Annotated in this window: 57 protein-coding genes and 1 tRNA gene (2 of these 58 running past the window's edge); 24 read left to right on the forward strand and 34 right to left on the reverse strand. The window is 45.8% G+C overall.

Translation table 11 applies throughout. The annotated features are described in order from the left end of the window. Positions 1-705 carry the 3' portion of a dicarboxylate/amino acid:cation symporter gene (locus R2X38_RS02655; RefSeq protein WP_317520505.1) on the forward strand. 483 nt of this gene lie to the left of the window's left edge, so the window shows 705 of its 1188 coding nt (coding positions 484-1188); its start codon lies off the left edge, out of view; it ends in the stop codon at positions 703-705. Positions 706-786: 81 nt separating this feature from the next. Here R2X38_RS02655 and R2X38_RS02660 read toward each other — a convergent pair whose 3' ends face one another. Together R2X38_RS02660 and R2X38_RS02665 are read right to left on the reverse strand one after the other, a co-directional pair. After that, positions 787-966 (reverse strand): hypothetical protein, encoded by a 180-nt coding sequence (locus R2X38_RS02660; protein ID WP_317520506.1) that lies wholly within the window; start codon positions 964-966, stop codon positions 787-789. A 156-nt stretch (positions 967-1122) separates the two neighbouring features. After that, positions 1123-3471 (reverse strand): glycosyl hydrolase family 18 protein, encoded by a 2349-nt coding sequence (locus tag R2X38_RS02665; protein WP_317520507.1) that lies wholly within the window; start codon positions 3469-3471, stop codon positions 1123-1125. A 403-nt stretch (positions 3472-3874) separates the two neighbouring features. Here R2X38_RS02665 and R2X38_RS02670 point away from each other — a divergent pair, with 403 nt between their 5' ends. Continuing rightward, positions 3875-4780 carry a chemotaxis protein gene (locus R2X38_RS02670; RefSeq protein WP_317520508.1) on the forward strand — a complete coding sequence of 302 codons (906 nt, stop codon included), beginning with the start codon at positions 3875-3877 and terminating at the stop codon, positions 4778-4780. A gap of 309 nt (positions 4781-5089) precedes the next feature. Continuing rightward, positions 5090-5398, forward strand: coding sequence for a hypothetical protein (locus R2X38_RS02675; RefSeq protein WP_317520509.1), 309 nt, complete (start codon positions 5090-5092; stop codon positions 5396-5398). 72 nt (positions 5399-5470) lie between these two features. Here the strand turns inward: R2X38_RS02675 and R2X38_RS02680 are convergent, their stop codons facing one another. Further along, a complete protein-coding gene (locus R2X38_RS02680) occupies positions 5471-7906 on the reverse strand; it encodes a response regulator (protein WP_411184485.1) in 2436 nt (811 codons plus the stop codon). 79 nt (positions 7907-7985) lie between these two features. Between R2X38_RS02680 and R2X38_RS02685 the strand changes: the two genes are divergently transcribed. After that, positions 7986-8747 carry a substrate-binding periplasmic protein gene (locus R2X38_RS02685; protein ID WP_411184487.1) on the forward strand — a complete coding sequence of 254 codons (762 nt, stop codon included), beginning with the start codon at positions 7986-7988 and terminating at the stop codon, positions 8745-8747. 74 nt (positions 8748-8821) lie between these two features. Here R2X38_RS02685 and ribA read toward each other — a convergent pair whose 3' ends face one another. From ribA to hdfR, 5 genes are all read right to left on the reverse strand, one after another. Continuing rightward, complete coding sequence (gene ribA, locus R2X38_RS02690; RefSeq protein WP_317520511.1) at positions 8822-9874, reverse strand: GTP cyclohydrolase II; 1053 nt, start codon at positions 9872-9874, stop codon at positions 8822-8824. Positions 9875-10286: 412 nt separating this feature from the next. Further along, positions 10287-10469, reverse strand: coding sequence for an ATPase (locus tag R2X38_RS02695; protein WP_317520512.1), 183 nt, complete (start codon positions 10467-10469; stop codon positions 10287-10289). Positions 10470-10553: 84 nt separating this feature from the next. After that, complete coding sequence (locus R2X38_RS02700; protein WP_317520513.1) at positions 10554-10877, reverse strand: DUF6916 family protein; 324 nt, start codon at positions 10875-10877, stop codon at positions 10554-10556. 135 nt (positions 10878-11012) lie between these two features. Then, positions 11013-11171 carry a hypothetical protein gene (locus R2X38_RS02705; protein WP_317520514.1) on the reverse strand — a complete coding sequence of 53 codons (159 nt, stop codon included), beginning with the start codon at positions 11169-11171 and terminating at the stop codon, positions 11013-11015. Between the two features lie 341 nt (positions 11172-11512). After that, positions 11513-12373: an HTH-type transcriptional regulator HdfR gene (hdfR, locus tag R2X38_RS02710; protein WP_317520515.1), complete on the reverse strand. Its 861-nt coding sequence runs from the start codon at positions 12371-12373 to the stop codon at positions 11513-11515. Between the two features lie 163 nt (positions 12374-12536). Between hdfR and maoP the strand changes: the two genes are divergently transcribed. From maoP to R2X38_RS02725, 3 genes are all read left to right on the forward strand, one after another. Then, positions 12537-12878 (forward strand): DUF413 domain-containing protein, encoded by a 342-nt coding sequence (maoP, locus tag R2X38_RS02715; RefSeq protein ID WP_317520516.1) that lies wholly within the window; start codon positions 12537-12539, stop codon positions 12876-12878. Between the two features lie 119 nt (positions 12879-12997). Continuing rightward, positions 12998-14026 carry a glutathione synthase gene (gene gshB / locus R2X38_RS02720; RefSeq protein WP_317520518.1) on the forward strand — a complete coding sequence of 343 codons (1029 nt, stop codon included), beginning with the start codon at positions 12998-13000 and terminating at the stop codon, positions 14024-14026. Further along, positions 14010-15992, forward strand: a complete 1983-nt coding sequence (locus R2X38_RS02725; protein WP_317520519.1) for a flavohemoglobin expression-modulating QEGLA motif protein — start codon at positions 14010-14012, stop codon at positions 15990-15992. The genes gshB and R2X38_RS02725 overlap by 17 nt, the downstream gene beginning before the upstream one ends. A 97-nt stretch (positions 15993-16089) precedes the next feature. Here R2X38_RS02725 and R2X38_RS02730 read toward each other — a convergent pair whose 3' ends face one another. Further along, a complete protein-coding gene (locus R2X38_RS02730) occupies positions 16090-16488 on the reverse strand; it encodes a VOC family protein (protein ID WP_317520520.1) in 399 nt (132 codons plus the stop codon). A gap of 153 nt (positions 16489-16641) precedes the next feature. Here R2X38_RS02730 and R2X38_RS02735 point away from each other — a divergent pair, with 153 nt between their 5' ends. Continuing rightward, the gene (locus tag R2X38_RS02735) at positions 16642-17781 is read left to right on the forward strand and encodes a YdcF family protein (RefSeq protein ID WP_317520521.1); all 1140 of its coding nucleotides are present in this window, start codon (positions 16642-16644) and stop codon (positions 17779-17781) included. A gap of 45 nt (positions 17782-17826) precedes the next feature. Here the strand turns inward: R2X38_RS02735 and R2X38_RS02740 are convergent, their stop codons facing one another. Further along, positions 17827-18285, reverse strand: coding sequence for a cytochrome C (locus R2X38_RS02740; RefSeq protein WP_317520522.1), 459 nt, complete (start codon positions 18283-18285; stop codon positions 17827-17829). 277 nt (positions 18286-18562) lie between these two features. Between R2X38_RS02740 and R2X38_RS02745 the strand changes: the two genes are divergently transcribed. Further along, entirely contained in the window at positions 18563-18967 is a 405-nt protein-coding gene (locus R2X38_RS02745; protein WP_317520523.1) for a hypothetical protein, read from the forward strand. Positions 18968-19055: 88 nt separating this feature from the next. On the opposite strand, the gene R2X38_RS02750 is transcribed toward R2X38_RS02745, so the two are convergent. From R2X38_RS02750 to R2X38_RS02760, 3 genes are all read right to left on the reverse strand, one after another. Beyond that, positions 19056-19895 carry a 2OG-Fe(II) oxygenase family protein gene (locus R2X38_RS02750; RefSeq protein WP_317520524.1) on the reverse strand — a complete coding sequence of 280 codons (840 nt, stop codon included), beginning with the start codon at positions 19893-19895 and terminating at the stop codon, positions 19056-19058. A gap of 276 nt (positions 19896-20171) precedes the next feature. Then, the gene (locus R2X38_RS02755; protein WP_317520526.1) at positions 20172-20630 is read right to left on the reverse strand and encodes an NfeD family protein; all 459 of its coding nucleotides are present in this window, start codon (positions 20628-20630) and stop codon (positions 20172-20174) included. Continuing rightward, complete coding sequence (locus R2X38_RS02760) at positions 20627-21571, reverse strand: SPFH domain-containing protein (protein ID WP_317520527.1); 945 nt, start codon at positions 21569-21571, stop codon at positions 20627-20629. The genes R2X38_RS02755 and R2X38_RS02760 overlap by 4 nt, the downstream gene beginning before the upstream one ends. 370 nt (positions 21572-21941) lie before the next feature. Here R2X38_RS02760 and R2X38_RS02765 point away from each other — a divergent pair, with 370 nt between their 5' ends. The 4 genes from R2X38_RS02765 (at position 21942) to R2X38_RS02780 (ending at position 26586) form a co-directional block, all read left to right on the forward strand. After that, entirely contained in the window at positions 21942-23528 is a 1587-nt protein-coding gene (locus R2X38_RS02765; protein WP_317520528.1) for a PAS domain-containing methyl-accepting chemotaxis protein, read from the forward strand. Positions 23529-23667: 139 nt separating this feature from the next. Next, the gene (locus tag R2X38_RS02770) at positions 23668-25593 is read left to right on the forward strand and encodes an ATP-dependent DNA helicase RecQ (protein ID WP_317520529.1); all 1926 of its coding nucleotides are present in this window, start codon (positions 23668-23670) and stop codon (positions 25591-25593) included. Positions 25594-25772: 179 nt separating this feature from the next. Beyond that, on the forward strand, positions 25773-26072 hold the full coding sequence (locus R2X38_RS02775) for a YfcZ/YiiS family protein (protein WP_039456122.1): 300 nt from the start codon (positions 25773-25775) through the stop codon (positions 26070-26072). Positions 26073-26421: 349 nt separating this feature from the next. Then, on the forward strand, positions 26422-26586 hold the full coding sequence (locus R2X38_RS02780) for a hypothetical protein (protein ID WP_170114867.1): 165 nt from the start codon (positions 26422-26424) through the stop codon (positions 26584-26586). Positions 26587-26711: 125 nt separating this feature from the next. Here the strand turns inward: R2X38_RS02780 and R2X38_RS02785 are convergent, their stop codons facing one another. The 3 genes from R2X38_RS02785 to R2X38_RS02795 all read right to left on the reverse strand — a co-directional run bounded on the left by R2X38_RS02785 (position 26712) and on the right by R2X38_RS02795 (position 28261). Then, complete coding sequence (locus R2X38_RS02785) at positions 26712-27029, reverse strand: DUF1496 domain-containing protein (protein WP_317520530.1); 318 nt, start codon at positions 27027-27029, stop codon at positions 26712-26714. 74 nt (positions 27030-27103) lie between these two features. Continuing rightward, positions 27104-27454 carry a RidA family protein gene (locus tag R2X38_RS02790; protein WP_107296143.1) on the reverse strand — a complete coding sequence of 117 codons (351 nt, stop codon included), beginning with the start codon at positions 27452-27454 and terminating at the stop codon, positions 27104-27106. 129 nt (positions 27455-27583) lie between these two features. Further along, entirely contained in the window at positions 27584-28261 is a 678-nt protein-coding gene (locus R2X38_RS02795; RefSeq protein WP_317520531.1) for a DNA alkylation repair protein, read from the reverse strand. A 218-nt stretch (positions 28262-28479) separates the two neighbouring features. Between R2X38_RS02795 and R2X38_RS02800 the strand changes: the two genes are divergently transcribed. The 5 genes from R2X38_RS02800 to R2X38_RS02820 all read left to right on the forward strand — a co-directional run bounded on the left by R2X38_RS02800 (position 28480) and on the right by R2X38_RS02820 (position 33701). Next, on the forward strand, positions 28480-29847 hold the full coding sequence (locus R2X38_RS02800) for a glutamine synthetase (RefSeq protein ID WP_317520532.1): 1368 nt from the start codon (positions 28480-28482) through the stop codon (positions 29845-29847). A 15-nt stretch (positions 29848-29862) separates the two neighbouring features. Beyond that, positions 29863-31332, forward strand: a complete 1470-nt coding sequence (locus R2X38_RS02805) for an aldehyde dehydrogenase family protein (protein ID WP_317520533.1) — start codon at positions 29863-29865, stop codon at positions 31330-31332. A 3-nt stretch (positions 31333-31335) separates the two neighbouring features. Further along, positions 31336-32499 carry an iron-containing alcohol dehydrogenase gene (locus R2X38_RS02810; RefSeq protein ID WP_317520534.1) on the forward strand — a complete coding sequence of 388 codons (1164 nt, stop codon included), beginning with the start codon at positions 31336-31338 and terminating at the stop codon, positions 32497-32499. A 49-nt stretch (positions 32500-32548) separates the two neighbouring features. Next, complete coding sequence (locus R2X38_RS02815; protein WP_317520536.1) at positions 32549-33304, forward strand: glutamine amidotransferase-related protein; 756 nt, start codon at positions 32549-32551, stop codon at positions 33302-33304. Between the two features lie 82 nt (positions 33305-33386). Continuing rightward, a complete protein-coding gene (locus R2X38_RS02820) occupies positions 33387-33701 on the forward strand; it encodes a DOPA 4,5-dioxygenase family protein (RefSeq protein ID WP_317520537.1) in 315 nt (104 codons plus the stop codon). 18 nt (positions 33702-33719) lie between these two features. On the opposite strand, the gene R2X38_RS02825 is transcribed toward R2X38_RS02820, so the two are convergent. The 4 genes from R2X38_RS02825 to arfB form a co-directional block, all read right to left on the reverse strand. Further along, the gene (locus R2X38_RS02825) at positions 33720-34517 is read right to left on the reverse strand and encodes a PAS domain-containing protein (protein ID WP_317520539.1); all 798 of its coding nucleotides are present in this window, start codon (positions 34515-34517) and stop codon (positions 33720-33722) included. Positions 34518-34837: 320 nt separating this feature from the next. After that, a complete protein-coding gene (locus tag R2X38_RS02830) occupies positions 34838-35731 on the reverse strand; it encodes an aspartoacylase (protein ID WP_317520540.1) in 894 nt (297 codons plus the stop codon). A gap of 103 nt (positions 35732-35834) precedes the next feature. Continuing rightward, a complete protein-coding gene (locus R2X38_RS02835; RefSeq protein WP_317520541.1) occupies positions 35835-36284 on the reverse strand; it encodes a hypothetical protein in 450 nt (149 codons plus the stop codon). An 87-nt stretch (positions 36285-36371) separates the two neighbouring features. Continuing rightward, positions 36372-36785: an alternative ribosome rescue aminoacyl-tRNA hydrolase ArfB gene (gene arfB, locus R2X38_RS02840; protein ID WP_317520542.1), complete on the reverse strand. Its 414-nt coding sequence runs from the start codon at positions 36783-36785 to the stop codon at positions 36372-36374. A gap of 223 nt (positions 36786-37008) precedes the next feature. On the opposite strand from arfB, the gene R2X38_RS02845 reads away from it, so the two are divergent. Continuing rightward, positions 37009-37344 carry a DUF3392 domain-containing protein gene (locus tag R2X38_RS02845; RefSeq protein WP_317520543.1) on the forward strand — a complete coding sequence of 112 codons (336 nt, stop codon included), beginning with the start codon at positions 37009-37011 and terminating at the stop codon, positions 37342-37344. 327 nt (positions 37345-37671) lie between these two features. Here R2X38_RS02845 and R2X38_RS02850 read toward each other — a convergent pair whose 3' ends face one another. Together R2X38_RS02850 and R2X38_RS02855 are read right to left on the reverse strand one after the other, a co-directional pair. After that, entirely contained in the window at positions 37672-39387 is a 1716-nt protein-coding gene (locus R2X38_RS02850; RefSeq protein ID WP_317520544.1) for an NAD-dependent malic enzyme, read from the reverse strand. Positions 39388-40197: 810 nt separating this feature from the next. Next, positions 40198-41586, reverse strand: a complete 1389-nt coding sequence (locus R2X38_RS02855) for a 6-phospho-beta-glucosidase (protein WP_317520545.1) — start codon at positions 41584-41586, stop codon at positions 40198-40200. A 223-nt stretch (positions 41587-41809) separates the two neighbouring features. Between R2X38_RS02855 and R2X38_RS02860 the strand changes: the two genes are divergently transcribed. Both R2X38_RS02860 and R2X38_RS02865 read left to right on the forward strand, forming a co-directional pair. After that, on the forward strand, positions 41810-42250 hold the full coding sequence (locus R2X38_RS02860) for an SgrR family transcriptional regulator (RefSeq protein WP_317520546.1): 441 nt from the start codon (positions 41810-41812) through the stop codon (positions 42248-42250). Next, positions 42211-43560, forward strand: coding sequence for an ABC transporter substrate-binding protein (locus R2X38_RS02865; RefSeq protein WP_317520902.1), 1350 nt, complete (start codon positions 42211-42213; stop codon positions 43558-43560). Before R2X38_RS02860 ends, R2X38_RS02865 begins: the two co-directional genes overlap by 40 nt. A gap of 50 nt (positions 43561-43610) precedes the next feature. On the opposite strand, the gene R2X38_RS02870 is transcribed toward R2X38_RS02865, so the two are convergent. The 5 genes from R2X38_RS02870 to R2X38_RS02890 all read right to left on the reverse strand — a co-directional run bounded on the left by R2X38_RS02870 (position 43611) and on the right by R2X38_RS02890 (position 47965). Next, a complete protein-coding gene (locus R2X38_RS02870; RefSeq protein ID WP_317520547.1) occupies positions 43611-43901 on the reverse strand; it encodes a carboxymuconolactone decarboxylase family protein in 291 nt (96 codons plus the stop codon). A 99-nt stretch (positions 43902-44000) separates the two neighbouring features. Then, positions 44001-44258 carry a YdcH family protein gene (locus R2X38_RS02875; RefSeq protein ID WP_317520548.1) on the reverse strand — a complete coding sequence of 86 codons (258 nt, stop codon included), beginning with the start codon at positions 44256-44258 and terminating at the stop codon, positions 44001-44003. Between the two features lie 229 nt (positions 44259-44487). Continuing rightward, positions 44488-46302: a selenocysteine-specific translation elongation factor gene (gene selB / locus R2X38_RS02880; protein WP_317520549.1), complete on the reverse strand. Its 1815-nt coding sequence runs from the start codon at positions 46300-46302 to the stop codon at positions 44488-44490. Beyond that, complete coding sequence (gene selA / locus R2X38_RS02885) at positions 46299-47666, reverse strand: L-seryl-tRNA(Sec) selenium transferase (protein ID WP_317520550.1); 1368 nt, start codon at positions 47664-47666, stop codon at positions 46299-46301. Before selA ends, selB begins: the two co-directional genes overlap by 4 nt. A gap of 207 nt (positions 47667-47873) precedes the next feature. Next, positions 47874-47965: transfer RNA gene (locus tag R2X38_RS02890), tRNA-Sec, on the reverse strand. Positions 47966-48311: 346 nt separating this feature from the next. On the opposite strand from R2X38_RS02890, the gene R2X38_RS02895 reads away from it, so the two are divergent. Then, a complete protein-coding gene (locus R2X38_RS02895; RefSeq protein WP_317520551.1) occupies positions 48312-48755 on the forward strand; it encodes a GrdX family protein in 444 nt (147 codons plus the stop codon). Between the two features lie 188 nt (positions 48756-48943). Next, positions 48944-49249: a hypothetical protein gene (locus R2X38_RS02900; protein ID WP_317520552.1), complete on the forward strand. Its 306-nt coding sequence runs from the start codon at positions 48944-48946 to the stop codon at positions 49247-49249. Here the strand turns inward: R2X38_RS02900 and R2X38_RS02905 are convergent. Next, positions 49246-50403 carry a winged helix-turn-helix domain-containing protein gene (locus R2X38_RS02905; RefSeq protein ID WP_317520553.1) on the reverse strand — a complete coding sequence of 386 codons (1158 nt, stop codon included), beginning with the start codon at positions 50401-50403 and terminating at the stop codon, positions 49246-49248. The genes R2X38_RS02900 and R2X38_RS02905 overlap by 4 nt on opposite strands. A 207-nt stretch (positions 50404-50610) precedes the next feature. Between R2X38_RS02905 and R2X38_RS02910 the strand changes: the two genes are divergently transcribed. Then, positions 50611-51096 carry a VOC family protein gene (locus R2X38_RS02910; RefSeq protein WP_317520554.1) on the forward strand — a complete coding sequence of 162 codons (486 nt, stop codon included), beginning with the start codon at positions 50611-50613 and terminating at the stop codon, positions 51094-51096. Between the two features lie 58 nt (positions 51097-51154). Here the strand turns inward: R2X38_RS02910 and R2X38_RS02915 are convergent, their stop codons facing one another. From R2X38_RS02915 to selD, 6 genes are all read right to left on the reverse strand, one after another. After that, positions 51155-52123 carry a hypothetical protein gene (locus R2X38_RS02915; RefSeq protein ID WP_317520556.1) on the reverse strand — a complete coding sequence of 323 codons (969 nt, stop codon included), beginning with the start codon at positions 52121-52123 and terminating at the stop codon, positions 51155-51157. Next, positions 52120-53394: a cytochrome-c peroxidase gene (locus R2X38_RS02920; RefSeq protein WP_317520557.1), complete on the reverse strand. Its 1275-nt coding sequence runs from the start codon at positions 53392-53394 to the stop codon at positions 52120-52122. Before R2X38_RS02920 ends, R2X38_RS02915 begins: the two co-directional genes overlap by 4 nt. Continuing rightward, positions 53366-53770 (reverse strand): FixH family protein, encoded by a 405-nt coding sequence (locus tag R2X38_RS26770; protein WP_411184502.1) that lies wholly within the window; start codon positions 53768-53770, stop codon positions 53366-53368. The genes R2X38_RS02920 and R2X38_RS26770 overlap by 29 nt, the downstream gene beginning before the upstream one ends. A 489-nt stretch (positions 53771-54259) precedes the next feature. Beyond that, positions 54260-55558, reverse strand: a complete 1299-nt coding sequence (gene grdB / locus R2X38_RS02925; protein ID WP_317520558.1) for a glycine reductase complex selenoprotein B — start codon at positions 55556-55558, stop codon at positions 54260-54262. Between the two features lie 14 nt (positions 55559-55572). Further along, complete coding sequence (locus R2X38_RS02930) at positions 55573-56865, reverse strand: glycine/sarcosine/betaine reductase component B subunit (RefSeq protein ID WP_317520559.1); 1293 nt, start codon at positions 56863-56865, stop codon at positions 55573-55575. 104 nt (positions 56866-56969) lie between these two features. Further along, a protein-coding gene (gene selD / locus R2X38_RS02935; protein WP_317520560.1) for a selenide, water dikinase SelD crosses the window boundary here: on the reverse strand, positions 56970-57671 show its 3' portion. 342 nt of this gene lie beyond the right edge of the window; 702 of the gene's 1044 nt are visible here — the last part of the coding sequence; the start codon falls outside the window, past its right edge; the stop codon is at positions 56970-56972.

Genomic DNA, 57671 nt, shown 5'->3' on the forward strand with positions numbered 1-57671 from the left:
AACAAGGTAATGATCCCGTCGTTGCCATTCTATATTGCAGGTGTGTTCGCTGACATGACGGTCAAAGGGACAGTATTCGCTACCCTACAGACTTTCAGCTTAGTATTGCTTGCTGTTGTCGCCATGCACTGGTTCTGGCTGAGTTTTCAGTTCGTCACTACCGGTGTCGCCCTGCAACGTTCACCGCTGAAAATCCTACGCACCATGTTGCCGGCTTATTTCACCGCTGTTGGCACCATGTCCTCTGCGGCAACAGTACCGGTTACCCTGCAACAAACTAAACGCAACGGGGTATCCAACTCCATCGCCAACTTTGTTGTGCCACTGTGTGCCAATATCCATATGTCGGGTTCAGTGATCAGTATTGCCAGCGTGGCGGTTGCCGTCATTATCATGACCGGTGCCGGACCTGTACCTAGCCTGCTGGAAGCCCTGCCTTTCCTTGCTATGTTGGGTATCACTATGGTTGCTGCACCGGGTGCACCGGGCGGCGCAGTGATGGCATCAGCCGGCCTGCTTGGCTCAATGCTTGGGTTTACCGAGGAGATGATTGCCCTACAAATCGTCCTTCACCTAGCCCAAGATAGCTTTGGTACAGCCTGTAACGTTACCGGAGACGGTGTTATTGCCCTGCTCATTGACAAAGTTTCTGACTCAGCCGAAGAGACTGGAGGCGAACTGATCCCTGCTGAAGAGGTTGCATAAAGCAAGTGGACCTCTTTCCACACCAAAAATGAAAAAAGCCAGCGGCATTGAAGCTGGCTTTTCTTCGCTAGGTCAAATTAATCACTTAGATGGGTATTCGCCGGCTTTGTCTTTCGCCGTATCACCTGTGACTTTCCAGTGTTCGTTTGGATCATATGCTTCATCACAAATGTCCAATGTGAAGCCCATATCTACGACTTCTTTTAATGTCAAATTGTCAGCCAGTTTAGCAATATCGCCAGACTTATTACGTAATTCCATATCCGTCTACCTTCTAACAAACGCCCTTTCACCTCCTTAACTATAGTGGTGATGCGATGACTTGTCCTGCAGGCAAGAAAAAGCCCGAGCGCGTCGGGCCTTTATCGTGGTTAGTGCTGATAGGTCCTAGTGAAATCAACTAGGATGACTGATGACCTAGACGAGCTCCCATGGACCACCCGCATTACCCGGCTGATCACCTTTCGTCCACCACTTGGCGCGATAGGTTTGGCCGTTGAAAGTCACTTCAGCCCCGCCTGAATATGCCTTGCTAGCACTCCACTCACCCACACTGCCATCATCAAAAACTTCCCAGACCGAACTTGATCCCGGTTGTTCACCCTTTGTCCACCATTTGGCAGTGTACTTCACGCCATCGAACATGACAGTGTCACCGGTATTGTACACTTGGTTCGGATCCCAAGTTGTCACTCCGCCAGTGGTATCCGCCAACACGCTGACGGGAATAGTGGCCGTCTGACTGGCAATTCCATCGGTTACGGTAACAACTAAGTCAATCACCGTATCGACAGTTACGCTTGGCGCAACAAAAGTGATATCAGCACCCGTTGCAGTTGTCGTTACCGTGCCATCTGAGGCGGTATAAGTAAGTAGATCGCCGTCAGCATCTTCCGCTGATACACTGATCACTACACTTTGCCCACTATTAACCGATGCATTAATAGGTGCGGTTAAGACAGGTGCTGTATTGCCTTCACCGCCGCTGCCTTTTACATTCACAACAATTGAATCAGATGTTGATGTACGGCCATCTGACACTTTAACCACAACCGTCTCTTGAAGATCTGTCGCCGTATTCGGCGCCTGATAAGTCACTGTTGCACTACCATTGCCGTTATCAACAATAGCCGCATTCGTTACCGTAAAGCTAAGCGGATCGCTTTCTGCATCTGTTGCTGAGACGTTGAAGCTAACCACCGCGCCTGCATCAACATTCTGTGCCGCTGGTACCGTTAAGACCGGGGCGGTGTTTAGGCTGCCACCAGCACTAAAGACGCGGTCAATGGCTTCAGCGAGCGGTGAACTGAGGTTAGTACACTGTTTTAGCTTGGCACCGTAACTAATGAAGGTTCCTTCACACTTAATATCACCGTGGACCTGCCAGACGATGACCCCGCCCAGTTGGTTGTCGACAATATACTGGGCCTTTTTCTCGATAGACGGCACATCATCATAACTGAGGAAATATTTACCCTTCACAGCATATGGAACTTCAGCATTGGCATCCCACATGTGTTCCCAGCCAGCGCTTTGCATGATGTAGTTATAATTAGGTTGGCCTTCGAACTCTTTCCAGTTATCTAAATCAACCGCAGATTCCGTAGGGCCATCAACGCTGAAATTAACGGTACGCTTATCTGTCGGGGCACCGACATAAGCGGTTGCTTCGGTGGTCTGGACACCACGACCGTAGAAAGCGGCACCAAAGTTGATTTTCTCTGAAGGGATCCCTTTAGCAGCCATCCATGCGCGGAGATGGTCTAGATCAAGATCTGGATACTCTTCTTCAGGGTACGGGTAAAGCGGAGCATTATGACCAGCTACATTAGACCAACCACCATTGAGGTCGTAAGTCATCATGTTGAAGTAGTCCATCGAAGCAACTAAGCGTGGCCAATTGTAACCTTCCAGCTTAGCTGTGGATGCCGAGAACGCGGCCGTCAGAAGTTTGTTAGGGCCGATACGCTCGCGGATATCTTCCATTAGTAGCTCGAAGTTGCCGTAATCTTCCGGGTTACCCTGGAAATTCATCCCACCTGTACCTGGGTATTCCCAGTCAATGTCGATACCATCAAAGCCAAGTGCCATCAGCTTATCGACGTCTTCCAGGAATCGGGCTTTTTTCACCGGATCGGCAGCCATTTCGGGGAAGTGCTTGGACATACTCCACCCCCCCAACGAAGCCATTACTTTGACTCCCTTCTGATGGGCAAGATCAATCAGGCCCGGTGCGCCCCCTGCTTTTTTCAATGGGATTGGGAATTGTCCAGATACCCCTGTCGGAGTATGGAGCCATCCGTTGCCTGATTTCACGAAACCTTGCTCTTGAACCTTACGCAGCGCATCCGCTTCCCATGCCTCATTGCCCGGATACTGGTGAATATATTCTAATTCGCCCCACAAAATATGGAAGTCCCAGCTCGAATAGACGTCCGGGTGGAGCAATGGCCCTGGCTCTTGAACCGCGCTAGGTTGGTAGATATTTTTGTTCCGTAGGTCGCCACTATGCAGTGAGCCGTCCTTCGCTACGCCAAAGAAAGAAAAATTTAAGATCGAGTAAATATCCATATTGACGTTCAAGTGTGTGGCTTCGCCTTTTACACTGAACCCAGCATTCGTCCCTTTCCATGCTTCCCACTGAGTAATATAGCCAATGACATTCTTGTCATGGGTAGGTGCAGCATGAACGCTTGCGGCACTGCCGACCATCAGCACGGCAGCCATAGCGCCTGCCAACGTACTCAAGTGTAATCCCTTTTGCATTTTGATCTCCACGTAATGGTTATTGAATGTAAAGAATGAAGGCACATTTTTTACGCCCTCAAAAAAGTCCCATTAAGTGTTAGCGAGTTTTTTGGGGTTCGCATAATTATCGTGGTAGAAGAATGACATTTTTAATGTCATTTCAAATCAATTTGAAAGAGAAATGTAAGATGAACAGAAAACGGCGACAGGCGTTCAAATTTTAACCACAACAGGATCAACTGCTTATTTACCGTACCTTTAATGCTTCTCAAAGTGGAGAAAGATCAATGTACACCAAAATATCTCTGTACTTTTGTTCCATCTTCCTGATAAGCCGCTAAGATATAGGCAAAATAGAAATCCACAGCACCTCAAGTATCGCTTTGACGTGTAACCTAGAATATCAAAAAGGGATTGGCCAATGATTAAAGCAGCAACAAATCAATCTCAGGGAATGCTGTTATTTAAACTGACCCACCAACAATCTTTTGCCATTGGCACATTAAAGGTCAAAGAAATTGTGCCGTACACTCCCCTGACAGCTATTCCGCATTCACATCCTACCGTGCTAGGTGCCGCAAGCCTGCGTGGTGATACGCTGCCAGTTATCGATATGGCAAAAGCCGTTGGGTATCCACCTCTAACCAAAGATGAGCTAAAAAATAGCTATATCATTATCACCGACTGCCGCCGGATGTTGGTTGGCTTCGTTGTCCGCGGTATCGATCGTATCACCGAGTGTAACTGGCATAATATCGATGCACCACCAAGCTCTCTTGGTAAAAATGTCTTTGTCACAGGTGTCACGAACGTCGATAACAAGCTCGTACAGCTATTGGATGTTGAATTGTTGCTATCAAAAGTCTTCCCTGATAGCCCTGATAGCCTTCACCCGATTCTGACTGACGTAGAACGAGAGGTATTGCGTCCGCTGAAAATACTGTTGGTAGATGATTCAGCTGTCGCTCGCCGTCAGCTCTCACAAGCGTTAGACAGTATTTCTATTCCATATTTCATTGCCACCAACGGCCATGATGCACTTGATATGCTCAAGCATGCCGCCGGGGCTGGGGCACCGTTTGATATCCTCGTTAGTGATATCGAGATGCCGGGCTTAGACGGCTACGAGCTTGCCTTTGAAGTCCAGAATACTCAGCAACTGTCACATGCCTATATTATTTTGCACACTTCCCTTTCAAGTGAGATCAGTGTCTCCCAAGCCCACCAGGTCGGTGCCCATGAAGCCCTGACCAAGTTTGAAGCCAATGAACTGATCCATGCCATGCTTCGTGGTGCAGAAAAGAAGAACAGTATAGAGTTGGCATAACAGCACATCTCTGGTCAGGTAAGCTCACGACTAGCATTTCTCAGCCAAGCATCTTGCTTGGCTTTCTGCTCCAGTTATGAAGAAAGTAGAAACAATGTATTCAATAAACTCAGTGGTTAAAATTACACCAAATAAAAAATTACTTTCTCTAAACAGAACTTTTTGAACGGCGTTTTAATATACTTTTAGCCCCCAGCGCCATTGTTGCTATCCAAACGCGCATTTTCAACTCTTTTTACCTTGCGCTGACATTTCATCACAGTCGACATGTCAAAGTACGTATACTGACTGACAACCCACTAGATACTCATGATTTCGCGCGCTATCGCAGCTATTGCATTACTGACAGCATCCACTTTTTCTTTCGCTTCCCCAGAGCTGCTTGTACCCGTTGAAGTGCCTAATATCCAACTTGCTCATGTTGAAACACTTGTGATTGATGGCGATATTAACGACAGCCTACAAATACTACTGAATAACACGCTAAAAAATAAAAGTAGCGACTTTTACGTCATTGATGACATATCAGAAGATACTCTGAACAATACGCTGACCATTGTTATCACCTTGTACAACCAACCAATTACATTGCCAACGGATGATTGGTCATTAAGTTAAGAACACACGGGTAAAAATCAAACAGCGCCATCAAAGGCGCTGTTCTGGATTAACACGACACAGTCACCGCCCTCACGAAACTGGCGATTCTGCCAGTGGTGCGTGCTGCTCTAACTTCTGTTTCAAGATCTGTAAATTGACCGGCTTAGACACAAAGTCATTCATACCGGCGACAAAGCATTTATCTTTCTCTTCTTTAACCACGTTAGCTGTTAGGGCAACGATTGGAGTAAACTTACCTGTTTGTTTTTCAATTTCTCTTATCTGGCGGGTCGCCTCAAATCCATCCATCACCGGCATTTGGCAATCCATAAAGATCACATCAAAACGCTTTTCTTGATAGATAGCCACCGCCAGCTCACCATTTTCGACAATCTCAACCACGGCACCTGCTTTCTCCAACATCATTTTCGCCACTTTTTGGTTAATCACAGTATCTTCAACCACAAGCACTTTTACTGCTGACTCCGTCTTTGTATTGAAAATCTCTCGTTCTTCTTTTTTCTCTGAACCTTCAATTTTATTCTTCAGAGCCGCCTTGATATCAGTTTGTGTTGTTTCTAGTGGTGAGGGAGCTGACTTTTTATCAGATTGCCGCTGCTCCAAAATACCATCTCGCTCAGTTTGTGATTCAGAACCCAATACCGGCTCATCAAAGTCAATAGATTTGGCAACCAACTTCAGTATTGCCCATTTTAAATGAGCATCTTTATAAGGGCGGGCTAGGAAAGACTTTATCCCGATACTTGCGGCCTTCTCTTCATCATTCATTTCAGGAGCAGCTGAAATCATCATCAATTGTGGGCAATTAGCACCGAAGTGTTGCTGGAATTGCTTAGCAAGATCAAAACCATCCAATATTGGCATGTATTTATCAAGGATCACCACATCAAAGGCTTGCTCTTGTGTCACCGCCTTTTCTGCCATCGGAATTGCCATATTGGGATCCAGGCAGCTAACCGCCTTGGCACCAAACGCCTCAAGTTGAACCGTAGTAATACGCATATTCAGCATACTGTCATCAACCAGCAGAATATTCAGCCCTTCAAGCACTGAGCGCTCTTCAGCGGGTGTATTGGTTTTCTCTTTCGGTAACTCGATGACAAACGAAAATCTGCTTCCCTTTCCCGGTTCACTATCAACGATAATTTCGCCGCCCATCAATTTGACCATCTCCCGACAAATTGCCAACCCCAGCCCAGTGCCGCCATATTGTCTAGTAGTACTGCCATCAGCTTGTTGAAACTTTTCGAATATGGCCGCTTGCTTATCTTTAGCAACTCCTATGCCCGTATCAGTAATCAAGAACTTAACTTTGGCGAGTTCTTCCGTATTAGCAATAGCTTCTATTGCCAGAGTAACCTGCCCTTTATCAGTAAACTTAATCGCGTTGCTCACTAAATTATTAAGAATTTGTCGTAATTTAGCACCATCGCCCATTAGCATCGGACTGATCGTTCTCTCTACAGAACATGAGAGTTTAAGGCCCTTTTCTGCCGCCTTTATCATAAACAGAGACTCGACTTCCTTGCTTACTTCAAACAAGTTCAGTGGCACCGATTCTAGTTCGAATTGGCCCGCCTCTATTTTGGAAAAGTCTAGGATGTCGTTGATCAGATCAAGCAGTGACAGCGACGAGGTATGTAGCATATTGATGTATTCTTTTTGATCCGCAGGCATCTCCATCTCACGCATGAGCCCAGACAAGCCGATTATGCCGTTCATTGGTGTACGGATCTCATGGCTCATATTGGCCAGGAACTCACTTTTCTTTAAGTTGGCCTGCTCTGCAGTTTCTCTTGCCTCTTCAAGCTCGAGGTAATGCTGGCGAATATAGCCTGCAGAGCGATTATATTGCGCAGCTAAGGTTGTGATTTCATCATCAAACCACCTTTTAGGGAGCATGACAGGCATAGGAACATTTTGCTCGTCAAACTTAGTTACTGCCACGGACATCTTAGTCAACGGCTTAACAACCAAATGGTAAGTGATAAGCATTATGCAAATAGAGATAAAGAAGATTTGTAGGCTATGGCCAAACAGCAATAGTAAGAAGGTATCATAAAGGCTTTGATAAACAGGCTGCAGATCTGACTGGACCATCAAGGTACCGAGGACAAACTCTTTCTTCATCGCTTGATGGGTCAACTGCCACTGCTTCTCCAATACACCGTCACTCAGCGCTTCCCCCTGCTCTAGGATAACCTGGCTACCATCAAAAATTTTGACATAGGAAATAGAGGGAAGGCTGAGTACTCCTTCAGCCTGAGTCATTAATAGTTCTCTGTCTTCAACCCATAAACTAGACGTTAAACTGGACTGATAGCTATCTTGGATTTGGGTAAAACGGCTTTCGATATCTTTGAGTTCGCTTTTATATTCCAGGTATAAACTCAGCGTTGTTGACAGTAGTGTAAATAGTGAGCTCAGCAAGATAATCGAAAACAGTAATTGCTTGGCTATACCAAACTGACGATGTTTTTTAAACGGCCTTGTCACTTCCTTCATCCTTAAACTCGCATCTTCCAATTACTCTACTAACCTAATAATAGACCTTCAGAACGGATTATTATGACAAGGACAAAAAATGAATAAAAAAACACTATTTTCATTAGGAATGATGTTGAGCCTCCCACTTTATGCCATCAATACTCAGGCTGAAACCGTCAATTATTATGTCATCGCAAAGCAAGCCGAACCTTTCCAAATTCAAGAAGGTAACAGCCACCAAGGCATCGTGACAGATATCGTGAAAGCCGTATTCGAACAGAGTCAATATAATATCCAATATCATACCTATCCATTCAACCGCATGATCACTATGCTTGAAGCTGGCGGTGAAGCAAACTGGATAACATACGGTAGCCCTAATTGGGGAGGCGTACAGGCTGCTAATCTATCAGATAACCCAATCTATAATGTCCATCATATACTTTTGAGCAGTACTGGTGCTCCATTTAATTTCAATACGATGCAAGACCTACAAGACAAAGTCGTCGTGTTATTGCATGGCTTCGATTACCCCCAGCTCGAACCTTACATTGAAAAGGGTGACGTGGAAGAACTGCGTGTAAAAGACTTCAGTGCAGCTTTTAGAGTCATCAAGAAGTTACCTGGTGATACAGCCTTCGTCGAGATGGAGTCTCGAGTCAAATACAACCTGGGCAAACAAGAAAAAGATCAGAGCAAATTTAATATACAATCGTTCAATACAGTTATTCCTGATTACCCAATCTATTTAGCCTTTGATCCGAATATGGATCCTGCACTGCAGGAGTTCATCAATCAACGTTTAGCCACATTAAAGTCAACAGGCAAAATTGATAACATTGTTGACAAGTATCTTTAAACAGTAATTAATCACACAGAATAAGGCCGCTAAATAGTGGCCTTATTCTGTGTGGGTTTTAGTTATTAATATAATCATTTAATAAATGATGAGTCAAACATATGCCCTAGTTTACTAGCTTTTGTTTTCAAGTAACCACTATTATGAGGATTATTTCCTTCTTGCAAAGCAACTCGCTCAACAATATTAATCCCAGCGGTTTTAAGTGCTTTTACTTTTCGTGGATTATTTGTCATCAGCTTGACCGATTCAATATTTAAAAAGCTCAACATCCCTTTACAAAACTCATAATTTCTCATATCAGCAGCAAATCCAAGTGCTTCATTGGCTTCTACCGTATCGGCACCATCATCTTGCAAATGATAGGCACGAATTTTATTGATCAATCCAATTCCACGCCCTTCTTGACGTAGGTAAAACAAAACCCCACTGCCAGCATTAACGATATTTTCCATTGCTCTTGATAATTGAAACCCACAATCACAACGGGCACTGAAAAGAGCATCGCCAGTTAAGCACTCTGAATGAAGGCGAATGAGCGGCGGCTCACCTTGTTTGAGTTCGCCATAAACAAGGGCAAGATGCTCTTTACCAGTCGCCCGTTCAACAAAACCGTACATTTGGAAGGTTCCCCACTGGGTGGGAAGTTTTGCACTGTCAACAAAATGAACGTGTTTAAACGGCTCTTGTTCAGCGAAGTAATCCCTCACTTCCATCAGTATCTTACCCAGTTCATTTTGCCCTCGCCCATCTCCGCCATCGCCCCAATAACTGTCTTTGTGGGAATGCTCAGTCAACAGTTTTTCACCCGTACTCACCAACAGGTGAGTAAAGTGTGGATTTTGGCGAAATTTTTCAAACACGATATAACGCATGACAGAATGACGGACATCCATCCAGTCTGACTTCACCAGATGGGCATATTTACGGCTTAATTGAAAAGCATCATCTGGTGTTGGGGCATTTAATATCTCTTGGACAATTTCTGAGTTGGTAAATTTCTGAGCTTGATAATAATGTTCACTGGTAGGCCAGGTAACATCACTTAAATGAATGGGGCTGTGGGAAAAGTTGGATAGAAAGCCATAGTCTTCGTTGGGTTCATAGAACTGAATTTCTTCAATCATTCATTGCACTCCTAATAAATGAACAATTACAACAGATGATATTGTAATGCCTCCTTTTGCATACAGTTAAGTATAGTTAATGTATGAGAACCAGAACAAAAAAGTTATACTATTTTATCTCTTTCTAAACATTGAATCTTTAACCCACTATTTTTTATAGACTTATAAATCATCTATTTCGAAACTAGAAAGCAAACACACATCAAAATAATGCTAAAGTATTAGATAACAGCCTAGCCAATTAGACCGCTTATGAATATTTTCACTAGTTCAAGAATAGAGTAATGGCAACATTTATAGTTAAATTTATTTCATGCTATCAAATAAAAACGGCACCGAGATAACTCAAAGTGCCGTTTCCTACTTAATCTATTGTCTAGCTACAAAGCGTATTTTGTAGGTGGGAATAAATTTATTCGCGTTCAGGTGCAGTACGCTTACCTGTCATAAACTCTTCTAGAAGTTCAGGTGTCAACTCACCGGCTTCTTCTAGGCGCTTTAGTTCTTCAACAATGCGCTTTTGCTCGTCAATCGAAGGGATCGCTAACTCTGGCTCTTTTTTGATGTCTTCTGGGATAGAAAGATTGTCTAGCATCATTTCACTCTTGTCTTGCAGTATTTGAATTCAAACTGGCATCAGTATACATGATTTGCAACAAGAAATATTGATCAAGATACATCAACTAAACTGGCCAATAACCAGCTCCGTTTCTACCAGTACTTCATAATCATGATCATGCTTGTGGATCACATGCAGCTCGACTTCACCAAGCTTTGGGTGCTTGAAGTGGTAATGGCCATCCGGGAAGTGAGTACTACCATCCCCTTGAAAAGTGATGACAAAATGCTCAATAAACCGGCCTAGGTCATCAAAACCATGGCGGGGCTGCTGGGTCACTTGGCTGACCGTAAATTCCGCTTCATGGCCAGATTGATCAAATACCTTGACCTGCTCACCAACCAGCTTTTGTACATTTTCCATCGACATAGGATTTTTAGACATAGTGCAAACCTCATTACAGAAAGGGCTCTATCTATAAGCGTAAACCACTAGCGCTAAAAACCACAAAGGGTGCCACTGGGCACCCTTTATCGTTACTTCAATCGTTGAATTGAGTTATGGAATCAATTTATAGGATCAATAGCTGTCGTCATACTCCGGGAATGCGTCGCGCTGGCGTGCGGTACGGCGCTTCTTCTTCTTTGAGGATAGATCGAAATATTGAAAATCATCTTCAAAATCGAACTTGTGTTTTGACTTAGACCCTTTAGAGAATTTTTGATCTAACTTAGCCATGATTGTTTCCTGAAACCATTCCAGAGTAAGTAACAAATACAGATTAATTGAACGCTGGCGACGATACATGCCAACAGCAAAATATCACTACCAAACCTGATCGAAGTGTAACTTTGGATTATGACAAAAATACTAAACACCAGCGGACCGGCCACAAATAGTATCAAGGTCATCAATCCCATAATGCTGTTTGTGATATACATCTACATTCTCGTATCGCTATCCCCCTTCTGCCTAGAGGGGATAGCGAGAGAATAGGAGATCAATACAATTTATGTACAACAAGTAATTTTACTGGCATCGATTAAATTTTCTGATGGTTACACTTCACAAATTTGATTTCACACACTTTCAATAATTTGATTAAACGGTACTGCCAGCATGGCCTCAAGCATATCCGCTTTTTCACTGTCTTCCCGCCATACCAAATAAAGTGACTGCTCCATCACGGGGGCATCTTCGACAGGGAAAAGTAAGCTTTCCTGCACACTGGCTGCCACAACTGGCGAAGGCAAGAAACCGACACCTTTATTGTTAATCAAAAACTCCAAAGCCATCTTGCTGGAATGGGTGTGCATGATTGGCGTCTTCTGAAGCTCGACGATCCGGCTGTGTTCCACTGAAAAGCGGGTACCCCAATCAAGATACACCAACGGTAGAGACTTGAGCTGCTCCATAGTGCAGCCTTTATCTTTGGTGACCAACTGCAACTGGTAATCACGAACCTTGGTTACCTGCAGGTTTTCAATCTTTGGCGGTTCGGAGGTTATCGCCACATCCACACTTTTATCTAGCAGTTGCTTCGCCAGGCTTTGGCGTGGAATTGATTCCAAGCGCAAGGCTAGGCCCTCAACGTGCTGGTAAATACGGCTGACCCAATCAGAAATCCCGTCGAATTCCCAAAACATCGGTGAGGCTCCTATCGTCACCTGTTGATTGAGCGATTCTGTCAAGGCTACATCCTGCCTTGCCCTCCCCCAAGTTTGCAGTATCGCCTCTGCATAAGGCTGCAGACGCTCACCGGCGGCGGTGAGGTGGACATTACCCCTCTGGCGTGAAAATAAATCATTCCCCAACTGGGTTTCAAGTTGGCGAATGCGAAAGCTCACCGCAGACTGAGTAAGAAACAGGTTGTCTGCAGCTCGACCAAAATGACGTGTTTTGGTCACTTCAAGAAAGGTTCTGAGTAGTTCAGTATCCACTAGGTCCTCGACATCGAAGAGATTAGTATAAAGGGCGCATATTACATCTGATCCTTATACCATCTTAATCAATTTTTTTTATCGTTACGACGAAAATATTTTGATTTACAACTTCAACAACCTGAAAGAATATCTGCGTAAATTACGTTCGGAAGCATATTCGATGAGAAGTGTAGGCAAATTTTACGACGATCAAAATTTCCCACGAGGCTTCAGCCGTTCAGGTGTTTTCACCGTTAGCGAAGCTCAACTTTTAGAAACCTATGGCCGCACCATGCGCGGTCTCGCTGATGGTTCACTGATCCCAGAAACAGATATTGAACAGAATTTTCTGTCTGAGATCACAGGCTCGAAAGATCTCCAGTCCAGCCATGCAAAATGCTGGGCCAAATATGTGAACAAGACCACCAATAAAGTACGCAGTTATACCCTTTGTGTTTCGCAGCGAAAGCAAAGCAATAACGACTACGAAGATGACGACGTCGATAACGATTTAGACATCTAAACTGAGTAAAGCACATTTACTCATTACATTACTCATTATCGAATAAGCCATCCACCCTTCGTGCGATGGCTTACTTCTTTTTTATCCCTGTCAAAAGAGACAGTAATTAGGCGATTGTTATGAAGATTTGTTTTGTTATGTATCCGTGGGACAAAGTTGAGCCAGAAAACGACTCAACACTGCGTCTGATCCACGAGGCTGCCTCACGCGGTCACACGGTAGCCATTACAACACCGAATAATCTGACTATGCGACACAGTACGGCCATTGCATTCTGCCAAGTGCTGAAAAAGGCGGAAGTCTCAAGCAATATTCCGAGCTTTTACCGCAAGGCGGAGTTTCGCAAGGCCCAGCTGCCGCTGGCTGGCTTTGATGTTATTTTCATGCGCGCCAACCCGCCTCTGGATACCATGGCACTGAACTTCCTAGATTCAGTTCGTGACCATACCTTTATCATGAACGACATCGACGGTTTGCGTGTGGCGAATAACAAGCTGTACACCACATCGCTGCCTGATCCAAACAACGAATTCATTCCGGTGACCCATGTATCGAAGAACCGTGATTACTTGGAACGCGTTCTGGATGAAAACCCAAATGATCGCATGATCATGAAACCGTTGAACGGTTATGGTGGCAAAGGGGTGATTCTGGTTGAGAAAAGCGCCAAGTCGAGCGTGAAGTCCCTATTGGATTTCTACATCGGCGACGACAAGAACTACGTGATTCTTCAGGATTATATCGAAGGGGCTGAGGAAGGCGATGTGCGCATTATGATGCTAAACGGTGAGCCTATCGGTGCAATGCGCCGTGTGCCAGCCCAAGGCGATGTGCGCTCCAACATCCATGCTGGCGGCAAGGAAGTGAAGCATACCCTGACCAAGCGAGAGCTTCGTTTGTGTAAGCACATCGGCCCTAAACTGGTGCGTGATGGCCTTTACTTCGTTGGGTTGGATGTTATCAACGGCAAACTGGTTGAAGTCAACGTGCTAAGCCCTGGCGGCATCACCCGTATCAACCGTTTGAACCGTACCAAGCTTCAAGCACAGGTCATAGATTTTGCTGAGAGTGTTGTGATGGCTCAAGAAGTCAGTATCAACCGTAAAAATGAATTTCGTCAGGTGATTGCCGATGCTACAACTTTCTGAAGCGGAAATTCTGGAAAAGATCCAGCAGCATGTTCCGTTTGAAGCGCAGCTTAACGACGGGTGCTTGACCATTCGCATCAGCGAATATCAGCCTTATATCGCCACAGCTATCCATCATGGTCACCGCCTACGCGGTGACCTGATGCCAAACTGTCTGCTTACAGAAGAAGAACGCTATTTCGAGGAAGACCCGTTCACGGGTGATTTCATATCCTCACTGCCAATTGTGCTACAGGGTGAAGATTCACGTTACGAGTATGACTTGAACCGTGCGCCTGAAAATTGCATCTACGATGAAGCATGGGGCAAGCCGGTTTGGCAGACACCGCTGTCTGAGGAAGAGCGTGCTGTTTCACTGGCAAAACACAGCTGCTACTACCGTATCCTAGCGTGCCTGATTGACACGCTAGAAAGTAAATTCGGCCTTTGTCTGTTGTATGACGTGCATTCATACAACTACCAGCGCATTGATCGCGATGTGCCGGTATTCAACCTTGGCACGCGACAGGTCAACACCCGTCGCTGGCGCAAGGAGATTGACAGCCTTGTCGGCAAACTGCGCAACATCGAATTACCAAACATCGGTGTTACTGCAGAAGTGAATGATGTTTTCCAAGGCATGGGTTATCAAGCCAGCTTTGTGAAAGCCAATTTTGCCAATACACTGATCATGCCGCTGGAAGTGAAAAAGGTATTCATGGACGAGGCTCGCGGTGAAAGCTTCCCGTTGGTTCTCGAGAAGCTTCGTGCCGAGATGAAAAACGTACTGACCGAACACGCCGCTGAGACTATTCTGCGCCGAACGAAAGTCAAGAAGCTAACTGGCAGTCACGTACTGGCATCTAGACTGCCCCGTGAAGTACTCAAGCTCGATCGCCAGCTTTATACTATCGCCAAAGGGGTGAATACACTCAGCTATATCAACCCGCTGAATATCAAACAGGAGAAGCGCCGGTTCTTGCACCGCCCATTTGACTACCGGCCCGACTTTACTTACCGGCAACTAGATCTAGATCCGTTCAAGTTCCGCGAGCAGTTGTATCGCCTGCCGGTGGAAGATATCCGTGATGCGGATATTCAGGCAATGTACCGCAAAGTGATAGATCAATTGGCGGTACGAATCGATTTGCTGACCAGCATCGGCAGTGATGAGTTTCTGTACAACTCTTTGAGGTACTATGGCCAGCCGGATCAAAACGATATTGCCAATGCCAACTTCATCTTGCACGCCTGCGAATACAGCGAACCAGAAGAAGAGACGATCACCGCTCAAGAAGCAATTCAGGCTTTCAAACTAGCGGCTGAAGAATATGGCGTGAAATGTAAAGTTGCGGGCTCTAAGCAGTTAATTGCACGAGCGATGGTCAGTGGAAGGACAATCAAGGTCAACCAGGGAGCGACATTCAGCCGCAAGGATCTGGATGCCCTGATCCACCACGAGCTAGGGGTGCACTTGGTCACCAGTGCCAATGCCGATTTGCAGCCGCTGAAGGTGTTAAAGCTGGGGCTCCCAGGTAACACCCACTCGCAGGAGGGTTTAGCGATATTGTGTGAGCACCTGTCGGGGAGTTTCCCGCTTCACCGCCTGAAAACACTGGCGCTGCGGGTTATAGCTGTCGATATGATGGTGAAGGGGGAAAGCTACAATGAGACCTTCCATGTCCTCAAGCATGACTATGGGATCAGCGACAACCAGGCCTTCACGGTAACGGCTCGGGCATATCGAGGCGGCGGCTTTACCAAGGACTACCTGTATCTTAAAGGGCTTAAGGATGCATTGCATGCCTATGCAAAGGAAGATCTGACGTCGATGTTCATCGGTAAGACGGGGTTTGATTTCAAGCCGCTGCTTGACGAGTTGATCACCCGCGAGATACTCAAGAAACCGGCTTACTTGCCAAAGGCTCTGGCCATGAAGGATACCAGCGACCCTATTATCAACTATTTGCTCAATTGCATTCGATAACAGCAGCGCCACAAGTCCAAAAGCCGCAAGGTTACCTTGCGGCTTTGTTATTGCGAGTCGATTCATACCGTTCGCTATAAAAAACGGTTCTAACGAGTCAGTCTTCACATTCTTTGTTTTCGTAGGCGATCACCGACACAATGGCTCCATCCTGATCGCTAATGGCACATATACGCCCCACGCCCGGGATATCTTTGGGCTCATAGACAATACAGCCGCCCGCGGCTTTCGCCGCCGCTACGGTATCATCCACATCTTCCACCGTGATATAGCTCCCCCAGTGGTTGGGGATATTTTCGTAGCCTTCCGGTTTGCCCATAATACCGCCTACAGGCTCACCACCCGCTTTTAATACATGGTAAGTCCCACCTTCCATAGGCATCGCCTCAACATCCCACCCAATCACCTGCCGGTAGAACTCAATCGCTTTCTCGGGGTCATCGGTCATTAATTCAGACCAACTAAAAGCACCATGTTGCTCAAAAACGCTCGCCATCCTTCTCTCCTTATCGATGTTGCACACCTGCTATTAAAGCTAGTCTAACTCGCCGGTTCTGCTCAGTTGATTCTGCTGAATTTTTGATACAAGGAAAAGAATTTCAATATCACAAGAAGCAAACTCAACATCTTGTTTCTATGATGTTTTTACATGATATCACTTTGCAAAATTGTGAATGAAAGATACGATACTCTTTGCAACCCCGCATTCAGAGACAGGGATAGATTACGCATGGACTATATCAAACTGGCATTGGAGGCCTATAACAGCCCCCATCGCCACAACTTCATTTTGAATGGGCAATCCGTATCTAATCTTGATGCAGTCCTGCATTACTTAACTTACGCTTTGGACTCAGCGGATTCTGACGAAACAGCTGATATCCTCATGACCATGGCGAATATGCATAGCTTCCAGGGGAAAATCGACGAGGCGATTACTGGATATAACCGAGCGCTTCTAAAAGCCAATCAATGGCAGCAGGCAACGCTCCATGCTTACCTAGCAATTTGGCATCACTACCAAGGCAACCTTAAATCAGTGACTAAACACCTCGGTTATCTTGAAGAGCTTTATCATCTTGACCAGATTTCTCACCTTGAACAGGTTACTCACCTCAAAAAACAATATGACAAACATTGCGGCCAAACCATTGGAGGTGTAATTGAAATTATTGAGAACGTCCTAGCTAAACCAATTTGCTACCGTTGCCCAGCTTCATCCACAGACACAAATTCGCCACATGCCATCGTTACTCTGGGCTACAAGCTCAATAGTGATGGTTCTATCGCCCTTCCCCTTAAATTACGACTGGAAAAAACACTTGAACTAGCCACCCAAAACCCAAAAAGCATAGTTGTTGTAACTGGCGGGTTAGAAACAGTAGGGGTCACCGAAGCGGAGCAAATGCAACGCTGGCTTGAAGTAAGTGGAGTCGATAACAGGCGAATTATCAAAGAAGACAAAGCAACCAATACCATAGAAAATGCCCAAAATAGCTTGGCGTTATTGCAAGCGAAAGGGATCAAAGCCGCGACCTTAGTCAGCGCCTCTATCCATGTCCACCGCTCCCAGGTATTGTTTGAGACGGTTCAACATAAAAGCCAGCAGCTTAAACTGAATAGTAATAGCAACTCGCTTAACACTATCAGTTTTGACCACATAGCGGTTCAAGATGGGCTGTCACAAGAAAGCTTTCCTTATGGGCAAACACGTATAAATTGCTATATCGATGCACTGCGCGGATACGGAATGTCGGCTTTTAAGTGTGGTGGGTACAGGCAGGTCTAACAAAAAAAGGCCCATAGTGGGCCTTAAACACATACGGAAGGGGCACTAATGATAGAACCCTTCGTATTGGGTATATTCATATGGCTCTAGTTCGTATTTACTTTCAAGGAAAGTAATAAGGTCAACCAAGTCAGTTACCGTCATTACGTCGTTATAACTTGGCATAATGGATTCTCCTGAACGCACCACTTCACCAGGGTCAAAGCCTTGGGCAATACGGTGGCTAGGATTAATCACTGAAATAACAAGCTCTTGGTATTTTTTAAGTCTAGGAACTTTACCACCCAGCTCAACACTCACTCCAGACTCATCCAGCACTTCAGGACGCTCATAGCCCTCCATGGTATGGCAGCTCAAACACTGGTAATGCCGGAACAACTCTTCCCCATGCGCAGCATTGCCCGGAGGTAATGTAAACGCAGCGGTATTCCCGCGTTCGGGTGGTGAACACCCGGTTAGTGAGGCAACTAATATTGTACCAAGTAGTAATGATAAAGTTTTCATAAATCACCACCTATCTTTTTGCTTAGATTTGTTCAACGATTCTGTGGCTATGATAAGTGTAGAAGCTGTTCTAAAAAGCAACAGGCTAGATAATCAGATAAATCATTCTTGGTTGATAAAAGTCAAAACACAGTCTGCCCTTCGGCCAAGTTAGCCCCAAGGGAGCTTTCGAAGGCAAGTAACTAACTCGAAAGAGTAGATTACTGTTAGATACCTAGTTAGGATTAACTATAAGCGGCACCTTAACGAAAACACCTTGATTGTGAGAGTTACCCAAATGTCTAACGTAGTCCAGTTCTCGGCTTTCAGCGGCACAAAGAAAAGCCAAATTCCCCCAGCGAACAAACCACTGAGCCCTAAAGCGTTAAGAGAGCATGCGGCTAATGAGCAGGACAATCATTGTTACTTCTGTGGTGAGCGTTTTTCGCCCAAAGCACTTGTTTGGCTGGATAAGACCGGATTCAAGCCCAAAACACATGTTATCTGTAGCACCTGTAGTTCGAATGCCAAATCACGCTCAATGGATGAGCTGCGGATAATCCTGGCGTTGAAAGCGTTAGATTTCAGAACGATAAAGATGCAACAGTATCTCGAACTGAGAGATAAAGGTGTACAGATTGATGGGGTGCGAGAGTACAAGTTCTACTTCGAAAAGGCGAGTGATAAACCTGGGCAGGTATAACCAAGCTTACTTATTACTTTAATGCACCAATAACAAAACAGCCCGGCAAACGCCGGGCTGTATACTGATACTTGTACGCTGGCGTTTATTAAATCACGCCCAGTTCGCGCAAACGCTCCATCAGGTAGCTGTTCGCCGTGTGGCGATCAGACAACACTACTTCAGGTTTTGGGTGCAGAAACAGCGGTAGCGAAATACGCGCTTTCGTCTTGTCTGCCCCTTCAGGGTTAATCACTCGGTGGGTTGTCGATGGGAAGTAACCACCTGAGGCTTCTTGCAGCATATCACCAATGTTGATGATCAAATTACCAAAATCACACGGCACATCCAGCCACTCACCTTCTTTGGTCAGCACCTGGAGCCCTGGCTCATTGGCAGCAGGCAGTACCGTTAGCAAGTTGATATCTTCGTGAGCGCCGGCTCGGATAGCCCCAAGTTCTTCGTCACCTTTCAACGGCGGGTAGTGAAGGACACGCAGCAAGGTTTTTTCGCTACCGTCAATCATCGATGACAGTGGCTGAGAATATAGGCCAGAAACGTTTGCCGGAGAATGCTCTTCTACCCAACCTAATAGTTGGCTCGCCAGTTTATTGGCTTCTTCGTAGTAGCGCTGCAACTCTGCTTTCAATATGTCTGGACACTGACCCCATGGGTAATAGTGGAAGTATTCCTTGATGTCTTTCTTGGTGTGGCCTTTGGCCACTTCTGACACTTCTGATGGAAAGAAGCCGTCTTGCGTGTCGACATTAAAACGGAAGATTTCTTTCTCTTCAGTACTGAAAAAGCCATGCCAGTTATCATAAATCGACTGAACAAGCTGCTGCTGGATTGGGTGGTTCTTAAGCACACCAAAACCGGTGTTGCGGAGTGACTCGACAAAGCGCTCGGCGGCATCGGGCGCGTTATAATCAACTGCTTCCAATTTCATGGTTTATCTTCTTCTATCTGACTGACTCGTTATTTTTATACCAAGTAACTTGGCTTTTTTACCGACGTAATCGGTTGCATGGCATTTTATCGTTTGCGCCAAACAACCAACACCGCCATTTTGGAAACAATCTGTTCACAAGAGGAAACAAAAAAAAGCCTCCGCAATAGCAGAGGCAATACCAGCAAATTACAAACACAGAGCCAATATAGTGGAAGTTAATCGCGCAAACTTACCATTTCACGCCACCACTCAACATTGCTCATATCTTCTTCTCTACTGGTTGGCTTTTTCTTGAATAACGACAACGATTCCTTCAACCCGCACAACCTCTACCAAGGTTCCAGCTGGTATATTTGCTTCAGATTTGGCAGACCACGTTGTATCGCCAAGTTGCAAGCGACCTTGACCCAGAGGGAAATCGCTCTCAAGCACGCAGGTCTGCCCGACCAACTGTTCTGAGCGTTGGTTCAAGCTGCGTTGTTCGTCACCTTCTCTATCCTTCTTGTGCTGATAACGCCACCACAACCAAGTAGTGAACAAACAGAACACCGCAAAAGTCAGCCACTGCATTTCCCAGCCAAGTGGCAAAAAGAACAAAATCGCACCAACCAGCAGTGCTGATAAACCTAGCCATAGCAAATAGCCTGCTGTTCCCAGTAACTCCAACAGCAGCAAGACCAGGCCCAGCGCCAACCAGTGCCAGACATTCATTTGCTCTAGTAGCGTAATCATGCGTTCTTACCTGTATCACCCTCTTTACTGCGGCCAGTCTGGCTTAGGATCTCGGTGATCCCGGCAACTGAACCCATCAAGCCAGTTGCTTCCAGCGGCAACATAATAATTTTACCATTTTCAGCTTGGCCGATGGTTTTCAATGCATCGGTATAGCCTTGGGCAATGAAATAATTAACCGCTTGTAGATCCCCTTTGGCAATAGCATCGGACACCATTGCTGTCGCCCTTGCTTCTGCTTCCGCCGCACGCTCCCTCGCTTCCGCCTGAAGAATAGCGGCTTGCTTGTCACCTTCTGCCCGGAGGATCTCTGATTGTTTATGACCTTCAGCACGGAGGATTTCGGCTTGTCTGACACCTTCAGCTTCTAGCACTTCGGCACGTTTGTTACGCTCAGCTTTCATCTGGGCGTTCATGGCAGAAGTCAAATCCGCTGGCGGCTGGACATCTTTGATTTCGATGCGGGTGACTTTCACCCCCCATGGGTTGGTTGCTTGGTCAACAATTGTAAGCAATCTGCCATTAATGGTATCGCGTTGAGATAGCATCTCATCGAGCTCCATCGAACCAAGCACAGTACGGATATTGGTAAGCGTTAGATTACGGATAGCATGCTCCAGATCTGTTACTTCATACGCAGCTTTTGCTGCATCAATGACCTGGACAAAACACACTGCATCAATGGTGACATTGGCGTTATCGCGCGAAATCACCTCTTGTGCCGGAATATCAAGCACACGTTCCATCATATTGATCTTATTACCGATCTGATCAATAAACGGTACAATCAAATTAAGGCCGGGACGCAGCGTTTTGGTGTAACGTCCAAAGCGTTCGACAGTCCACTCACTTCCCTGCGGAACGGTTTTGACACCAGAAGCAATAAACACAATTGCCACTATGATAAATATACCCACAGTGACCAAAGTATCGTACGGCATGTTGCTCTCCTTAATAAACAGCGTTCAGTTGGTAGTCAGGATAACTTATGCAACCATATCAATACAACGCATAGCTCAAATATCTTCCACAAAAAAGTGCTCATATCATAGATATACAAAACTAATTTTTTGCCACCAAAATGGCGACAAGGGATGACATTTACTGCTTTCTCTGGAATACACATCAATACCTTTATAGTCCTGCCACTTACGTCAAAAAATTGGCAAATCATTAATTTGATTACAAATTAACAGCACAATACGCCCGAGTTAACATTTCACATTAAAAAAAGACAAACTATTTCCATTTACTACATTGGTGTGCTCTCATTGCCCCAAAAACAACAATATACATACAAAGGGTTATCTAGTGACGCGCTCAACACCACAAGTCAACGCTACCCATCAGCCAAACCACAATCAGGAAGTGACCTTCGCAGAAGGTGAGCAACTAGTCTCAACCACAGATCTTAAAGGGGTCATCACCTATAGCAATGCTGCTTTCTGCCGGGTTGCTGGGTATTCTGAACAGGAACTGCAGGGACAAAACCATAATATTATCCGCCATCAAGATATGCCGAAGGTGGCCTTTGCCGATCTATGGCAACAAATACAGGCAGGTAAGCCTTGGCGTGGTATTGTCAAAAACCGGACCAAAGCCGGCGGCTACTACTGGGTGGATGCTTACGTCACCCCAATTTACGATGACGGCAAGATAGTTGGTTATCAATCAGTCCGGGTTAGGCCAGAAGCGCAGCTAGTCAGAACGGCTGAATCTGCCTATAAACAGTTAATCAAAGCTGAGCGTGGTAGCAAGGTGCCCTCATTCGCCTTACCTACCTCTTTAAAATATGGATTGCTTGCTGCCGCCTGTGCCCTGCCCACATCAGCAACTTTGATTTCTTACGGCCTTAGCGTAAACGCCTTAATAGGCCTTACGCCTGCGATAGTTTTAGGCACTCTGTTTCGTCAGGAACTGTTCAGTACTCCATCTAAAATCGAAAAGCTGAAATCACAGTATGACAGCTTGAGCCGGGCGATTTTTTCCGGCAATGATGCCTACTCGGTGGTTGATTACCACTTGAAAATGGCTTCTGCAGGTATGCGAACAGTACTCGGAAGAATGACAGACTCTGCCGCTCCACTACATGATCTAGCTGATGATTTGAATGCCACTACCCATAAGGTCAACAGTGCTATCGGTGAGCAGAACAAGAGCATCCAGCACATGGCAACGTCTATCGATAATATCTCTGACTCGGCACGCACCATTTCGCTTCATGCTGGCGAAGGCCATCAGTTGCTAGATCTAACCCGGGGCCAGTGCTCAGTGACTCGCACACAACTGGATGCCACCCAGTCAAGCTTAAACGCTTTATCGGACCAAGCCCGCCAAGCCACAGATGCTACCGACAAACTCAGTACCGAGGCGGAGACTGTCAGTGCCGTGATGTCCGAAATCAGTGGTATTGCCGACCAAACGAATTTGCTGGCACTAAACGCAGCCATAGAAGCTGCTCGGGCAGGTGAACATGGCCGCGGGTTTGCTGTCGTTGCCGGTGAGGTCCGTGCCCTGTCATCTCGAACGCAAACGGCTACCGAACAAATCCAGACCAGTATCGGCAACATGCTGTCTACCATCGAAAATTGGCAAGTGCTAATCAAAAATAATCATGACGATACCTTGGCATGTGTCGAGCAAGCCGCTCAAGGAGCTGAAGCTTTAGGGGCTGTCGAACAAAATATGCAGGCAATAAATGAGCTGGTCGATCAAGTATCATCATCAGCGCAAAGCCAGGAAGCCCATGCCAAGCAAACCAGTGAGCATATCCATGCCCTGGCTGATACTTCGCAGCAAAACCTTGAGGGTGTCAACCAAGTAGAACAAAGCAGTGCAGAGCTCAAACGTCGCGTTGATGATTTCTACCTTCTCGCAGAGCGGTTTAAACGCCATTAGAGCTACCTCGCAGTTTGATGCAACAGTTCGTCGTATCAACGCTTGCAGTTAGAGCTTGATAACAATCAGACTAACTACATGGGCAATCCATTCATACTTAGGTATGATCAGTGGATTGCCCTTATTCTATATATTACCTATGTATCTCAATAACCTTAAACAGCTTTTTGGCTTTGATAGCCTGCGTCCAGGCCAAGATGAAGTGATCAGCAAAGTCGTTGATGGCCATTCTGCTGCCGCTATCTTCCCAACCGGATCTGGCAAGTCATTGTGCTACCAACTTCCGGCTTTGCAACTTCCTCACCTGACGCTGGTGATCTCGCCACTGTTGGCATTGATGAAAGACCAAATCAGTTTCCTGCACAGCAAAGGGATACAGGCTGCTTCAATTGATTCAAGCCAAACATGGGAAGAGACTCAGCAGGTAATGCAAGGGGTACGCTCCGGCAACATTAAGATCCTAATGATTTCAGTCGAGAGGTTAAACAACGAGCGCTTTCGTCAGTTCATCTCCCAAGTGCCTATCTCGTTGTTGGTGGTTGATGAGGCACACTGTATTTCCGAGTGGGGACACAATTTCCGCCCTGATTACCTCAAGCTGCCGCAGTACCGTCAGTTGCTCAATATCCCCCAGGTCCTGCTGTTAACAGCGACAGCGACCCCTGCGGTTATCAATGATATGGGGCAAAAGTTTGGTATTAGTGAAGATAACATCGTGATCACTGGTTTCTATCGTTCGAACCTTGATTTAATGATTGTGCCTACGCCTGAGACAGAAAAACAAAGCGCGTTATTCGATACACTCAACAGTGATCCTTCTCTGCCAACCATTGTCTACGTAACCTTACAAAAAACAGCTGAAGATTTAGCTACTTTCCTACAGCAGCAAGGACTCATGGCTCAGGCCTACCATGCCGGTATGGATAGCGACCGCCGCCAGCAAATTCAAACTGACTTCATGGCCGGCAAACACCAGTGCATCATTGCCACTATCGCCTTCGGTATGGGAATCGATAAATCCGATATCCGCCGGGTGATCCACTTTGATCTGCCGAAATCCATTGAAAACTACAGCCAGGAAATTGGTCGCGCTGGACGAGACGGTCAGCACTCAGATTGTATTCTGCTAGGCAGCAAATCGGGGCTGAATGTGCTGGAGAATTTCGTTTATGGCGACACGCCGGATCAATCGGCGATTGAAACGGTACTTAGGCTGATCCAACAAAATGCCCCCCAATGGGAAGTGGTACAATTACGCTTATCCAAGGAAAGCAACATCCGCATGCTGCCGTTGAAGACCTTGTTGGTGTATTTGGAAATGGCTAACATCATTGAGCCACAATACACCTACTTTGCTGATTATCGCTTTAAGTTACTTGTCGAGCAGCAATTTATCATCAACCAATTCCAGGGAGAGCGGCAGCAGTTCGTCAGTAATATATTTGCTTGCTCGCCAAAAGCACGCACCTGGCACACCGTTGACTTTGATGCGCTGTGGCAGACCACACAGGCAGAACGAAAGCGTGTTGTGGCCGCCATCGACTATTTCAGCGAAAAGGGCTGGGTAGCATTGGAAAGCAAGCAAATGACCGATGTGTACCGAGTGACCAACTCAAATTTCGATATCGGACAAGAGGCTACACACCTCTATCAGTTGTTCAAAGCCAAGGAGCAGAGTGAAATCGCAAGGCTAGACAACATGCTTTCCTTCTTCGAAAGCAAGCAATGCCTCAGCCATGAGCTGGCCAGCTATTTTGCTGATCACCAAGCGCCGCAGCAATGTGGTCACTGCTCAGTCTGCCGTGGGCATACTGCAACACTTCCGTCAGACACCCAGCTGGCCGAGGTATCCGAGAACATGCTGAAAGCTTGGTGCGACCCATTTATTGCGGCTTGCCCGGACTCACCTTCAGCAGCAGCTGTCACCCGCTTCCTTTGTGGTATGACAAGCCCGCTTCATACTGCAATTAAAGCCCGCCAGCTGTCTGGGTTTGGCAAAATGGAGCAATACCCGTTCCAGCAAACCTTAACGCAAATTCATCAGCTTTATCCGAACCTTACCTAGTTCTAATCAGATAATCGCTAGCAATCAGTAGAAGTTGGTACTCATCCTACCAACTTCACCCTATCTCCTCATCCAGCAAGTACACATTTGTATTATGAAAAAATAACATTCCCCATAGCGATCTTCGTCACAACGTTTTAAAATGTCCCCATAATATAAATGGAGATAGAGTAAACGCCATGACAAACGAAAGCCAAGAATACCAAACCTGCGAAGCTTGCGGTGTATCAGCTGAGATGGGTTTTATCATCAAAGAAAATGATGATGTTGCTGACGTAAAGATCTTCGGTGGTGATAAAGCAGCCTTAGAAGCAGAGCTAGCCAACTACCTAGCCCTTGCAAAAGAAGTTAATGCCAACTTCAAGCATGAAGTTAGCCCTATGCAAGACGACAGCACTGAGCTTACAGCACGTTTCCAGTTCGAATGCAGCGCTGAAAAGCTGATCTTCGAACTTAAAACACGCTCGCTGATGCGTTAATAGGTCTTTTTAGACCGAAAAGTTGTGTAATTTTACAACATTTTTCTCAGATTCCAGAAAAGCCGATTCCCTTTGGGTATCGGCTTTTTTTCTTTCCATTTGCAGCTATATTTAAGAAAGCACTCAATAAGGACATAGTTACTCCGTTTGCTTGCATATACTTCCACAATACTGGTCAGATATGCCTACAAGCGATTCTCTGTTATCAATGAGTATCAAATTAAGTGCATTCGCTTAACGAATTTAATAGTGGAAATTGATTTCGTTTTGTATGAAAATGACAGCAACATTATGAATCACTAAGCACATGATATTCAGTACATATCATGGATAGAAAAGGAAATATTCGATGAACAGCAATAAAGCACGAGTGATCTCTAACTGGAAACCAACTAACGAGCGCGAATCTGCCGCATTGAAAGAGTTTTTGATGCAAGAAATGGGAGCAAAAACGGCTCACCATGAAGGTGGGACAGGCAAACTTGGCCCTGACTCTGGTCGCCTAGTTCGCTAATTCGGCTCAGTCCGCTGAAAAATTTATTCAAGTAACAGTTCCCCCTGTTACGACAATGCAGCCAGTCCCGTAAGGAATTTGGCTGCATTTTCTTTTGGAGCGATGTAATAATAACTATCTACAGGCTAAGACTTCTTTTCTAGCCTTACCCACTTAAGGGTACCATTGGTTTCAAAGTGTTTTTCAGGCTGGCATTCCAGCAGCACACCTTCAATGGCTATCACGGCACCCAATGAGTAGGATCGCCCTTCATAGAAGCAGACTCGCTGAGTATTAAATGTCCCCTCGAGGCTCACTTTGGGGTGTGACTTCACCGAAATCTCTTTTGCCACCAAAGCCTGGGAGTAAGGCAACATCAGCAATAAAGACAAGATCAGTGTGAAAAGGGATGGTTTAAATAAACTTTGTTTACTCACTGGCTTCACCAGGTTCCACTTGTTCATCATCTTCTCCTTGATAACCCTGCTCTATATCAGCGACCCATTCAGCGCATTACTTAAGAAAAAAGGTATCGCTATTACTCTTTAACGGCAGCAACAACAGAAATTTCAACCAACAAAGCTTCGCGTGCCATACTCGCTTCAACACAAGCACGTGCCGGGGCATGGCCTGCTGGCACCCAGTTATCCCATACCGCGTTCATTTCAGCGAAATCTTTCATATCTTTGATATAAATAGTCGCAGAAAGCATGTGCTCTTTATCACTGCCTGCTTGTTCCAGAAGTTTTTCTACTTTGTCCAGCATGGTTTGAGTCTGCTCGGTAATGCCTTGTGTCGCATCCGCACACACTTGACCGCATAGGTAAACAGTACCGTTATGCTTAACAATACGACTCATACGTTGACCAGTTTCTTGACGTTCAATCACGATAATTGCCTTTTAAATGTATTCGTTACAATGTAATTCTTATCGATTACGGCTCGCCGCTATATTAACAACTACACCCCGCTCAGTAAAAAGTATTTCTGACTATCATTTTGATAGTTAACGCTTTACTTACAGGTTTTTCAGCGCCTCTTTCTGGCTCATCGGAGATAATTGTTCTTGATATTGTTGAACGAAAGACCTGACATAACCAGGGTCGGTTTTCGCATATTCTCGAAGCACCCAACCAATCGCCTTGCGAATAAAAAACTCTTTCTCATTAGCCAACATCAAAATGGTTTCCTCAAGCAAAGGGAGGTTGGTATCCGCTTTATGTTTGAGGTGAACCAGCAATGATGCCCTGCGTAGCCACATATTATCCGATTCGCGCCAATTGCGGACAACACTTTCAAGTCCGCGGTGCTCTTTTACCAGCAGGCCAATTAAGTTAGCGGCTATTTTATCAACGGTATCCCAATGACTGGCTTCGTTAAGCATCTCTTCGTAAACAGGAAAAGCTTCCAATGTACGAAACGCTTTGTAGTATTCGGCAGCATCCATCGCCATGTACTGTTCTTCACGGTTTTCCCCCGCCCAAAGCCAAAGCACCAAGCGCTTGTACTCAATGAAAGAAGTAATTTTTGTGTGTTCTCGGGCTTGCTTGAATATTGCCTTTCGCTCAGGCGCTTTCACCCCATAGAAAGGTTGCTCGGTTTTCATATACGCTTGCATGGCTTTTGCATCATCGGCATTACCCGCTTCGGCCATTCGCTGCTGCATGAATATCACCATAGGAATAACAAGTGACATCAATAACTTCCTTTTCTTTACTTATCATTAAAATAGTTTGCCGATATTGGAACACAGTTACTTGCACAATACCAATGTCTTACAAATCACCCTATTGATAAAGTTGACGAATGTCCGACCTCTTCCTAGGTTTAAATCAATAATAAAAAAATCCTAATCATGACGCTTATTTGCCTATTTCCTAGCTAACGCTTAGCCAACAGAAGGGATACCCGCCTATGCAGCCAAGAGAGGTCAGAACGGTTGACGATGCCAAGCAGATTATCGATGAGCGCAAGCTCAGCCATGTCAAGGTGGGGCTGTTCGACAACGATGGCGTAATGCGCGGCAAGTATATGTCGAAGGAAAAATTTTTCTCGTCACTCGACAAGGGATTTGCCTTCTGTGATGTGGTACTAGGCTGGGATGTCAAAGATCAGCTCTACGATAATACCCGGTACACAGGTTGGCATACTGGTTATCCTGATGCTCCTGTGAGGATCATTCCTTCCAGTTGCCGTGATGTGCTAGACGAAGACGGCATGTTGCTGTTTATGGCTGAATTTGCAGGCGAAGCAGAATCGGTTTGCCCAAGGGCCACGCTACGCAGGGTGCTTGATAAAGCCAAATCCATGGGGCTGATCCCAAGAGCAGCGTTTGAATACGAGTTCTTCCTGTTTCGTGAAACACCGCATTCTGTCCGTGAGAAAGGCTTCAGAAACCTTGAACCTATTACTCCGGATTGGTTCGGTTACTCAATGATACGTAATTCAACCTATTCCGATCTCTACAAGTCTATCCTTGCCATGGCCGAGGCTATGGACTTTCCCATTGAAGGCATCCATTCGGAAACCGGCCCAGGCGTCATCGAAGCCGCAATTTCTGTCGACCACGCATGCCATGCTGCGGATAAAGCCGCGCTGTTCAAAACCTACATGAAAGTGCTGGCGCAGAAGAACGAGTTGATGGCGACCTTTATGGCGAAATGGAGCAATGACTACCCAGGCCAGAGCGGCCATATTCACCTCTCCCTTCGCGATCAAGACGGCAACAATGTCTTTTTTGACCACAATGAACCCCACTCAATGAGTGCTGTTCAACGCCATTTCCTGGCTGGCCAGCAACGCCTGATGCCAGAACTGCTCTGTATGGTTGCTCCCTCGGTGAACAGTTACAGCCGGATGATCCCCGGGTTCTGGGCCCCCACCGACGCCACTTGGGGCATCGAAAACCGCACGACATCGCTCAGGGTGATCACTGGTTCTGAAAAGTCACAGCGTATCGAATACCGCATCGGGGCGGCCGATGCCAACCCGTTTTTAGCCCTGGCCGCTGCGCTTGGTTCTGGACTCATTGGTATTGAACATGGCTGGGAACCTTCAGATCCAGTGTTAGGAAATGCTTACCAACAAGCTCACAGCGATACCCTTGCCCTACCGCGCACACTGTGGGATGCCACCCAGAGGTTCAAGCTATCAGAAGCTGCTGTTTCATTGTTCGGCGAAGCTTTTGTCGAGCACTTTGCTGCCTCAAGAGAATGGGAAGATAGGGAGTTCAGAAAGCACGTCACCGACTGGGAGCTCAGCCGTTATTTTGAAATTATCTGAGACGAGGAAAAACATTTGAATCGTTCAGTTAAAACAGACATCCCACAGGGTGTTGTCCAAAATACCCTCTCTCCTGCAGATGGAAGTGTGGTGGCAACCGTTACGCTTGCCACACCCGAAGTGATACAGGACACGCTTGATAGTGCCAACAAAGCACAAAAAGAGTGGAAACTCACACCACTTGCCAAGCGACAAAAATACTGTACCCGGGCTATCGATGCGCTCCTGAGCCACAAAGATATGATTGCGACCGAACTCAGCTGGATGATGGGCCGACCTATCCAGCACAGTGGCAGCGAGCTTAGAGGTGTCGAAGAGCGTGCCCGCTACATGATAAAGCACTGTGAGCAAGCACTTGCACCCGTAGAGTTACCAGATAAATCAGGCTTTACTCGCTACATAACGAGGGAACCGCTAGGAACAATACTGGTGATATCTCCCTGGAATTACCCCTATCTCACTGCCATTAACTCAATCGTTCCTGCTTTGTTAGCAGGAAACAGCGTGATCTTGAAACCGTCTTCCCATACCCCACTCTGTGCCCAGCGTTTCCAGCAAGCTTTTGATGAAGCCCAACTGCCCAATGGCGTCTTCCAACACGTGTTCTTGAGTCATGAAGCCACCGAAGAGATGGTTAGCAGTGACCAACTCCAGCATGTCGTTTTTACCGGCTCTGTCACCGGAGGGGCGTTAATCGAAATAGCAGCCGCTGGACATTTCCATGGCCTTGGCCTTGAACTTGGAGGCAATGACCCAGCCTATGTCCGTCATGATGCCGATATCAGCTTGGCTGCCGAAACCATAGTTGATGGCGCACTGTATAATGCAGGGCAATCATGCTGTGCCATAGAGCGGGTGTATGTCGACCACCGTGTCCATGACGAGTTTGTCGAAAAAGCCGTAAGATTAGTCAATCAGTACCAATTGGGGTTTCCACTGGATGAAGACACCACCTTGGGGCCATTGATTTCAGCCAAGGCCGCCGACCATGTCCGCCAACAAATTGCCGATGCGAAACAACAGGGTGCCCAAGTACATATCTCAGAAGCCTGCTTCCCTAATAGCAAGCTGGGGAGCCCATATATTGCGCCACAAGTGTTAACCGAGGTGAATCACCAAATGCAGGTTATGACCGAGGAAACATTTGGCCCAGTGCTACCGATACAAAAGGTGTTTTCTGACCAAGAAGCTATCGATTTAATGAACGATAGCCAATACGGACTGACAGCGAGTATTTTTACATCTGATATTAAGCAAGCTATTGCCATTGGTGAGCAAGTTGAGACGGGAACCTTTTTCGCTAACCGTTGTGACTATCTCGACCCTGCGCTGGCATGGACAGGTATCAAGCACTCAGGTAAAGGCTATGCCTTATCGACGCTGGGGTTTGAGACACTAACCCGCCCCAAGTCTTATCATCTGAAGCACCCGCGTAAGCAACATACCAACGTTGATGACAACATATCACCTAATTCATTGGACTAGCCCATGACTCTCCTGCATTGGCACTACCCCACAGAAATACTCGTTGGCGAAAATGCCAGTTCGCAACTGGTTTCGGTCTGCCAAACATCATCGATACAGCGACCACTGTTTGTCATCGACTCATCGCTGGCAAACACCCAAGCAATACAATCGATTCTCACTGCATGTGAAGAAGCCAGCTTAACCACCGACATATTCGATAGTTTTGAAGGAAACCCAACTGGGGAGCAGGTTGAAAGTGGTAATACTGCTTTTCTAGAAGGAAAACATGACGGCATCATTGCCATTGGTGGAGGCTCATCTCTGGATATTGGTAAAGCCATAGCCTTAGTTGCTCAGCAAAAGCAATCATTATGGGAATTTGAAGATATAGGTGATAATTGGAAACAGGCCGATTCAACCCTTATCGCTCCCGTTATCGCCCTGCCAACCACTGCTGGAACCGGCTCAGAAGTAGGAAGAGCATCGGTGATTACTGATACTCAAAGCCAATGTAAGCGCATCATATTCCACCCAAAGATGCTGCCTACGCACGTTATTTTGGATCCCACCCTTACTGTTGACCTACCAGCCCACCTCACAGCAGCAACAGGTCTGGATGCTTTGTCCCACAACCTTGAAGCGTACTGTTCGCCAAGCTACCACCCCATGGCGGAGGCCATTGCCATTGAAGGCATGCGGTTAATTAAGCTGTACCTCCCCATCGCATACACTGACGGGACCAACCTACAAGCGAGAACCCAAATGCTTATTGCCTCTTCGATGGGAGCGACCGCTTTCCAGAAAGGGCTTGGCGCAATGCATGCATTGGCTCATACGCTTGGCGCTCGCTACAACCTGCATCATGGGTTATTGAATGCTGTCTTGATGCCTTATGTATTGTGCGCCAATCGGCATTACCTTCACGAGAAAATGCAACGGCTGTCTCACTATCTTGAGCTGGAGAAAGAAGGCTTCGACGGTGTACTCGAGTGGGTACTGGGACTGCGAAAGCAGCTCCATGTTCCGCATTCATTATCTGAATTGGGCATCAACAATCAAGAACAAGAAGTCATTGCCTCTCAGGCACTAAAAGACGCCGCTGCCAGTGGAAACCCTATACACTTATCTCAGGAGCAGTATCAAGCGGTCTTTAACTTTGCCCTCAACGGCAAGCTCGATTTGTAAGGTTGAACAGGTCAGTCTGAAGATATAGGTCTGAAATTGAGGTAAGAAAATGAAGCTAGGTGTATTGCTGTGTGATGATGTCAGGCCAGAGTTACAGCCCAAGCATGGTAATTACCCAGCGATGTTCACCAACCTGTTCGCACAAGTCGACTCTAATATTGAACTGCAATTCTACCGAGTCATTGATGGCCAGTACCCACAATCATTGAACGAGTGCGACGGCTACTTAACCAGTGGCAGTCGGTACAGTGTTTATGAGCAAAATCGGTGGATAAATGTCTTCCAAGGATTTGTCCATCAACTCTTCTTTCAGCACATCCCTTTGGTGGGGATCTGCTTCGGCCATCAAATGATTGCGCAGGCACTTGCCGGAGAAGTGATGCAGTCTGATAGAGGCTGGGGAATAGGCGCAGCTCAAGCAACCCTAAATATCCCATTAACTCAGCAACCTCCTTGGCTAACTGAGCCTTCAAACAAGGTGTCCCTGTTAGTAAGCCATCAAGATCAAGTTATTCGCCCCCCGGAAAACACGACCATTCTTGCCAGCAGCGATTTCTGTCCTAGCAGCATCATGCTCGTTGATCAGCACTTCCTAGGTATTCAAGGCCACCCCGAGTTCACCCCAGAGTACCTGTACGACTTGTTAGAGCTTCGAAAAAGTATTTATCCAGCTCAGACTTACCAAATCGCTTTGGACTCACTCGATCAATCCACAGACCACCTTGAGGTCACACAGTGGATCATCCAGTTCTTTCGCTATCGGCAATTACTTAGCAATCACCATACCTTCAATAAAACCGAATAACTCCATCAAACAAAAGCCCTCGTCTGTTTTTCTCACAAGCTTACAATGATTCCAACAACGCTTGGAGATCATGGAGGCTGTTATGTATCACGCCCATATTTACTTTGATGAATGCCAAATCAACGCCGCTGAACGTCTACACGAAAAAATCGCCCAGCGCCAAGATGTTAGCCGAGTATTTCCCCTTGTGCACCGCGAAGTCGGTCCACATAGCAAACCTATGTTTGAAGTCCATTTTGCTGATAATAAACAAGGCTTTGTTGACTGGCTGGACAATGAACGAGGGGAATTATCGGTTTTGATCCATCCTGTGTCTGATGATGTGTTATCTGATCACACCACAAAAGCTATTTGGCTTGGCGCTGTACTCCCTATAAAGACGGAAATATTACTTTAAGTGCTAAACTCTGCTGCGTTATATATCCTTGCCAAAGTCATTAAACGAAACAGGATAGTTAGAATCGGAAGGGGCACGATAAGTGCTATTTCTGGGTAGCACTGTCAACGTTTTAATCGTGTTGGCCATGACCCCTGCAGGTGATAAGTTAGTGATTCGGTGAGTTAACAAATAATCTCGTAGCGCTCTTCTGCTGTTGATGGTTCCACAATAACGGAGTTGCGCTTTATCAAATAATCGAGCCATATTGTTCTCGACGGTTTTGATCGACTTACCAAGAATATTGCTTATAAACTCATTGGAAAACCCGCACATAATAAAGTAAGCATACGTTTCCTGTAGCGATGTAAAGCTTTCACATAACTTAGATGCTTTAAAATCAACTTCATGACCTTGGTTGTAATACATGCTTGGATCATTAAATGCAGAAGATAATGTAAAAATGAACCCTGTATTGAACATGCTGACATCAATACCAACGACTTTACCAGATAAATTGATGATAGGGCGTTTAGACACATAGTACGCCTTGCACCCAGAAGAAAGTTTTATGATATTGAGTGAAAAAAGGTAATCTTGGCTCTCCAGCACATGGTTATTTTGAATATCAATCACATCAGCAAAATCACTAAAATTGCACTGGATTTCTGAATTCTTTAACCCGCTTACCTGCTCGCATTTTAGACCTAGAATATCTTCATAGGATCGGTTTATCGCAGCATAGTTACCCTCACCATCATAAACGGCACACGGAAATGGGCTGGAGATATTTTTTAGCCCAACAGCATAAAGATACTGTTCATCTGTTATGTTCATTATTGTTTGTTAGATGACCGAAAATAAGATTAAATTATGCATTTTAAAAGCGACATAAGAATACCTAATGAGTATAGCTTCTCAACCAATTTGTCATATAAATTGTAAGACAATTTGACCACCTCTAATGTAATGCAAGATAGAAAGAGTAAATTAAACAAACCCTAGGCATGCATACAGGTTAATATAAATTAATTAAAAAAAGGCCTCTCGTCAGTGCCAGCCATGAGCCCACTTACAGTGCACCATCCCCATAACACTACTTATATAAAAAAACCGCCTGCAGAGCAGGCGGTTTCTAAACAACTCGAAGCAAGCGACTAAACGGTAACAACGACTTTCTTCGCCAACGACATCGCAAGGTTGTTGTCGTAGTAGGCCGCTTCGTTGATGAAATGCGGATAAGCCTCGTAATCCCCTTCCCAACAAATTTCCTGGCCGTCAAACAGCGTAAAGATTGGATCGCCATGACGCAGCACTTTGAAGTCGGCATCCTGCACGTTACGGTGAACCATACCGATTCGCTCGCCTTGCTCATTCTCAGGCAACTTAAGTGTTTCATGGTACTTGTAAGCTTCATAACTAGCAGGCAGCACTGGCAATGCATTGCGGTTATACAAGTCAACGAAGTCGAGAATATGGCCGGTCATCTCCTCCATCCAATCCAATACATCTTGGCGGATGACAGACTGAGGCTGCGGACCAATTTCAACAATGACGCCCTGTTCGGTAATTGAACTCAAAAAGCAATGCTCGTGAACAGCGACATGATCTTCAAGCACGATAACCGCATCAGGCATTTGGGCCGAGACATAGGCACCAAGCTGTCGGTTGAAGGTATCTGTCTGCAGCAAGATAAGCGATGGCCCCATATTGCTGGTCGTGTTATGCAGATCGATAATAAAATCGGTCTTGGCATTGCCTTTAGGGCCTAGCTGGGCGTTGATTGCTTTGGCCCGGCTTTGCTCGTAATTTGCCAAGTCAGGATTGATGAGATCGTCATTTCCAAACTGACGGTTCATATCACAATCAAGATAGCGCTTGTTCTCCTCAAACGCTTTTGGGTTAGCAAATACGGTTTCAACCGTAAAACTGTCTCGCTGGATCAACTGTGGTGTTTCACGCCATTTACGTAGCAGGTAAATGCCACTAAATTCATTACCGTGGGTACCGCCAACAATGGCCACTTTGTTCAATGTATTCGTCCCTGTCATTTCGGTTCAGACTCGCCTTAATCAGTATCTAAGTTACATTCACTGATACCAGCTTCAATGATACTTTTCCAGAAAAAATGCATATTTAGCCAACATTTACGGATTAAATCAGTTGCGGTCGTGTTTGAGCCAGTTTCAAATAAGCATGTAGCTGATCGTTTTTGTACTCTATGGCGGAGTGAATACTGCTGTCTTGGTTGGCAACAACCGTACTGGTATAACGATTTTCATCTTTATAAATAGTTAGCTCCAGCATGCCATTGACTAGTTGCCATTCACCCGTCGTTTTCTGGCGCCTGAACAAGGTAAACTCTTCTAGGCTACCATTTGGATGAAGAAGCAACTCTGTAGTATGGCCCGCCGTGCATGTTTTAATCCAGTGCTGCTGGGTGAGCTCTGAAAGAGAAAAGTCACGCTTGCCTGACAACCAGACTTGCAGCTCATCCTGCTCATTGCCGTCAGGGGCTGGCAACTGATTTAAATCCAGTAACCTCACCCGCTCAGATTCACGATAAAACAGCTGCAATAACTTTTGGGTTTTCAGATCAGACATCCCTATCTCCATAAAACAACGTTAGCTTTTAATGTAACGCTATTTAAAATACAGCATTAGTGTTAAACATTGATTTTGCTATACAAGTCAAAACTTAACCTTGCCACGCAGTACTTTTGTCTGGCCTCGCTGTGTTTTTTTATCCATTCGTTTTTTCTGCGAGGAGCGAGTTGGTTTGGTTTCCCGGCGTTTCTTTTGCTGTACAACAGCCGATTTAATCAGCGCCACTAGCCTTTCCAAGGCATCTTCACGATTTTGCTCTTGGGTTCGGTATTGCTGCGCTTTTATGATAATGACTCCCTCTTTGGAGATCCTGCTATCAGATAAGGCAAGCAACCGCTCTTTATAAAATGGCGGTAGTGAAGAGCGAGGAATATCAAAGCGAAGATGGATCGCCGAGGAGACTTTGTTGACATTTTGTCCACCCGCCCCTTGAGCGCGAATAGCCGTCAGTTCAACTTCCCAATCACCTAATTGAACAGAGTTAGAGATCACTATCATAAAAAAACAATCTATAAGGATTCAAAAGACAGTATACCTCTCCTTGACCTTCTTTATTCAGCCAATTTTCATTTAACCCTTCTTGATTTCTGGTCGCTTTTAGCAAATATACCCAAGTTACCTCAAGGTGCAGTCTCGCTGAACCTGCATCTTGAAGTAGCTTGAGTATATACCTTCAACACATTGAGATATGATTATCAGGCGAGTACCTGGATAGAAACCTATGGAAATTATCACTTCATTTATTGCTGATGTCGGAAACTGGATCAGACCTTGGACAGATGACATATCAACAGCAGCCGTCACTTGCCTTCTTGTTATATTTGCTGCCGATATTAATCGATTTATGAGAAAGCAATTAATCGGCACTAACTTTATCATCAGAACGATGATTTTTATTTTGATCAATGCGTTTGGCTACGGATTGTTCATTGTTACCACCGCACCATTTTTATCTGAGCAACTAAGCCAGTTGGCTAACCACTGGCTTATCACTGTCGTCATCTCAATGTTCATTGTTATTGGCATATGGGCACAACGCCATCGCCAACAAGTTTAATGAGCCTCAGTCACCGCGCCTATTACGCCGCCATTCTGAAGATGTGATACATCATCATTAGCCATAAGCCGACACCTGAAACGGCCAGAAATGAGATAACAAGTAGTTGCTTTAGTTTTGATAGAAAGCACGACATATGCATACGAACCTCCTGAGCTGCCACTGGCTTGAAATAACAAGTAAAATCAATCCTTAACAGCATATTAACCCTGAAAGTTCAGTAACTGTTAAGATACAGATCGGCTTATGGAAAAGTGGCCCAAAATGCTAAATCATTGGCGTGAAATGTAAAAAGCCCGGCAAAAGCCGGGCAATTAACATTGAAAGCTAAACTCGGCGGTACGGTAAGTAAATCGGCTCCCAGATATGCTCAGCCAGTTCATGGGCAATATCTTTGCCTGCCAGAGAGCAGTTAGGATCTTTCGCCTTCATATCATCGAGGATCCGGGTCGCCACATGCAAAGAAACTTGCTTCAAATTGCTGATTCTCGGGTACACGCAACCAGCCTCCAAATCTTCGTCGGAAACCATTTCAGCCAACGCATAGGATGCAGTAGTGAACATGTCCAGTGTCACCTTGCGGGTTTGCGACACAATTGCAGCCAAGCCAACACCCGGGAAAATAAAGACATTATTACCTTGGCCAATGCGGAATGAATGCCCATTATGCTCCACATCATCAAACGGACTACCGGTCGCCACAATTGCTTGGCCATCACTCCAGTGATAGATATCTTCCGGCAGAGCCTCGCAGTTTGCGGTTGGGTTCGATAGCGGGAAGATCATTGGCCGCTTGGTATATTCCATCATTTTCTGGATATGCTCTTCCTTGAAAGCGCCACCAATACCGCTTGTCCCGAGCAGAACCGTCACTGGGTAATTATCAATCAGCTCAGTCAATGATACTTTGCCCGTTTCAGCAACAGCCCAGCCCTCTGCAAGCGATCTTGGTTTGGCATAGCGCTTCTTGTACTCGTCCAAACCTTCACGGTCATCAAATACCAGGCCTTGAGAGTCGAGAATAAAGATTCTGTCCCGGGCGACGGCATGTGAGCAGCCTTCTTTAAGCAAGCCGGCAAAAATTTGATCGGCAACACCAACCCCACCAGCCCCCGCACCATAAACGACATAATTCTGATCGGCTAATGATTCACCTTTTATTTTGGCGGCTCCCAAAATACCAGCTAATACGACAGAGCCTGTTCCTTGGATATCATCGTTAAATGACGGCAAGAACTCTTCATAATCATTGAGGTTGTCAAAGGCATTAGACTTGCTGAAATCTTCCCATTGAAGAACTGCCTTAGGGAAATTGCGTTTAACCTGATGAACGAACTTTTTGATAAAAGCCTTATACGCTTCGCCTTTCAAACGCCGCTGTGGAACCCCCAAATACATTGGGTCATCAAGTAAATCTTGGTTATCCGTTCCGATATCCAGCGCAATCGGCAAACAATGCGCAGGATGGATCCCTGCCCCCAGGGTATACAAAGACAGCTTCCCAATGGGAATACCCATTCCTCCCACGCCTTGGTCCCCTAGCCCCAGAATACCCTGGCTATCTGTCACTACGATTATTTTGATATCTTTACCCGTAAAATGACGAGCCAGCTCATCCATATTCTCGACGTTGTCTTCGGTGATGTAGAGGCCGCGGGCTTTTTGATAACGGTGGCTGAATTCCTGACAGGCTTTACCCACGGTTGGGGTATAAATTATCGGGGTCATTTCTTCTATGTGCCGCGATAACAATGCATAAAATAAGGTTTCGTTACGGTCTTGCAGGGCACGCAAGAAGAGATATTTTTCAATGTCCGTAGAAGCATTGCGAAACCCGTCGTAGACTCGGTTCAGTTGATCTTCAAAAGTCTGGACGCGTGGTGGCAGTAAACCTTCTAACTGAAAGGCTTCCCTTTCTTCATAGGTGAATGCGGTGCTTTTATTCAAAGTACGATCATTAAGTAATTCTGTACCGGTCAAAGAGACTGGCCTGAATTCGTCACCATGCTCATCTTTCCAACGTAGGTATCTCCCTATCGTCATATATTCCTCCGTTCACATTATTATCATTGTTATTCATTGGCTCCCCTGTTCGGAAAGCCAACAAATTGTAATACTTATAAACAATGAAAAATGTGACAGTTGAAAGCTTGTATTAAATGAGTATACAGATATGGCAACAAGAGACTAATCCTAATTACCAAAGCAGCTGTCAGGCATTATTTATGTCTTACATGAAGCACATAAAAATGAATATAATCTCATTTTAAGTTTTTTTTACCATGTACTTTTTTCTAGCTTTTTCTAATATGCTCATAGACTTAGACCTTACAATTTCACGAACCAACTTCTGATCTTTCATAGCCTTTTCTCCTTACCGCAATCAACACATTTCCATATTGACTTAAATTTCAACTTTTGAATCCAATTCCTGCGTACTTGAACAAGACGCCCATTGCAATAATCACACATACAAGCAACCAGTAGGTTTTCTTTCAGATAAATCGATATTCAATATGTCACAGCCCTGATTCTATTCTTCAGGGGAATGTAAATTTACTGTCTTGTTCACGTAAGGTTTATCTACGTGGAATGCATATCTCAATTTTAATACTTATGAGTATTTCACTTTTTCACATTGATAACAGGCATTGTCCTGCCAGGATGTGTCTAAACCATACACTCATCAACGTCATGCCATTAGGCTCAATGTCAACACAAACAAATGGAACGCAGTGCATTTTAATTTGTGAAATCAAAAAAATGTCAGCATGAGTGACAAAAGTCATGAAATACAAATATGAAAAAGCCTCACCAAATGATGAGGCTTTGTTAGTGGCCATCGTCATCTATTTATTTCAGTGAGCGGCCCTGCGTTGCAATCACTTCCTGGTACCAACTGAAGCTCTTCTTGCGCTTACGCTCTAATGTTCCTGTGCCGTCATCGTGGCGGTCGACATAGATAAAACCATAACGCTTGCTCATTTCAGCCGTCGAGTTTGCAACAAGGTCGATTGGCCCCCAACTGGTGAATCCCATCAGCTCGACACCATCCAAGAGGGCTTCTCGCGCTTGTACCAAGTGATCATTGAGGTATTGGATCCGGTAATCATCATGGATCTCACCGTTCTTATCAATTTCATCCCGGGCCCCTAAGCCATTTTCAACAATGAACAGCGGTTTCTGGTATCGGTCATACAAGAAGTTCAGCAGGATACGCAGCCCCTTAGGGTCAATGAGCCACCCCCACTGGCTTTTTTCTAGATAAGGGTTTGGCACACTATCGACAATGTTGCCGACTTCTTTTTGCTTAGGATCAGCACTGGCACACCCGCTGGCGTAATAGCTAAATGAGATGAAGTCGACGGAAGCCTGAGAAATGGCTTCAAGGTCGCCCTCCTCCATCGCGATTTCAATGTTATTTTCACGGAAGTAGCGCAGCATATAACCGGGGTATTTACCCCGGGTTTGCACATCCCCAAAGAACAGCCACTTGTTATTCTCATGCATGGCGGCAATCACATCATCCGGATTGCAGGTATACGGGTAATTAATCGCGCCAAGCAACATATTGCCAATTTTGCCATCAGGAATGATTTGCTGACACAATTTCACGGCTTTAGCATTGGCAACGAGTTGATGGTGGATGGCCTGATAAATAGCCTGCTCAGTGGCATCTTCATGCAACCCCACCCCAGTGAACGGCGCATGCAGTGACATATTGATTTCATTGAAAGTCAGCCACAATTTCACTTTGTCCTTATAGCGCTGGAAAACCGTACGTACGTAACGTTCAAAGAACTTAATCAGTTTACGGTCAGCCCAACCACCGTAGTTTTCCACCAGTGCATAAGGCATTTCATAGTGGGAAAGCGTTACGAACGGTGTGATGTCGTGCTTGGCAAGTTCGTCAAAAATTCGATCATAGTAGGCCAAGCCTGCTTCATTAGGCTCTTTTTCATCACCGTTAGGGAAAATTCGGCTCCAGGCAATAGACAGGCGTAGGCAGTTGAATCCCATCTCCTTGAACAGGGAAATATCGTCCGGGTAACGGTGATAGAAGTCGATTGCCACATCCTTGATACCCGCAGTACGCGCTTCCCGGGTTTGATGAGGGCTCAAAATACCAGAGGGAAGCATGTCCGACGTCGATAGTCCTTTGCCATCAAGATCATAAGCGCCTTCAACCTGGTTGGCAGCAATTGCCCCACCCCATAGAAAATCTTTCGGAAACTGCGTCATAGAAACCTCTATTTAAACATTACTTTCAACTGAAATCATACCCGCTCCGACACTTAGGTATAGAACCAGTATCTTCAAATATAAGGAAAAGAAAAAGAGTTCCTTTTGCCTATAATATTTCCTCAAATCAGAAAAATCTCGGTAATTATTCGCACCCACCTCTCCCAGGCATTAAAATAAGGAAGTTTTTTAACCTTATTGTTCCTGATTTGAAGTAAAGTTGATGAAAGACCAAAGAGCATTTCAGTATTACTCTAGATTGTTGTCGTTCGACAGTAAGCAAGACATTCTGGTGTCGCTTGCGGAAGTCGCGGAAGTGTTGTGCACCACACCAAGGCACAGCCGGACGCTGCTACAAGCATTGCAGGAACGAGGATGGTTAAGTTGGACACCAAAGGTAGGCCGCAACCAACGCTCGGTGTTACAGCTCCATTATTCACTCAATGAGCTCCAGCAGGAACTCGCCAAAGATTTGATTGCAAATGGGCAATATGAAAAAGCCATGGATTTGGTGCAAGGTGACCAAAGCCGGTTCAGCGCCTTACTGCAACAAACCTCAGGGGCTACCCTTCGTGAAGGCCAGCTTCATATCCAACTCACCTACCCGCGTTTTTCAGCCACTTGTTGCCGCATAAGCCCCTACGCAACAGTGAACGTTTTTTAGTCAGGCAGGTATATACGTGCCTGACGACATGCGATAAAACCGGGTACGTTCAGCCTCAACTTGCCCATCACTGGCAGTGCAACGAGGAGGCAACGCAATGGCGATTTTATATCCGGCCTCAATTACAATTTCATTCCAACACACCGATTAATGCCGAGCTGATTAGTGAGTTATTTATCAAATTGCAGAGTTTGCCGGAATACCAACAAGAGCTATCGCACGTACTAAAAGTGACGGCTTCACATCAATCTGTCACCTTCGAGCTAAACACGCCGGATCTTGGCTTTGCTGCATTACTTTCAGATTTGCGCTATTCCATTCAACCGCCAGCGCAACTCCATAAAGGGTCAAAAATAACTGTCGATGGCTGTGGCCCCTTTCAGGTTATCGAGCAATCAGACAAGCGCCTTCGTCTCCAAGCATTCGATCACTACTTCTCGCATCGCTCTTTAACCGATACGGTCACTATTTGGCAATTTGCACATACCCCAAGTGAGCGGATCCAATTTGGACGTAGCGAACTTAATGATCCCGGCAACATACAACCGCCCCCTAAACAATTATTGGAAACGGTTGGTACAGAGGAAAACAGCACGCAATCACGCATCGAAAACGGGTGTGTGTTTTTACTGTTTAATATGAATAGCGGCGAAAAACCTCTAAACAGCATCCAGAGAAAATACCTGAGTAAGGTTCTCTCTCCGGAACTGGTATTAGCACAAGACGGCTTATCAGAGTTACTGTTGGCCTCACAGCCAGCCTATAGCTTGTTGCCAAGCTGGACCAACATTCAACCGCTGCAAGGAGAAGGAGCGGATCTTCCATGCCAGATTGATATCGCCGCCTATGACCATACGGTCATCCTCGATTGTGCTAAAGCACTGAGCGATAAACTAAACCGTATGGGCATCGCCAGTAAGGTTAATGTCTACCCTTTTGCCAAGTTCCATGAACGCGCAGCGCTAGGAGAGCTAGAAGAGAGCATCATCATAGCCAGTTTAAATGTTGACGATAACCTTCCGATTTCCGTTTTCCGTTGGTTCTACTCCAATACCATCTTGCACAGTGGTTTATCCTCCGAGGCGAAAAACTGGCTTCACCAACAATTGAACCTTATCCGCGAGCGGAGCGAAGTTAAAGACTATCTAGAACAGCTGGAATCAATCGGCACAACCATGCAGTACGAAAACTGGTTAGTACCGTTAATCCATCATCGGCAAACCCTACGCTGGCAAGGGGTCCTACAAGGGGTCTCAATGACCGACTGGGCTTGGCCGGATTTAAAGAATGTCTGGTCGGATGAAGAGTAAGTAAAACAGGCGAACTTTATGCTCGCCTGCTATTAATAATGCTTGCCGGACTAGTTGGCAAAACTGCTCAAATCAATATCATAACGTTCGAGTACTTCCTGCAACTGTAACTTCTTCTGCCCGGCAGATACCGCCATTACCTTGGCTGTCACATCAGACACTTCACCTTGGGTGATCCCTGCTCGTTTTGCCTGCTTTAGATAATAGTTAGTACATGGTAAGCAGTTCATTGCCATTGCAGCAGCAAGCCCTACCAATAGCTCCGTTTTTGTATCCAAGTGTTCATTATTATGCGTCGAACTATAAAACGCACCATAAGCTTCTTGGTGTTTTCCTAGCATTCATCTCTCCTTGATAGTCGCTACCTTTTTCAATCATTCTGTTCAAACTATCATGGCGTAGATACTAGGATATGGATCTAAATCATTTAATGACTATGATTATTTTCCGGCCTGCTCATGATGCTGGGTAAGCTGCTTATATAGCGTATCTTTCAGCACCATACGCTGGTGTTTCAAGTCATTCATACTAGAGTCTTCAATCGGGCTACCAGAGATTTCCAACTGGCGAATATTGTAATCAAGTTCGTGGTAACGCTGCAGGTCAGCTTTGAACCTTGGATCATCGTGATTAAGTTGCACAATATCTAATTTGAGTTCTGGAAAATCTAAAATAAACGCATGGTTTTCATTTAGCATTGGCATTCCCTCATTAGTCAGATCAACACCTAGTATAGAGTCAGTTGCTTTGAAAAACTGTGCTATATCACGACATCCTGCCCCAAAGCATGGCTCTCTGCTCTTGTTAACCGGCTTCCAGAAGAATATTTCCGGCAGTATTGAGGTAATGATATTGATGGCAAAGATAACAGCCGATGCTTAACAAGTACGTCGGCTGTTATTTGTGATCAACAGAGTTATCATTGAGCTAGGCGCACTCTGTATCTAGTGACTTCAGTACTTCCCTATCGTTATCAACCCGTTTGATCCAACCATCGGCCTCCATACGGTTCAGGAGTGGGATCATATATTTTCGGGATAACCCTGTTCGCTCCCTTGCCTCTGATATTGCGAAACGCTCCCCTTCCCGCCGATGAAGGAGTAAGTCTTGAACCAAACCTTCATAAATTGATGCGAGGTAATAAATTTTCCCTTCCATCGGCACTGCAAATCCAAGCCTGACAAGGTTTCTTAGCTCCTTCTGGGCTCCTGGGATTTTTTCTTTATCCGCTTCGTAACCCTGCTTACCGGCTTGCTCCATATGCTCAAGGATCTTCTTGGCGGTCGGCGACAACTGGGCTTCATTCTGCCCACTACCTAGTGAATAAAGCTCATTGCATTGCCGCAGCTTGCCTTCTCGCACCAACTCATCAAGCACAGCCGATAATGGAGCTACTGCCATTTGTAATTTGCCGCTAAGTTCAATGGCCGACAGATCAATTTGGCCTTGCTTTAAAATCGTCTTAATCTGCTGATAGTTTTGGCCATAGCACTCCTCGGTAAACAGCCACTCACCACACACCTTATATTCTGACTCATCCAGCGATTGTTCACCCCGTTTGGCAAAGCCATAGAGGGACATATTGATTGTGACGTAATCTTCCCATGCCGGATACTGTGGCATTGCCATTAGAAGCTCATAGAGTTTATTGCGATGATTTTTGGCTACGGCACCCGACCAAACAATGGCTCCGCAGTTAAGGATACGGCTACCGCCATGTTGGATCAGCAAGGCTCGCTGATTCCAGAAGCAACTTGCAGGCTGTTTCAAGCGGAGCCTTGCAAGGTTGGTTCCTTTGAAAACAAATATTTTGGCGAGCGTATTGAAGGTCCCAAAGGCGACTTCTACTTCGCTGTTATTTCTGCACTGCCTTCCAGGTGAAGAGCTTTCAAAAAGCTGGCTATCTAAGCGGATAATCAGTTCATCGGTGACAAACGGCGTCTCTTTGCGGCTAGTCAAACAAAAGCCACGCTCAACCTCTTTCTTCTTAATGCCCTTGAGGCCAATTGCCACACGCGACACCGGCTTGGCCAATTCAATATTCTGATGGTATGACTGCAAACTTTTTACTTGCACCTCACGCCCACCAGGCTGCATGTATAGCTTTTGGCCAACAGCAAATTCCCCGCCGCAAAGGCTCCCGGTCACCGTGGTGCCAACGCCATTAACCGTAAATACACGATCAATGTATAAGTGGCCATAACGTTCGCTATCCACACGCTCTTCATCTACTGTTTTATCAAGCTTCTGGCAGATATGCTGACGCAGCCCATTTATCCCTTTTTCCTGATGGGCTGACACCGTTATCGAATCGGGAATAAAGCCTGCAATATCGAGAAACTGCTCCAGCGATTCCTCTTCGACCAAGGCCAACATATCCTCATCGACCAAATCAGATTTGGTGATCACCAAAGTGACATTCTCAATGCCCATCGAGGCTATCACCTTTAGGTGATCAGTCGACATCGGCATCCAGCCTTCATCGGCTGCCACCACAAACAACACCATATCGAGGCTCCATACCCCGGCGACCATATTGCGAATAAAGCGTTCATGACCCGGGACATCAATAACCCCAACCGGCTCACCATTCTGGTGTTTAAAATAAGCAAAGCCCAAATCAATGGTCATGCCTCGCTTTTTTTCCTGCGGTAAATGCGCTGTGTCTATCCCAGTAAGGACTTTAATCAAAGCAGATTTACCGTGATCAACGTGTCCTGCCGTGCCAACAACATAACTCATAGCAACACCTCCGCCAGCTGGCTACGCAAATAGGGTATTTCGGACGCATCTACCGTTGCCATATTGAGCTGAACCTTGTCACGCTTGATCACCCCAATGACTGGCAGCGGCCATTGTCTCATCACGGCTAAAAGTTTCTCTGGTGAGCGCTGGTAAGCTGGCTGGCTAGGGTTGATCTGCACCGACCATGAGGGAGCATCCTGATCTGGCAGCGATCCTCCCCCCACTGTCATCTCCGACTGAACTACCGTAATGTGGTCGTTAAAGCCATCGGCAAGCGCCTGTGCGCTTTGCTCCAGCAACGGAAGGGCAATATGGCTTTTGGTTTGCGCGACACCTCTCCCCTCCGGCTGCTGATTGAGCTTTCTCACCACCAACTCTTCAAGCAATGAATACACAATACGGCTAGGGCGAAAAGCACGCATCATAGGGTTTTTCTCAAGCTGTTTTATCAAAGTATCCTTACCTGAAATCATGCCTGCCTGTGGCCCGCCGAGGATCTTATCACCCGAGTAACACACCAAGTCAGCCCCTGAGTCGATATAACTGGCTACGGTCGGTTCATCCGGCATGTGCTCGGTTGTTGTCCCAGACCCTTGATCAACGGCCAGGATCACATGCTCTGGCAGTGCACTTGCCAGCTCTTTGACATCGGGAGATTCTGTAAACCCCCGGATCTTGAAATTAGAGGTATGCACAATCAACACCATCGCCGTCTGATCGGTAATGGCATCAAGGTAATCTTGTGTGGTAGTGATATTGGTCGTACCTACTTCCACCAGCTTGGCGCCAGATAAAGCAAGAATATCCGGGATCCTAAAACCACCACCGATCTGGATTTGCTCACCGCGAGATACAATCACCTCTTTCCCCTTGGCGAGTTCGTGCAGCAGCAAATAGATAGATGAGGCATTGTTATTCACAACCAGCGTGTTCTCAGCTTTAGTGAGATATTGCATCAATTGCTGTAGCAGACCTTTGCGCTTCCCTCGCTTGCCTGTATTCAGGTCTATTTCCAAATTACTGTAATGGGTATTCACCTCAGTGACCTGCTGCCAGAGTTCAGCATTTATTGGCGAGCGTCCCAAGTTGGTATGAACAATGACCCCAGTACCATTTACAACCCGCTGCAGACGCTGTTGGTTCAATAACCAACATCCCTGCTCAATGTTGTGATACAGCTGCTCAAGCGAAAAAGGATGGTTTTCAGGATCTTGCAGGTGTTGCTTTTTATAACTAGCAACTTGCTCACGGACAACATCGGCCACTACAGGGCGGCTCAAGCGCTCGATGAAGGGTGCCAAGAAAGCTTGCTGGAGGATTTTTTCAATTTGTGGAATTGACGATAAGGTGCTTATTGCCATGATAAAGCCCCGATAGTTAAAAATAAAACCGTCAGACCTAATATGCTAACAGTTATGAATTAAGTAGGGCTTGGAAAAAGTCAGGGACAATAATAAATGGAGACTTGATATAGAATCAGTGGTATTAAAATGCCGCTGTCATTTTCACCCCTGAATAAAACAAACGAAAAATCGATGTTTTATAATTTCGATTGTTTAGAAATGAGTTGGCGGAAGGAGCAGGAATCGAACCTGCCAAAGCCTATTCAGCTCACGTCGGTTTTGAAGACCGGGAGGGCCACCAGACCCCATCCACTTCCGCGTTTCGATGCATTCAATATACTCATAATAATCATTGAGTTAAACCCTGAATTAGCTGTTGTGTGAGCTTACAGGCAAAGTGAAAACAATATGCAACAAAATGTATTCAACTGTGCGTTAGCTAACATTATTCCGCTTCTGTATAATTCCCTACTTTAAGGTATTATCATTTTTAAATACAGAACAATTACAGCCAATTAACATTATCCATATTTTAACTTATCTGAACGATTAGATTTCTTTTAGCACTCAATTTTTCGCAAAAAATATCCAGCAAGATCAAATTTGTGCGTTGAAAATACACCTATAATACGGAGGTATATTAAAACAATAATGGACAAGAACGTGAGATACGACAGACTAGAAATTATCAGCAACAACTTAAGCCTTGCGACCCTATCCCCCCACGTAACCATTACACACCGGGATCATATTCTGGATGTACTGACGTCAGTGCGAGACAAAATTCACCTTGGTGCACGATTAGTCTCGCATCCTCTCGCGGGTAGCGTTAAACCGCACGAAACGCCGTACCGAAGTATTGTGTTGCTTAATCAACAAGAGGGCTTGGACATGGAGTCGCTCAATACGATTGAGCAAGCAATCGAACGCTACCAAATCCTGTGTCAGCCCAATCCAAGTCATATGACATTAACTGCCGCAGACATTCATCGCCTATTTCCTGAGAAGCAAAACCGCGACTTCCAGTTCATCGACATGCAACTCATCAAATCAAGCTTAAGCGCAATGGGAATTCGTTTTGCTGAATACCAAGCTGCTGTTGTCTAACTCTCCGTACAAAACTTGAGGCTGTTAACGTACGCAGCCTCAATGCTCATGGATGCTTTCTTCTTCTAAAGCCGTCTCAAAAATGAGATGCGAGTAAAATCCTAACGGTCTACTGACATAATTCTAACTTTAACCCCTTCTAAAGACAGTAAAATAATTACTGGTATAAAAAATAACTAAGGGATGACATGTCGAATTTACAGACTAAGGATTCGATGTATTGTAATCGCTGGCAATCCGAGAATGTGGGCAGGGTCACCGTGGTTTGCTCCGAGCACCAGCTTGGCTGGTTACATGATACAGAACTCTCAGGGGTGGAAATTATCATCACAACCGCCGCTGATTGCTATCGGTACAACTTAAAACGGATCCCTTCCATCCTGTTCCATGAGCATGGGCTGATCACTAGTGGTATCAAGCTTTCTACTGCGATTCAGGATTTGGAGAAAATGCTATTGCGAAAGTCGAAATACAAGAAAATTACAGATAACTAATACGGTGTGGTGGACGTTTTCTCTATTGTATATCCACCGCATTGATTAAATGTTGCAAAAGCCTGCAACTCTTGCTCGAGCGCGGCTAAAAAAGCATCTTTTGCCTTTAGTGAGTGTTCCAAGAACAAATGGAGCACCTCCAGCTTAGATGCCTTCCTATTCACTTTACAGTCGGCTCTCGCAACCAATCTGCCATCCCATAATATCGGCAAACAAAAATAACCAAACTTACGCTTTGCCGCTGGCACATAACATTCCAATTGGTAGTCGAAGTTGAAAATCGAGTTTGCGCGACTTCTTTGGATCAACAAGTTGTCAAACGGAGAAAGAATGTTGGCCGTTTTGCGGGACAGCCGCTGGTTGAGCAGAGCCAATGACTCGGGTCGTACGTAATACTCACCGTTGGTGACCCTAATCTTTTCAACCTCCCCGCTCTCCAGTAACTCTGACAACGCATTGGCGACCTGTGCTTTAACCCCTTTAAGTAAGTAGGTGATTTCATTCAAAGTGCCGATAGCGTGGGCCTTGAGAAAGCTAAGCACCAGAAAACGGGCATATTCCTGCTCAGTTGGCACCGATGTGTCAATGTGTGAAGGTATTACCCGCTCAGTCAAATCGTATACCTTGTGGAAGTTGCGACGCTCAGCGATCATCAAATCTCCCTGCATATAGAGCATTTCCAGTGCCTGCTTAGTGGGTTTGCTCTCCCAGCCAGTTCTTTTGGCTAGTTTAGACTCGAAGTCTTTAGCCATTAATGGCCCGCCCGACGCTATACGCTTGAGCACACTATCCATGAGCTTGGGATCTTTCTTGAACCAGTGATTTTGCGCACCGGAGCGAATCGCAAGCTTACGAGGTAAGCTAAACCGATAGTCGTCCATCGGTAAATACGATGCCGCATGTGACCAATACTCGAATGCCAGCTTATCTTTAACCAATTGATCTAAGTGCTGAGGCTGATAATCAGGATTTCTGCTCCAAAGGGTATGATGATGGGCGCGCTGGACAACTGAGATCGTATCTATCTGCAGGTAACCAAGTCGCTTAAATGCCAACAAGGATTTGTCATAAGCGCTGCCTTTTTGTGGCTTGGCTGGTAAGCCTTGAGAGAGTAAAACCAACTTTCGAGCTTCTGAGATAGATAGAGAGTTCATAAAAAAACAGTGGACCACCTTCCTTTGAGTATCTGGTAATTGTCACCTTTGCCTTTGCGCTTGTCCATGACGCAAAATGATAACTATGAATTATCAAATAAATAATTTTTGATAATTTAAGTTGATAGTGGTTTATCCATATACTCTCTCCAACGAAACAAATCACGTACAAAACACGTAGCAACTCATTAGAGTCTGGAGCAAATTATGAAAATGAATCACGTAGGTATTATGGTCGGCGACATGGATAAAGCCGTTGAGTTTTACACTAACGCGCTTGGCCTGAAAGTTGTCATGGGCAACACCAAAGTTGTTGAAGAACGTGAAACCGCCATCGGCAGAATGTGTATTGCTGTTTTCGGTGAAGGCTTTAAAGGCTTCAACATTGCGCACCTAGTAACCACCGATGGCATTGGTGTTGAACTGTTCGAAATGAAAGAGCGCCAAGAGCGTCACGAAGTTGACTTCTCACGCCTAGGTATTTTCCACTTCTGCCTTCAGACCGATGACTTCGCGGCAACCATTGAAAAAGTAGAGCAGTTCGGCGGTAAGGTTCGTATGGATATCATGCGCTACCACCCAGAAGATGACAACAAGCCAGCCAAAATGGTTTACCTAGAAGACCCGTTCGGCAACTTGTTCGAACTTTACTCTCACACTTACGAAGAAACTTACGCTTCTGAGTACGAGTAAGCATCCAATCAAAAAGCCAGCCTGTTTAAAGGCTGGCTTTTTGGTGTTTAGTCCTGTTTCATCCTGTTGTTTTAACAGTCATCACATTAGGCACTTTGTTGACCGACTCGCACAACAATATAAAAGCAATAGCAAAAATTGGAAGATGGCCTAAAACATCGGCTGGCCCCGCTACATAGGTCGTTATCATGAAAATAGTCGCCAAAAATCCCATCACCAAGCGGTTTGCGAAGCCTAACATTAGCATTAGACCGAGCAAGGACTCACTCAAACCAACAAACCAAACAAAATGCAAATGGCTAAACGCTTCCCAACCCATTAGTTGAAAGAAGTTATAGTACGGATACATTTCAAGGAAGGTTAGCGACAGGCCCGGTAACATAAGTTTATTGTGTACCCCCAAGATCAACAGCTGTAACCCCAGCATAAAGCGGAGCAAAACTACGGCGCTACCTCGACCACCAAGGAAATTCACAAAACGGCTAAACATTTTCTTGTCAAAAGGAGTGATACAAGGACCAATCAGTATTAACGCCCCCCCAATACCGAATAACTCAGGAATATAGTCAATCACGGCTGAAAAAGGCAGCAATATACTCGAAGTGAGTGCTATCAACAGGATCATAAGGCCACTGATAGATACAGAAAAAACCATCGTAGTCGCTACAGCGACCTGCAAACAAACACCTATCATCTCACGTCCTGTATCCAGTTGAAGATTCGGGGCGATAAACTCGCCCAACACAACATTGAGGATAAAGAACAACGCCATAATTACCGTTAAAATACGCCAAAAAAAGAAAGAGCCGATCATAACAGGATTGGCGGTTACCTTGCCAAGTAGCCCCTGCCGAGTAATGAGATAGGCAAACAGGCAAAAACCAACCACAGCGACCAGAATTGAATAAAAAAGTGGATCAATGGGTAAGCTTGCATCTGGGAACTCGGTAGAATTAACAAACCACCGAACATGCGCCCATGAGGGTAATGAAATCAGGCTCAAAAACAACAAGCAGGTATATTTCATTTAATTGTCTCCTTGCTAAGGGATCGCCCCCATACGGATGATGGAGCTATTCCACTTTCAAGTGATAATAGAAACTTCTCTAGCTGTTTAAGTTGGTAAGGAAATAAATAAAGCGGCTCTAATTCCGTGTGATTCAGACCATTTCGAGGTGAGCGATTATAGTAGTCCAACACCTCACTGAGCTCAGTAAATGATCCATTATGCATGTAAGGTGCGGTGAAGCTTATATTTCGAAGTGTAGGGACTTTAAAAGCGTGGCGTAACTCCTCCCCTTCTGTTTTCACATAAATTAACTCATCACAACTACCCTGCCCTTTATCTGCATACTGACTAAGGCAATTGAATTCATTTTTTGCAAGTTGAGATATGATCGCCAACCGCCCTTCATCACCCTGGCTCCCCGGGACCGCGGTTGCAGTAAAACCACCATTTGAAAACAATGGTCCGCTATGACAGCGGATACAACGCCCCCTGTCGCTGATAAATAGGCGCAGCCCTGCCTCTTCAGCGGGACTCAAAAGCTGATGAGCCGAGCCATAATCATTTTTGACAACCGCTTCTACATACTTATCAAACCTCGACTCTGCGGGCATCAGTCTGGCTTGGTATGCCGCCAAAGCCTTACCTATTGACGCATAGATCTGGTTGATTTGGCTGCGCTGCCAATCGGTCAACAACTCCCAGTTTTCAGCACTGTTTACTGGCGAGGCTTGTCTTGGCAATGATGCCTTTTCGTTCAGAAAATTCGTCAGTTGTTCCGTTGCTCCAAATGCCTCTTTGTAGTCATCCTGGAAGTTGTCCAGTACGATATGAACAACTTCAAGCCGACTCAGTGCATGCTCAGTAGGATCTTCGAGCGGAAACAGTGCCTGTGACCATAAACTATCAGCCCGGCCATCCCAAAATTGCCAAGAAAAAGCCGCACTGCCCACCACAGTGGGCGTATTACGCTTGCCGTCTAACGCTTTGCCCGATGTGAAGTAATATTTAGGTTGGTGGCAATGGGCACAGGAGGTATCGCCTTTTTGGCTTAACTGGGGTGAGAAAAACAATTTTCGTCCCAGGTCTGCGGCAGCATCATTACCGATATAAGCATTACCAGGATCAGTAACTGGCGGTAGATTAGACAAATGCAGTGACTGCAGAATCCTTAGGTCATCTAGGTTCCAATGCTGACGAAAAGCGGGTCCCTCCCCGGGGCACCCGATAATCACCATACACAGCAATAGGTAATTGAAGCGCCTAAAGCATAAACTCAAAGATAAATTCATGGGTACGCTCTCTGTAATCCTTACATGAAAAGACCACTTGCCATAAACCCGGCATCTGAAACTTCAAGCCATCTATTCGGTAGTTTCCAACGTCTCTCTCTTGGTGCCATTGGGGTTGAGTAGGTAAACCATGCCGATGAGCAGGCATACCACCTCTTACCTGCAGTGGAACACAGTCGGTAGGATTTCCTGAACTATCAGTTATGTGCAAATTCCAACTATGTATCTGGTTAATGGGTACATCATCATATTTCTCAACGTTATACGCCCTCCATCCAAACTCACTAACAGCCTCGATACTCTCTGATGCGGTTGCCATCACGCTATAGATAATTGAGATAAAGACAAAGAGAGGACGAGTAACTGCCCTTACCATAAATATATTTACCTTATATAAATTATTTGTTGATTTAATTTAACCTGTGAATATTTCTCAAACACTTAAATACTGGTTAAATCAATAAAAAACACATCAAACCGTATAAATAAGTGATTATTTTAAAAATACCCCATCATATTTTTAATATATAAAGTAAAAAATTTGCCATTGAGAATATTCTTACTCTCTTGGCAAAAACTCCTTTATGAAGCGTCGTCACACATTCAGTAAATCAATCGCAGATTACATACATAGATGTTCACACAAGTGCACAGTAATTTAGTCAAAAACCGCCATCAATAACCATAATCCACTGGTGGTTATTTAGCCACGTTCATAAATGAAATCTTTATTACATCTCGGAATATACCCAAGCTACTTCAAGATATAGGTTCAGCACCTTGAGGTAACTTTAATATAAGAAAAAAGCCAGCCTTTTCCGGCTGGCTTGGTCTCGTGCAATTGGGTAATTACACAAGTCTCGACTTAGAATACCGTTTGATCATCAATCTTAGTCTGAAGTGCACCCAGTGCCTTCTCGACTAGCTGACGACGCAGGTACTTCTCTTCAGCTGGCTGCATAGTCGGATTGCCCAGCGGGTGTGGGATTGCCACCGCAGGAACAATACGGTTTGCGCCGACTGTTTTCGAAATGGGGACTACGGTTGCAATGTGAACCACTGGCATGACTTTCTCGATTTCTTTGACCATCGTTGCGCCGCAACGTGTGCAAGTGCCTCAAGTGGAAGTAAAGATAGCAGCGGTGACCCCGGCTTTCTGCAGCTTCATAGCAATTTCTGCACCATACTCTTTGGCTTTGGCAACAGCCGTACCGTTACCTACCGTGGTGTAGAACATGTCGTGCAAGCTGCCAATAACGCCTTCACGTTCCATGTCACGTAATACATCAACAGGCAATACGCGGTTAGGGTTGTGATTACATGCCACTGGGTCGTAGCCGCCGTGTGCGGTTTCGTGAGTATCTTCGGTCAAGGTCTCTAGGCCCTGGATACTGTACTCACCGTACTTTGACGCACTGGAGGACTCGATATGATCCGGGTTACCTTTAGGCACCACACCACCAGATGTCACCAACGCAAACTTAGCCGTGCTTAGCATCTCAACCGGAGGCTGGGGCTCGACACGGTCAAAGACCGGCATTGGGTACTCCGTAGTAAACTCGCTACCCGCAAGTTTATTGATTAGCAAATCAACCGCACGCTCGGAACCGCGTTTTTCCGCGAAGAAGTTTACGCGGATACCGCGAGGCATGTAGCCCGCTTCTTCTGGTGAGCCCATTTCGCCTTCTGTATCGATGAAACGGTTAATCATGTTCACCATGGCAGGAATTGCTTTACGCATACTCGCTGCGCTGTTGCCAGTTTCAACCATGTAGGCGTACTGGCGGAATAATTCGTAGCCTGGGTTTTCGATGTACATGCCTGAAATGGTAGTAATCCCCATTTCATGCGCGACTTTCGCCACCGTACCACAAGCCATGCCGTAACGGCCTGCGTTGAAGGCTGGACCTGCCACAACAAGATCAGGCTTTAGCTGGGCTAAGATTTCCTGCAATCCGTGGCAACATAGGCTTTCATTTTCATTGAAGTAAGAGTCACCACAGATGATGGTATGGGTAACTTCCGCTTTGTCCTGAAGCATGGTGTTCACTTGCGTGCCTACACCGATAGTCCCTTCAACCACTTCCATTGGAGTGTGGGCCATCTCTTCACCACCTTTTTGGGCGAAGAACTGGTTTAAGTAATATACGACTTTAATTGTCATTAGAGTGTCCTCGCTTAGCTAGCTTTGGTGGTGAGGGTATGGAAACCAAGCTCACTGGTTGCACCGATAATCGCCTGTAGCTCAACAGTGATTGAACCGTCTTCATGCAAACTACCGTTAAAGCCACCTGCTACTACATCGGCATAGCGGTCATGGCCAATCACGGTATTCATGGCAGGCAATGTCACTAGCTGGTTAGCGTTACCATTGGTGATCACCGCATCGGCACTCTTGTGCGAGTCAGCCAATGACTGGCTTTCGCCGTTCTGGCCGGCATATTCGTCGGTTAGCAATACGGTCTTGATGCCTGCTGCTTCCAACTTGGCACAGTTCATCATCAAGTCGGCATCAGGGTTACCAAAGCCTTCTTCACTGACAATCGCCGCTTCCCATCCCATTTGCTTAGCAAGCTTGACAGTAAAGTTCGAAGAGCGCTCTTTATCTTTCAGAGTGACGTTTTCGTTCGTCACAATGACACCCATGAAGTTGTACTTGGTGCCGTGGTGGCGGTATAGGTCGTAAATGACCGGGCTGTTCTGGTGAACAAAACTGGTGTTCTTGTCACAAGCCGATACACAGTTACCACTGATGATCGCACCGTCCATCACTTCCGTTGGGTACATCAATGTTGGCAGGATGCCCTTCACATCAACACCGTAGTAGTAGGTGTCGTGCAGCAAGCCTTGGCTTTGCAGCATGTAGACATAACCCACCTTCGGTAGGTGTGGGAACTCTGCAGCTTGCTCTAGCAGTGGCTTGGTTTCGTATGTCTCAACCTCCTCCGGTTCGATATGCTCTGCCAAGCGGCCAATCCAGCGTGCAGCTTCCAAACCAACAAGACGAACAACGCCTTCGTGGTCATGCTGGTTACAGCTGTCATCGACTTCACACTGGATAACTAGGTTAAGCGTTGATGAGAACGGCGTGTAATCAGCGCCCGGCCCACTCATATCGATGATCCCTTCCTGGAAACCAACGATCTCACCAGTCGTCACCACTGCCATACCTTTTAGCACATGGGTGCGGCCTTCACCGACCATGGCTTCTTCGCCTAGATGGCGGCCTGGGAAAATATCGCCTTCGCAGCCTACTTTAACGCGCGGCTCGATAACATCTTTAACCGGCATAATACGGGTACTGTCACCCGGTTTGGCGATAGACAGTTCTAATGAGCGGATACGGTGATCCAGCTCGGTCAGGTGGGCAATTAATGCCTGCTGATCGATGACCACAGTATTTTCTTTGACTTCGCTTACTGGACCAAAGGCCAGATCACGAACATGGATATTGCCTAGTTCGAGTTTCATGTGTTTCTCCAAACAAGCGTCAAATGGGAGGGGATCCCAAGATAGAATTGATTTAGCAAGGTGCCGGCCTCGGCTGAGGCCGGACAACCTAATTAGTGACCGAGTTAGCTGACTTTGAGGCCAGAACCTTCCTCGGCATACCCGACAACCCAACAGGGTTCATCTTGACTGCTAAATTCAGTTAATAACGCATCCAGACAATCTTTCGGTACAGCTGCCAGCAGGCCACCGGATGTTTCCGGGCAGCACAGCTTGCGATGCCAACTTTCATCCAAACCATCCGCAAACACTATGTCTTCGCGGTACGCATCGAGGTTGCGCTTCGCCCCGCCAGGGAATAGCCCTTGGGCGGCATAGTCTTCAGCTTCTGGTAAGAACGGCACCTGCTCCGCCTTGAAGTGCATGCAGATATCACTTTTCTCGGCCATCTCGTGGGCATGGCCCAGCAAAGAGTAGCCAGTGACATCGGTACAAGCCTTAACGGGGTAGTTGGCAAAAATCTCAGCCGCCTTGCGGTTTAGCATTTTCATGCTGTCAGTCGAGGCTTGGATCGCCGCCTGACTGGCTTTGCCGCGTTTCGCTGCAGTTGAGATCAACCCAGTACCAATCGGTTTGGTCAGTACTAGGACATCGCCACTTTCCACCGCCGCCTTGGTTTGCACTTTAGACGGGTGGATAGTGCCCATAACAGACAAGCCAAATTTCGGCTCGCTGTCTTCCACGGTATGACCGCCAACCAATACCGCGCCAGCTTCACGGACTTTCTCCGCGCCGCCTTTGAGGATCTGGCCGACGACTTCCTGCGG

Origin of the sequence: Photobacterium rosenbergii, assembly GCF_033022775.1 — a bacterium.
Classification (GTDB): domain Bacteria; phylum Pseudomonadota; class Gammaproteobacteria; order Enterobacterales; family Vibrionaceae; genus Photobacterium; species Photobacterium rosenbergii_A.

What these genes read in the sequence shown, in the direction of transcription:
- R2X38_RS02670 (WP_317520508.1), top strand. Translation starts at nt 3,875, where the DNA reads ATGATTAAAGCAGCAACAAATCAATCTCAGGGAATGCTGTTATTTAAA.
- R2X38_RS02785 (WP_317520530.1), bottom strand. Translation starts at nt 27,029, where the DNA reads ATGAACAAGTGGAACCTGGTGAAGCCAGTGAGTAAACAAAGTTTATTT.
- R2X38_RS02905 (WP_317520553.1), bottom strand. Translation starts at nt 50,403, where the DNA reads ATGAACTCTCTATCTATCTCAGAAGCTCGAAAGTTGGTTTTACTCTCT.
- R2X38_RS02685 (WP_411184487.1), top strand. Translation starts at nt 7,986, where the DNA reads ATGAATAAAAAAACACTATTTTCATTAGGAATGATGTTGAGCCTCCCA.
- selB (WP_317520549.1), bottom strand. Translation starts at nt 46,302, where the DNA reads ATGAGTTATGTTGTTGGCACGGCAGGACACGTTGATCACGGTAAATCT.
- R2X38_RS02735 (WP_317520521.1), top strand. Translation starts at nt 16,642, where the DNA reads ATGATATCACTTTGCAAAATTGTGAATGAAAGATACGATACTCTTTGC.
- R2X38_RS26770 (WP_411184502.1), bottom strand. Translation starts at nt 53,770, where the DNA reads ATGGTAAGGGCAGTTACTCGTCCTCTCTTTGTCTTTATCTCAATTATC.
- R2X38_RS02855 (WP_317520545.1), bottom strand. Translation starts at nt 41,586, where the DNA reads ATGACGCAGTTTCCGAAAGATTTTCTATGGGGTGGGGCAATTGCTGCC.
- R2X38_RS02780 (WP_170114867.1), top strand. Translation starts at nt 26,422, where the DNA reads ATGAACAGCAATAAAGCACGAGTGATCTCTAACTGGAAACCAACTAAC.
- R2X38_RS02845 (WP_317520543.1), top strand. Translation starts at nt 37,009, where the DNA reads ATGGAAATTATCACTTCATTTATTGCTGATGTCGGAAACTGGATCAGA.
- R2X38_RS02680 (WP_411184485.1), bottom strand. Translation starts at nt 7,906, where the DNA reads ATGAAGGAAGTGACAAGGCCGTTTAAAAAACATCGTCAGTTTGGTATA.
- R2X38_RS02875 (WP_317520548.1), bottom strand. Translation starts at nt 44,258, where the DNA reads ATGCTAAATGAAAACCATGCGTTTATTTTAGATTTTCCAGAACTCAAA.
- R2X38_RS02665 (WP_317520507.1), bottom strand. Translation starts at nt 3,471, where the DNA reads ATGCAAAAGGGATTACACTTGAGTACGTTGGCAGGCGCTATGGCTGCC.
- R2X38_RS02850 (WP_317520544.1), bottom strand. Translation starts at nt 39,387, where the DNA reads ATGACGATAGGGAGATACCTACGTTGGAAAGATGAGCATGGTGACGAA.
- R2X38_RS02900 (WP_317520552.1), top strand. Translation starts at nt 48,944, where the DNA reads ATGTCGAATTTACAGACTAAGGATTCGATGTATTGTAATCGCTGGCAA.
- R2X38_RS02860 (WP_317520546.1), top strand. Translation starts at nt 41,810, where the DNA reads ATGAAAGACCAAAGAGCATTTCAGTATTACTCTAGATTGTTGTCGTTC.
- R2X38_RS02775 (WP_039456122.1), top strand. Translation starts at nt 25,773, where the DNA reads ATGACAAACGAAAGCCAAGAATACCAAACCTGCGAAGCTTGCGGTGTA.
- R2X38_RS02920 (WP_317520557.1), bottom strand. Translation starts at nt 53,394, where the DNA reads ATGAATTTATCTTTGAGTTTATGCTTTAGGCGCTTCAATTACCTATTG.
- R2X38_RS02770 (WP_317520529.1), top strand. Translation starts at nt 23,668, where the DNA reads ATGTATCTCAATAACCTTAAACAGCTTTTTGGCTTTGATAGCCTGCGT.
- R2X38_RS02820 (WP_317520537.1), top strand. Translation starts at nt 33,387, where the DNA reads ATGTATCACGCCCATATTTACTTTGATGAATGCCAAATCAACGCCGCT.
- gshB (WP_317520518.1), top strand. Translation starts at nt 12,998, where the DNA reads ATGAAGATTTGTTTTGTTATGTATCCGTGGGACAAAGTTGAGCCAGAA.
- R2X38_RS02930 (WP_317520559.1), bottom strand. Translation starts at nt 56,865, where the DNA reads ATGAAACTCGAACTAGGCAATATCCATGTTCGTGATCTGGCCTTTGGT.
- R2X38_RS02830 (WP_317520540.1), bottom strand. Translation starts at nt 35,731, where the DNA reads ATGACAGGGACGAATACATTGAACAAAGTGGCCATTGTTGGCGGTACC.
- R2X38_RS02740 (WP_317520522.1), bottom strand. Translation starts at nt 18,285, where the DNA reads ATGAAAACTTTATCATTACTACTTGGTACAATATTAGTTGCCTCACTA.
- R2X38_RS02750 (WP_317520524.1), bottom strand. Translation starts at nt 19,895, where the DNA reads ATGAAATTGGAAGCAGTTGATTATAACGCGCCCGATGCCGCCGAGCGC.
- R2X38_RS02700 (WP_317520513.1), bottom strand. Translation starts at nt 10,877, where the DNA reads ATGTCTAAAAATCCTATGTCGATGGAAAATGTACAAAAGCTGGTTGGT.
- R2X38_RS02760 (WP_317520527.1), bottom strand. Translation starts at nt 21,571, where the DNA reads ATGCCGTACGATACTTTGGTCACTGTGGGTATATTTATCATAGTGGCA.
- R2X38_RS02675 (WP_317520509.1), top strand. Translation starts at nt 5,090, where the DNA reads ATGATTTCGCGCGCTATCGCAGCTATTGCATTACTGACAGCATCCACT.
- R2X38_RS02705 (WP_317520514.1), bottom strand. Translation starts at nt 11,171, where the DNA reads ATGGCTAAGTTAGATCAAAAATTCTCTAAAGGGTCTAAGTCAAAACAC.
- R2X38_RS02695 (WP_317520512.1), bottom strand. Translation starts at nt 10,469, where the DNA reads ATGCTAGACAATCTTTCTATCCCAGAAGACATCAAAAAAGAGCCAGAG.
- R2X38_RS02660 (WP_317520506.1), bottom strand. Translation starts at nt 966, where the DNA reads ATGGAATTACGTAATAAGTCTGGCGATATTGCTAAACTGGCTGACAAT.
- maoP (WP_317520516.1), top strand. Translation starts at nt 12,537, where the DNA reads ATGAGAAGTGTAGGCAAATTTTACGACGATCAAAATTTCCCACGAGGC.
- R2X38_RS02745 (WP_317520523.1), top strand. Translation starts at nt 18,563, where the DNA reads ATGTCTAACGTAGTCCAGTTCTCGGCTTTCAGCGGCACAAAGAAAAGC.
- R2X38_RS02825 (WP_317520539.1), bottom strand. Translation starts at nt 34,517, where the DNA reads ATGAACATAACAGATGAACAGTATCTTTATGCTGTTGGGCTAAAAAAT.
- ribA (WP_317520511.1), bottom strand. Translation starts at nt 9,874, where the DNA reads ATGATTGAAGAAATTCAGTTCTATGAACCCAACGAAGACTATGGCTTT.
- R2X38_RS02725 (WP_317520519.1), top strand. Translation starts at nt 14,010, where the DNA reads ATGCTACAACTTTCTGAAGCGGAAATTCTGGAAAAGATCCAGCAGCAT.
- R2X38_RS02910 (WP_317520554.1), top strand. Translation starts at nt 50,611, where the DNA reads ATGAAAATGAATCACGTAGGTATTATGGTCGGCGACATGGATAAAGCC.
- R2X38_RS02800 (WP_317520532.1), top strand. Translation starts at nt 28,480, where the DNA reads ATGCAGCCAAGAGAGGTCAGAACGGTTGACGATGCCAAGCAGATTATC.
- R2X38_RS02810 (WP_317520534.1), top strand. Translation starts at nt 31,336, where the DNA reads ATGACTCTCCTGCATTGGCACTACCCCACAGAAATACTCGTTGGCGAA.
- R2X38_RS02730 (WP_317520520.1), bottom strand. Translation starts at nt 16,488, where the DNA reads ATGGCGAGCGTTTTTGAGCAACATGGTGCTTTTAGTTGGTCTGAATTA.
- R2X38_RS02870 (WP_317520547.1), bottom strand. Translation starts at nt 43,901, where the DNA reads ATGCTAGGAAAACACCAAGAAGCTTATGGTGCGTTTTATAGTTCGACG.
- R2X38_RS02815 (WP_317520536.1), top strand. Translation starts at nt 32,549, where the DNA reads ATGAAGCTAGGTGTATTGCTGTGTGATGATGTCAGGCCAGAGTTACAG.
- selA (WP_317520550.1), bottom strand. Translation starts at nt 47,666, where the DNA reads ATGGCAATAAGCACCTTATCGTCAATTCCACAAATTGAAAAAATCCTC.
- R2X38_RS02795 (WP_317520531.1), bottom strand. Translation starts at nt 28,261, where the DNA reads ATGTCACTTGTTATTCCTATGGTGATATTCATGCAGCAGCGAATGGCC.
- R2X38_RS02755 (WP_317520526.1), bottom strand. Translation starts at nt 20,630, where the DNA reads ATGATTACGCTACTAGAGCAAATGAATGTCTGGCACTGGTTGGCGCTG.
- R2X38_RS02835 (WP_317520541.1), bottom strand. Translation starts at nt 36,284, where the DNA reads ATGTCTGATCTGAAAACCCAAAAGTTATTGCAGCTGTTTTATCGTGAA.
- arfB (WP_317520542.1), bottom strand. Translation starts at nt 36,785, where the DNA reads ATGATAGTGATCTCTAACTCTGTTCAATTAGGTGATTGGGAAGTTGAA.
- R2X38_RS02915 (WP_317520556.1), bottom strand. Translation starts at nt 52,123, where the DNA reads ATGAAATATACCTGCTTGTTGTTTTTGAGCCTGATTTCATTACCCTCA.